Source organism: Mucilaginibacter sp. GW821-FHT07G05 (assembly GCF_059418565.1).
The window spans coordinates 1-57,671 of sequence record NZ_JBWKQC010000011.1 but is presented as its reverse complement, the minus strand read 5'-3'; the positions used below and the strand labels follow the sequence as shown (position 1 = coordinate 57,671).

General features: G+C 43.4%; 50 protein-coding genes and 2 tRNA genes (1 of these 52 running past the window's edge). 28 read left to right on the top strand and 24 right to left on the bottom strand.

The window, feature by feature from the left end; genetic code table 11:
• The 6 genes from AC07NA_RS22660 to AC07NA_RS22635 all read left to right on the top strand — a co-directional run.
• On the top strand, nt 1-844 hold the 3' portion of the coding sequence (locus AC07NA_RS22660; RefSeq protein WP_494900010.1) for a rhodanese-like domain-containing protein. It extends 566 nt beyond the left edge of the window; the window shows 844 of its 1,410 coding nt (coding positions 567-1,410); its start codon lies off the left edge, out of view; the stop codon is at nt 842-844.
• Between the two features lie 180 nt (nt 845-1,024).
• The gene (gene mnmC2, locus AC07NA_RS22655; protein ID WP_494900008.1) at nt 1,025-1,705 is read left to right on the top strand and encodes a tRNA (5-methylaminomethyl-2-thiouridine)(34)-methyltransferase MnmC2; all 681 of its coding nucleotides are present in this window, start codon (nt 1,025-1,027) and stop codon (nt 1,703-1,705) included.
• A 42-nt stretch (nt 1,706-1,747) separates the two neighbouring features.
• Complete coding sequence (mazG, locus tag AC07NA_RS22650; protein WP_494900006.1) at nt 1,748-2,551, top strand: nucleoside triphosphate pyrophosphohydrolase; 804 nt, start codon at nt 1,748-1,750, stop codon at nt 2,549-2,551.
• Between the two features lie 66 nt (nt 2,552-2,617).
• Nucleotides 2,618-3,067 carry a hypothetical protein gene (locus tag AC07NA_RS22645; protein ID WP_494900004.1) on the top strand — a complete coding sequence of 150 codons (450 nt, stop codon included), beginning with the start codon at nt 2,618-2,620 and terminating at the stop codon, nt 3,065-3,067.
• Nucleotides 3,068-3,070: 3 nt separating this feature from the next.
• Entirely contained in the window at nt 3,071-3,691 is a 621-nt protein-coding gene (locus tag AC07NA_RS22640) for an RNA polymerase sigma factor (protein ID WP_494900002.1), read from the top strand.
• Nucleotides 3,684-5,099, top strand: coding sequence for a porin family protein (locus AC07NA_RS22635; protein WP_494900000.1), 1,416 nt, complete (start codon nt 3,684-3,686; stop codon nt 5,097-5,099). The genes AC07NA_RS22640 and AC07NA_RS22635 overlap by 8 nt, the downstream gene beginning before the upstream one ends.
• Nucleotides 5,100-5,146: 47 nt before the next feature.
• Here AC07NA_RS22635 and AC07NA_RS22630 read toward each other — a convergent pair whose 3' ends face one another.
• A complete protein-coding gene (locus tag AC07NA_RS22630; protein WP_494899999.1) occupies nt 5,147-5,704 on the bottom strand; it encodes a hypothetical protein in 558 nt (185 codons plus the stop codon).
• Between the two features lie 281 nt (nt 5,705-5,985).
• Here AC07NA_RS22630 and AC07NA_RS22625 point away from each other — a divergent pair, with 281 nt between their 5' ends.
• Nucleotides 5,986-8,022, top strand: a complete 2,037-nt coding sequence (locus tag AC07NA_RS22625) for an ATP-binding protein (protein ID WP_494899997.1) — start codon at nt 5,986-5,988, stop codon at nt 8,020-8,022.
• A 541-nt stretch (nt 8,023-8,563) separates the two neighbouring features.
• Here AC07NA_RS22625 and AC07NA_RS22620 read toward each other — a convergent pair.
• Nucleotides 8,564-10,522, bottom strand: coding sequence for a PAS domain-containing sensor histidine kinase (locus AC07NA_RS22620; RefSeq protein WP_494899995.1), 1,959 nt, complete (start codon nt 10,520-10,522; stop codon nt 8,564-8,566).
• Between the two features lie 167 nt (nt 10,523-10,689).
• On the opposite strand from AC07NA_RS22620, the gene AC07NA_RS22615 reads away from it, so the two are divergent.
• Both AC07NA_RS22615 and AC07NA_RS22610 read left to right on the top strand, forming a co-directional pair.
• Entirely contained in the window at nt 10,690-12,555 is a 1,866-nt protein-coding gene (locus AC07NA_RS22615; protein WP_494899993.1) for an AAA family ATPase, read from the top strand.
• A 119-nt stretch (nt 12,556-12,674) separates the two neighbouring features.
• Nucleotides 12,675-13,079, top strand: a complete 405-nt coding sequence (locus tag AC07NA_RS22610; RefSeq protein WP_494899991.1) for an EVE domain-containing protein — start codon at nt 12,675-12,677, stop codon at nt 13,077-13,079.
• Here the strand turns inward: AC07NA_RS22610 and AC07NA_RS22605 are convergent, their stop codons facing one another.
• Entirely contained in the window at nt 13,080-13,604 is a 525-nt protein-coding gene (locus AC07NA_RS22605) for an acyl-CoA thioesterase (protein WP_494899989.1), read from the bottom strand.
• Nucleotides 13,605-13,736: 132 nt separating this feature from the next.
• Between AC07NA_RS22605 and AC07NA_RS22600 the strand changes: the two genes are divergently transcribed.
• Nucleotides 13,737-15,989, top strand: a complete 2,253-nt coding sequence (locus AC07NA_RS22600) for a S9 family peptidase (protein WP_494899987.1) — start codon at nt 13,737-13,739, stop codon at nt 15,987-15,989.
• A 566-nt stretch (nt 15,990-16,555) separates the two neighbouring features.
• Here the strand turns inward: AC07NA_RS22600 and AC07NA_RS22595 are convergent.
• The 3 genes from AC07NA_RS22595 to AC07NA_RS22585 all read right to left on the bottom strand — a co-directional run bounded on the left by AC07NA_RS22595 (nt 16,556) and on the right by AC07NA_RS22585 (nt 21,124).
• Nucleotides 16,556-17,824, bottom strand: a complete 1,269-nt coding sequence (locus tag AC07NA_RS22595) for a type IX secretion system plug protein (RefSeq protein ID WP_494899985.1) — start codon at nt 17,822-17,824, stop codon at nt 16,556-16,558.
• A gap of 459 nt (nt 17,825-18,283) precedes the next feature.
• The gene (locus AC07NA_RS22590; protein ID WP_494899983.1) at nt 18,284-20,206 is read right to left on the bottom strand and encodes an ABC-F family ATP-binding cassette domain-containing protein; all 1,923 of its coding nucleotides are present in this window, start codon (nt 20,204-20,206) and stop codon (nt 18,284-18,286) included.
• Nucleotides 20,207-20,362: 156 nt separating this feature from the next.
• Nucleotides 20,363-21,124, bottom strand: coding sequence for an SGNH/GDSL hydrolase family protein (locus tag AC07NA_RS22585; RefSeq protein WP_345214398.1), 762 nt, complete (start codon nt 21,122-21,124; stop codon nt 20,363-20,365).
• 129 nt (nt 21,125-21,253) lie between these two features.
• Between AC07NA_RS22585 and AC07NA_RS22580 the strand changes: the two genes are divergently transcribed.
• Nucleotides 21,254-22,291, top strand: coding sequence for a quinone-dependent dihydroorotate dehydrogenase (locus AC07NA_RS22580; protein WP_345214399.1), 1,038 nt, complete (start codon nt 21,254-21,256; stop codon nt 22,289-22,291).
• Nucleotides 22,292-22,333: 42 nt separating this feature from the next.
• Here the strand turns inward: AC07NA_RS22580 and AC07NA_RS22575 are convergent, their stop codons facing one another.
• The 3 genes from AC07NA_RS22575 to AC07NA_RS22565 form a co-directional block, all read right to left on the bottom strand.
• The gene (locus AC07NA_RS22575; RefSeq protein WP_345214400.1) at nt 22,334-22,510 is read right to left on the bottom strand and encodes a spore protein; all 177 of its coding nucleotides are present in this window, start codon (nt 22,508-22,510) and stop codon (nt 22,334-22,336) included.
• A gap of 31 nt (nt 22,511-22,541) precedes the next feature.
• Nucleotides 22,542-22,612 (bottom strand) — tRNA-Cys (locus AC07NA_RS22570).
• A 49-nt stretch (nt 22,613-22,661) separates the two neighbouring features.
• Nucleotides 22,662-23,411: a TrmH family RNA methyltransferase gene (locus tag AC07NA_RS22565; protein WP_494899980.1), complete on the bottom strand. Its 750-nt coding sequence runs from the start codon at nt 23,409-23,411 to the stop codon at nt 22,662-22,664.
• Between AC07NA_RS22565 and tamL the strand changes: the two genes are divergently transcribed.
• The gene (gene tamL / locus AC07NA_RS22560) at nt 23,402-25,768 is read left to right on the top strand and encodes a translocation and assembly module lipoprotein TamL (protein ID WP_494899978.1); all 2,367 of its coding nucleotides are present in this window, start codon (nt 23,402-23,404) and stop codon (nt 25,766-25,768) included. The two genes, AC07NA_RS22565 and tamL, sit on opposite strands and share 10 nt — an antisense overlap.
• Nucleotides 25,769-25,890: 122 nt before the next feature.
• Here tamL and AC07NA_RS22555 read toward each other — a convergent pair whose 3' ends face one another.
• Nucleotides 25,891-26,424: a hypothetical protein gene (locus AC07NA_RS22555; protein WP_345214403.1), complete on the bottom strand. Its 534-nt coding sequence runs from the start codon at nt 26,422-26,424 to the stop codon at nt 25,891-25,893.
• 101 nt (nt 26,425-26,525) lie between these two features.
• Nucleotides 26,526-27,032 (bottom strand): TspO/MBR family protein, encoded by a 507-nt coding sequence (locus AC07NA_RS22550; RefSeq protein WP_494899976.1) that lies wholly within the window; start codon nt 27,030-27,032, stop codon nt 26,526-26,528.
• A 92-nt stretch (nt 27,033-27,124) separates the two neighbouring features.
• On the opposite strand from AC07NA_RS22550, the gene AC07NA_RS22545 reads away from it, so the two are divergent.
• Nucleotides 27,125-27,502, top strand: coding sequence for a hypothetical protein (locus AC07NA_RS22545; RefSeq protein ID WP_494899974.1), 378 nt, complete (start codon nt 27,125-27,127; stop codon nt 27,500-27,502).
• 264 nt (nt 27,503-27,766) lie between these two features.
• Here AC07NA_RS22545 and AC07NA_RS22540 read toward each other — a convergent pair whose 3' ends face one another.
• Entirely contained in the window at nt 27,767-28,612 is an 846-nt protein-coding gene (locus AC07NA_RS22540) for a transglutaminase-like domain-containing protein (protein WP_345214406.1), read from the bottom strand.
• Nucleotides 28,613-28,633: 21 nt separating this feature from the next.
• On the bottom strand, nt 28,634-29,362 hold the full coding sequence (locus tag AC07NA_RS22535) for a proteasome-type protease (RefSeq protein ID WP_494899972.1): 729 nt from the start codon (nt 29,360-29,362) through the stop codon (nt 28,634-28,636).
• A gap of 192 nt (nt 29,363-29,554) precedes the next feature.
• Between AC07NA_RS22535 and AC07NA_RS22530 the strand changes: the two genes are divergently transcribed.
• From AC07NA_RS22530 to AC07NA_RS22515, 4 genes are all read left to right on the top strand, one after another.
• Entirely contained in the window at nt 29,555-30,235 is a 681-nt protein-coding gene (locus AC07NA_RS22530) for a response regulator transcription factor (protein ID WP_494899970.1), read from the top strand.
• Nucleotides 30,236-30,237: 2 nt separating this feature from the next.
• The gene (locus AC07NA_RS22525) at nt 30,238-31,626 is read left to right on the top strand and encodes a HAMP domain-containing sensor histidine kinase (protein ID WP_494899968.1); all 1,389 of its coding nucleotides are present in this window, start codon (nt 30,238-30,240) and stop codon (nt 31,624-31,626) included.
• Between the two features lie 731 nt (nt 31,627-32,357).
• The gene (locus AC07NA_RS22520) at nt 32,358-32,867 is read left to right on the top strand and encodes a hypothetical protein (protein WP_494899961.1); all 510 of its coding nucleotides are present in this window, start codon (nt 32,358-32,360) and stop codon (nt 32,865-32,867) included.
• 32 nt (nt 32,868-32,899) lie between these two features.
• Nucleotides 32,900-33,832 carry a bestrophin family protein gene (locus AC07NA_RS22515; protein WP_345214085.1) on the top strand — a complete coding sequence of 311 codons (933 nt, stop codon included), beginning with the start codon at nt 32,900-32,902 and terminating at the stop codon, nt 33,830-33,832.
• A gap of 195 nt (nt 33,833-34,027) precedes the next feature.
• Here the strand turns inward: AC07NA_RS22515 and AC07NA_RS22510 are convergent.
• Together AC07NA_RS22510 and AC07NA_RS22505 are read right to left on the bottom strand one after the other, a co-directional pair.
• Nucleotides 34,028-34,099: transfer RNA gene (locus AC07NA_RS22510), tRNA-Arg, on the bottom strand.
• Nucleotides 34,100-34,171: 72 nt separating this feature from the next.
• Nucleotides 34,172-35,056: a helix-turn-helix domain-containing protein gene (locus AC07NA_RS22505; RefSeq protein WP_494899956.1), complete on the bottom strand. Its 885-nt coding sequence runs from the start codon at nt 35,054-35,056 to the stop codon at nt 34,172-34,174.
• A gap of 112 nt (nt 35,057-35,168) precedes the next feature.
• Here AC07NA_RS22505 and AC07NA_RS22500 point away from each other — a divergent pair, with 112 nt between their 5' ends.
• Nucleotides 35,169-35,981: a class I SAM-dependent methyltransferase gene (locus tag AC07NA_RS22500; protein WP_494899954.1), complete on the top strand. Its 813-nt coding sequence runs from the start codon at nt 35,169-35,171 to the stop codon at nt 35,979-35,981.
• Between the two features lie 210 nt (nt 35,982-36,191).
• Entirely contained in the window at nt 36,192-36,887 is a 696-nt protein-coding gene (locus tag AC07NA_RS22495; RefSeq protein WP_494899952.1) for a proline and serine-rich protein 1 family protein, read from the top strand.
• Between the two features lie 5 nt (nt 36,888-36,892).
• On the opposite strand, the gene AC07NA_RS22490 is transcribed toward AC07NA_RS22495, so the two are convergent.
• Nucleotides 36,893-38,068 (bottom strand): GAF domain-containing sensor histidine kinase, encoded by a 1,176-nt coding sequence (locus AC07NA_RS22490; protein ID WP_494899950.1) that lies wholly within the window; start codon nt 38,066-38,068, stop codon nt 36,893-36,895.
• A gap of 211 nt (nt 38,069-38,279) precedes the next feature.
• Between AC07NA_RS22490 and AC07NA_RS22485 the strand changes: the two genes are divergently transcribed.
• Together AC07NA_RS22485 and AC07NA_RS22480 are read left to right on the top strand one after the other, a co-directional pair.
• Nucleotides 38,280-38,711: a DUF1801 domain-containing protein gene (locus AC07NA_RS22485; RefSeq protein WP_494899948.1), complete on the top strand. Its 432-nt coding sequence runs from the start codon at nt 38,280-38,282 to the stop codon at nt 38,709-38,711.
• Nucleotides 38,712-38,832: 121 nt separating this feature from the next.
• On the top strand, nt 38,833-39,174 hold the full coding sequence (locus tag AC07NA_RS22480; protein ID WP_345214090.1) for a hypothetical protein: 342 nt from the start codon (nt 38,833-38,835) through the stop codon (nt 39,172-39,174).
• A gap of 58 nt (nt 39,175-39,232) precedes the next feature.
• Here the strand turns inward: AC07NA_RS22480 and AC07NA_RS22475 are convergent, their stop codons facing one another.
• Entirely contained in the window at nt 39,233-39,901 is a 669-nt protein-coding gene (locus tag AC07NA_RS22475) for a hypothetical protein (RefSeq protein ID WP_494899946.1), read from the bottom strand.
• A gap of 117 nt (nt 39,902-40,018) precedes the next feature.
• The gene (locus AC07NA_RS22470) at nt 40,019-41,548 is read right to left on the bottom strand and encodes a choice-of-anchor I family protein (RefSeq protein ID WP_494899944.1); all 1,530 of its coding nucleotides are present in this window, start codon (nt 41,546-41,548) and stop codon (nt 40,019-40,021) included.
• Between the two features lie 242 nt (nt 41,549-41,790).
• Between AC07NA_RS22470 and AC07NA_RS22465 the strand changes: the two genes are divergently transcribed.
• The gene (locus AC07NA_RS22465; protein ID WP_494899942.1) at nt 41,791-43,557 is read left to right on the top strand and encodes a tetratricopeptide repeat protein; all 1,767 of its coding nucleotides are present in this window, start codon (nt 41,791-41,793) and stop codon (nt 43,555-43,557) included.
• Between the two features lie 217 nt (nt 43,558-43,774).
• On the top strand, nt 43,775-43,978 hold the full coding sequence (locus AC07NA_RS22460; protein WP_494899941.1) for a hypothetical protein: 204 nt from the start codon (nt 43,775-43,777) through the stop codon (nt 43,976-43,978).
• A gap of 59 nt (nt 43,979-44,037) precedes the next feature.
• On the opposite strand, the gene AC07NA_RS22455 is transcribed toward AC07NA_RS22460, so the two are convergent.
• A complete protein-coding gene (locus AC07NA_RS22455) occupies nt 44,038-44,730 on the bottom strand; it encodes a response regulator transcription factor (RefSeq protein WP_494899939.1) in 693 nt (230 codons plus the stop codon).
• 384 nt (nt 44,731-45,114) lie between these two features.
• Between AC07NA_RS22455 and AC07NA_RS22450 the strand changes: the two genes are divergently transcribed.
• Nucleotides 45,115-46,149 (top strand): hypothetical protein, encoded by a 1,035-nt coding sequence (locus AC07NA_RS22450; protein ID WP_494899938.1) that lies wholly within the window; start codon nt 45,115-45,117, stop codon nt 46,147-46,149.
• 124 nt (nt 46,150-46,273) lie between these two features.
• A complete protein-coding gene (locus tag AC07NA_RS22445; protein ID WP_494899937.1) occupies nt 46,274-46,738 on the top strand; it encodes an OmpA family protein in 465 nt (154 codons plus the stop codon).
• A gap of 209 nt (nt 46,739-46,947) precedes the next feature.
• Here the strand turns inward: AC07NA_RS22445 and AC07NA_RS22440 are convergent, their stop codons facing one another.
• On the bottom strand, nt 46,948-47,871 hold the full coding sequence (locus tag AC07NA_RS22440; protein ID WP_494899936.1) for a helix-turn-helix domain-containing protein: 924 nt from the start codon (nt 47,869-47,871) through the stop codon (nt 46,948-46,950).
• A 9-nt stretch (nt 47,872-47,880) separates the two neighbouring features.
• On the bottom strand, nt 47,881-48,921 hold the full coding sequence (locus AC07NA_RS22435; protein ID WP_494899935.1) for an NAD(P)-dependent alcohol dehydrogenase: 1,041 nt from the start codon (nt 48,919-48,921) through the stop codon (nt 47,881-47,883).
• Nucleotides 48,922-49,105: 184 nt separating this feature from the next.
• On the opposite strand from AC07NA_RS22435, the gene AC07NA_RS22430 reads away from it, so the two are divergent.
• Both AC07NA_RS22430 and AC07NA_RS22425 read left to right on the top strand, forming a co-directional pair.
• Nucleotides 49,106-49,474, top strand: coding sequence for a BlaI/MecI/CopY family transcriptional regulator (locus AC07NA_RS22430; protein WP_494899933.1), 369 nt, complete (start codon nt 49,106-49,108; stop codon nt 49,472-49,474).
• Nucleotides 49,471-51,648: a M56 family metallopeptidase gene (locus tag AC07NA_RS22425; RefSeq protein WP_494899932.1), complete on the top strand. Its 2,178-nt coding sequence runs from the start codon at nt 49,471-49,473 to the stop codon at nt 51,646-51,648. The genes AC07NA_RS22430 and AC07NA_RS22425 overlap by 4 nt, the downstream gene beginning before the upstream one ends.
• Nucleotides 51,649-51,887: 239 nt before the next feature.
• Here the strand turns inward: AC07NA_RS22425 and ychF are convergent, their stop codons facing one another.
• A complete protein-coding gene (gene ychF / locus AC07NA_RS22420) occupies nt 51,888-52,991 on the bottom strand; it encodes a redox-regulated ATPase YchF (RefSeq protein WP_494899930.1) in 1,104 nt (367 codons plus the stop codon).
• A 200-nt stretch (nt 52,992-53,191) separates the two neighbouring features.
• Between ychF and mgtE the strand changes: the two genes are divergently transcribed.
• Nucleotides 53,192-54,565 carry a magnesium transporter gene (gene mgtE, locus AC07NA_RS22415; protein ID WP_494899929.1) on the top strand — a complete coding sequence of 458 codons (1,374 nt, stop codon included), beginning with the start codon at nt 53,192-53,194 and terminating at the stop codon, nt 54,563-54,565.
• A gap of 336 nt (nt 54,566-54,901) precedes the next feature.
• Here mgtE and AC07NA_RS22410 read toward each other — a convergent pair whose 3' ends face one another.
• Nucleotides 54,902-55,222: a DUF3276 family protein gene (locus AC07NA_RS22410; protein ID WP_345214101.1), complete on the bottom strand. Its 321-nt coding sequence runs from the start codon at nt 55,220-55,222 to the stop codon at nt 54,902-54,904.
• 228 nt (nt 55,223-55,450) lie between these two features.
• Nucleotides 55,451-57,235 (bottom strand): ABC transporter ATP-binding protein, encoded by a 1,785-nt coding sequence (locus tag AC07NA_RS22405; RefSeq protein ID WP_345214102.1) that lies wholly within the window; start codon nt 57,233-57,235, stop codon nt 55,451-55,453.
• Nucleotides 57,236-57,671: the final 436 nt, after the last annotated feature.

The window sequence follows — 57,671 nt, the reverse complement described above, 5'->3', positions numbered from 1 at the left end:
CCACTCCACCCGCGAAAAGCTGATGAAGCTGACTACCGACGTAGTGGTTTACCCCGCCCACGGCCCCGGCTCGTTATGCGGTAAAAATATGAGTCCCGATCTGCAAAGCACCATAGGCCGCGAACTGCGCGAAAACTATGCCTTGCAACTGATGGACGAGCTGAAATTTGTGAACCTGCTAATTGCCGATCAGCCTTTTGTGCCCCGCTATTTTGGCTTTGATGTGGAAACCAACAAGACCGGTGCAAGCGCCTTTAACGCTGGTGTTGAAGCTATTACGCACACCGCCACTATTGAAAAAGGCGCGCTGGTAATTGATAACCGCACTAAAAAGGATTTTGCACAAGGGCACATCAAAGGCGCTATTAATCTACAGGATGGCGAAAAATTTGAAACATGGTTAGGTTCGATATTAAATGCCGATGAACAGTTTTACCTGATAGGTACCGACCGCGAAGCTTTAGACATCGCTGTAAAGAAAGCCGCTAAAATTGGCTACGAGAAAAACATCAAAGCGGCGCTCAACAATGTTGACGGCCAAACACAAACTTCACCCGAGCTGAATTTTGAGGATTTTAAGGACAATCCCGATAACTACACCATCATTGATGTACGTAACCACAGCGAAATAGCCAAAGGCAAACTGTTTAAAAACGCTATTCCCATCCCGCTGCCCGAACTTCGCGACAGGCTAAACGAGATACCTACAGGTAAACCGATAGTAGTACACTGCGCGGCCGGTTACCGCTCCGCAGCAGGCAGCAGCATTATAGAGGGTGCAATTACTGAAGTACCGGTGTTCGATTTAAGTGAGCGGATCAATGGGTTTGCTGTGAAAAAGTAAAGGATATCAATTATTGAAGTAGGTGTTTTTTACTGTCATGCTGAGGAACGAAGCATCTATCACCAACTTGTATCGCGAAGAAGATTCTTCACTACGTTCAGAATGACAGCTTGTGAAAATATGCCATTCAAGGCTTTCTAAAAGTCAAACTAACATTCAAAACAATCATCTACCCCAACCATGACTGACCCCCTGAAAATAGTACCTACTGCCGATGGGTCGAATACCATATACAACGCGCAGGTGGGCGAAAACTACCACTCTAAACATGGGGCACTGCAAGAGAGTCAGCATGTGTTTTTAAATTCGGGCTTACGGTATTTTTTGGCTGATAAAGAAGTCGATGAGGTATCAGTATTGGAAGTGGGGTTCGGGACTGGATTGAATTTTTTATTAAGCGCCGATTTTTGCAGCGGCAAACAACTCTCGCTCAATTATACAGGCATAGAAGCCTATCCCTTAACACCCGAAATGATCAGCCAAACGGGTTATGAGCAATACGCTACCGGCGCTCTTTGGGAAAGTTTTTTAAATAGATACAACGATTCGCTTACAACCGAGGTGGGGTTAAACGATTACTGCAAGCTGCAAATAGCCCATTGCAAATTAGAAGATTTTAAATCGACCAAGCTTTATGATGTAATTTATTTTGATGCCTTTGCCGCCATACATCAGCCTGAAATGTGGGATGATACCGCCATTGCACATACGTTAAGTTTTTTAAAACCCGGTGGTGTGTTTGTTACTTACGCCATTACCGGCAACCTTAAGCGTGCCATAAAAGCGTTAGGTTTAAAGGTAGAGAAAGCACCCGGGGCACCCGGCAAACGCGAGATGCTGCGTGCTACAAAAAACCTGTAACACACCTGCTTTAAATTATTATTTTTACCAAAAAACAGCTTTATGCCATTAGTTCCTCCTGTTACCGCGTATACCCCTGCTTCTTCGTTCGAGCGTTTATTGGCCATTATGGACGATCTGCGTGCTAATTGCCCATGGGATAAAAAGCAAACTATGGAAACCCTGCGCCACCTCACCATCGAAGAAACCTACGAATTATCTGACGCGGTGCTGGGCAACGATACACAGGAAATAAAAAAGGAACTGGGCGATATTATGCTGCACCTCGTTTTCTACGCTAAAATTGCTTCAGAAACCAACGAGTTCACTATAACTGATGTGCTGAACGGCATCTGCGATAAACTGATCAACCGTCACCCGCATATTTACAGCGACACCGAGGTGAACGACGAAGCCGACGTAAAACGCAACTGGGAGCAAATTAAACTGAAAGAAGGCAATAAATCGGTATTAGGTGGCGTACCTGCCTCGTTACCCGCACTGGTGAAGGCTGCCCGCATACAGGAGAAGGCCCGTGGCGTGGGCTTCGATTGGGAAGAGAAAAGCCAGGTTTGGGCCAAGGTGGAAGAGGAGATGCAGGAGTTTAAAAACGAGTTTAATACCGAAACCGACACACCGATAGACCAGGATAAGGCCGAAGGCGAGTTTGGCGATCTGCTGTTCTCGCTCATCAACTATGCACGGTTTATCAACATCAATCCCGAGAACGCGCTGGAGAAAACCAACCGTAAATTCATCAAACGTTTTCAATATCTTGAAACCAAGGCACGCGAAAACGGCAAGCAACTGCACGACATGACGCTGGCCGAAATGGATGTGTTTTGGGACGAAGCAAAAAAATTATAAGTTTTTTTATTTTCTGCTGTAGCGTTTTGTAACCGACCTGCGTACGGGTTAAAAAAAGCTTAGGAAATGAAAAAGAACTTGATTTATGTGGCCCCGTTGGTAGCTTTAATTTTAGGAGGCATTTTAACCGGATGTCTTAAAACAAAAGAAAATACCCCAGCCCCTGTACCGTCCGGCAAATTTGGCGGGCAATTTAGAGTGATCCGTAAAAAAGCAACCGGTCCTGGTTTCGATACCATTGTCAGAACCACCACTTTTAAGTTGAACATGAAAGCCGACAGCGGCTATAAAGTAGTTGGTGATACTACTAAACATGCCGGCAGCCATGGCACTTACTCTAACAACGATTATTACATTCAGTTTAACGATGTTACCTACTCGGAAACCGATACTTCAAAAAAGAAGCACCTGGTAGGCGTATATCGTTTTTACTATGACGGGGATATACTGCAAATGGTGCGCAGTTACTCCGATACCCTTAGTTATCAATACGATTTGAAAAAAACGGCAAACTAAAACGTGTCTTTTCTTACCTTTACCTTACCTAATAAGGATAGTCACATCACCAGGCACCAGGAGCGTTTAATGCATCAAACCAAAAGCATTACTGAGAGCGAAATCGTCAGTCAATGTAAAAAAGGCAGCTTAAAATACCAGGAAGTACTTTACAAACAGTACTATGGGTATGCTATGGGTGTTGGTTTGAGGTACAGCATTAACCGCGATGATGCATTGGAGGCGGTGAACGATGCCTTTATAAAAGTGTTTAACAACATACACACCTATAATGAAGATAAACCCTTTAAGGCGTGGCTGCGTACAGTGGTGGTTAATACCGCTATTGACCAGCGCCGCAAGGGTTTAAAGTTTCAGCTGAATACAGATATAGATGACGCGCCGCAAATTGGGTACAACGCCAGCGTTGTAGGCACCCTTAACGCGCAGGACATTTTAAAGCTTTTAAATGAGTTGCCTGCCATACAGTCAACCATTTTTAACCTGTACGAAATAGATGGATATAATCATGATGAGATTGCAACGATGTTGGATATACCGGTAAGCTCTTCGCGTGTTTATTTAAGCAGGGCGAAAGAACGGTTAAGAAAAATTTTAAGTACGGAGGAACAAAGCTATGAGTGATCAGCTTGATGACGACTTAAAGAGACGCATTAGCGAGGTTTTCGATAACTACGAAGACGACTCAGCTGATGAAGGCTGGATGCTGCTCAGGGAAAAATTTCCTGAACAGTCAAAACATCGCGGTACTGCATGGCTGTGGTGGGCTTCTGCAGCCGCGGTGTTCCTGCTTGTTTTAGGGCTTGGTCTTTGGATCCGTTTTGACGGAGCCAATACCGAAACCAATAATTACGCTGTTAAACCGGTAAAACCTGCTCAGCAGCCTAACAAAATTGAAGATAGTATAAAACCTGTTATTAAGCAAGTACCTGCTACCGGCAATGATCTATTAGCATCAACAGGTGGCGAAACGCGGGTTAAACAGGCTTTCAGGCCGGCAGCCCCAGCATTAGGTCAGCGACCTTATGTGAGCCCTGTGCAGCCAAATGCGACAGATAGCCAAACCGCTGATTTGCGCGAAGCTATTGCAAGCGCTAAAACCACGGCAACAGCCGGAACAGATAGCGCCGCTATTATTAGTAATGCTAAAGCACAGCCGGTATATGCCGTTACGCAGCAACCACAGGTAAATACAGCAACCATTGCTACACAGCAACCCACGGTAAACGATCAGCCTGCTGCAAAACAACAGCCTGTAGTTACCACCCAACCTGCGGTTAAACAAGAGCCCGAAAAATCGGCTATTGAAAAACTGTTCGAGAGGGAACAGCGTGCCATGGCCAGCAATACCAAAAAAGCTGCGGATAGTAAAAACGAAGATAAACTGGTACACTTCGGTGTATATGCCGGTACCTATGTTAACTATGCCAAAGGCAGCGATAACCAGGTGAATGTTGGCGCAGGCTTAACGTCCGACTTTAAACTGACCAAAAAACTCAGGTTTTCTACCGGTGTATCTATCGCCCAAAACTCTATGAGTTATGGTACCGAGATACCCAAGGTAGCGGCGCAGGCCTCACTGATGGCAACCGCGGTACGTGAGCAATCGTTCAGTGGTATAACGGCACCGCCGGAGTTTAAAGATTATAACGCTTCATTGGTTGGCTTGGATATTCCGTTGAACCTGAAATATGAGTTTAACCCAAGCAAGAGCGATACCTACATTTCGGCAGGTGTAAGTTCGGGAACGTTTATTAACGAGAGTTATAACTATCGTTTCAGCTATTCGGCCCCGTTCAGCTACGCCAATAATCAAACCGAAAATGAGAATATCAATAAAAGCTTCAATAACTTTTATTTCGCCAAAACGCTCAATTTCGCCTTTGGTATAGGTTATCCGCTGGGTAAAAGCAACAGGTTGGTAATAGAGCCATTTGTTAAATACCCGCTGGCCGGTTTAGGCGCTCAGCAGATCCGTTTCGGCGCGGGCGGTGTAAACCTGAAGCTGAACTTTCAAACAAGAAGAAAATAAAACAGCAGTATATTAAATAGGTTCTTCCGGGTTTCCGGGAGAACCTATTATTCTGTAATGGTGATTACTACCCCGTACTTCTTATCCTTAATACCAAACTCTTTGGCGAGTTGATCTTTGCCTATTATTCTTAAACTTTTTAAGTTTTGCGCCGTAATAGGGGCAAAGGTAACTTCAAGCGAACCTTCAACTACATTGTTGTTGAGTATGTATTCAATATCTCCCTCGTCAATAAAGCCTTCGGCAAGTTTGGCATAGCTTGGGTTTTTGGCTATAAACAGGGCAGTGTAACGTTTCTTAACAAAGGCCGGGGTTTCCACGTAGATCACGCCGTCTTTAGCATCGGGGCCTGCTTTGGCTATGGCTATGCTATCTTTATACATGGTTACCGCTGCAACTTCTTCATTGCTGAAAATGCGTTGTTTGCCGGGCTTTAAACGTACGCTATCAATAAAATAAATGGGTGTTTTGTTAGTGTTCGGATTTACCGCGCCTGCCACTAAGGCTTCGCCCGGGCGTAATAAGGTTTGCGCTTTAACTGTAGCGACTGAAATTATTAATAAGGCTGCTGCTATTAATTTAGGGATAGATGTTTTACCGGTCATTATGTGTTTGATATGGTTATAAGGCAGCTAAATATAACGCTTTATCTGTACAATGCTATGTAGAATATGTTGATGATTGTGAAGTGCATTATTGAGAAGCCACGCACAAATTATTGCTCATATTATAGTGAAACATTAGTTTTTTGACAATTAAGCAACTTTTTACTCCTATTTAGAATAGAGTATTTCACAGGGTGGGAAAAAAGTTCGATAGATTTGGCAGATTATATCATATATTTAAATAATCAGCAAACGATTTTAACTACTTAACCTTTGTGTAAATGTTGTTTTCCCGCGGAGTAATTATATTATACTCTCAAATTATATTTGCTATTGTTTTTTCTTCGTGCCTGAACCGGGATAAGGCTACTGATGAAACCTATGTAAAAAAACAATTACAGGTTGCCGATAGCTTATACATTGCCGGCAGGGGCGATAGCGGTATAGCTGTTTTAAAGAAGCTGCGCCCCGGTATAAACATCGCCGATCCGCTTATTTGCGATTATTATTACTTGATGGCCCTGCACTATACATTGCAACCCGAAGTAATGCAATTATATGCCGATAGCGGGATGATCTTTTTTGCCAATACTGATAAAATAAAGCAATACCCAGAGCAATTTGTTAAGGTAATGGAAACCAGCGGTGATGTGTGCATCATGAAAAAGAAGTACAACGCGTCGCTGCATTATTACGATAAGGGCAGGCAGATATTAAAAGCAAACGGCAAATGTGATAACGGTAACTTCTCGTTAAAAATAGGCGGGATATTTTATAACCAAAAAAAGTTTTTACCCGCTGCACGCACATTGGTAGAAGGTTATAACCAACTGATTGCCTGTGATAATAACCTCACCCACGAGAAACGCTTTTTTCTGCGACAATCTACCTTAGATAATATTGGCTTGGCTTATGAACAGGGTGGTATGCTCGATAGCGCCAAATATTATTATGACAAAGACCTCGCTTATATCAACAAGATAGACAGCATGGCGCTTATTGATACGTTTTATTTGAACGCGGCACGTGTGGTGGTATACGATAACCTCGGCGGCTTTCACCTTAAGCGTGGCGATAACAGTATGGCGTATGATTACCTCAACATGGCCACTAAAATGCCTATTCGTGATGTGGATGGCATGCTGATACCGCCTTACAATAAACTGGCCGATTTTTATATTCAAACAAATAAGCTTACCGAAGCGAAAACTGCTTTAGATGAAGCACGCGGCAGGCTGAACAAATTCTACAAAGACAATCCCGAATCGGATATTAAATGGTATAGGCTTTACGCTTTGTATATGTTTAAAACCGGCCGGTATAATGAAGCCTATATAGCACAGGATAATTACATACGCCTGCGCGATTCATTAGCCGCGGGTTCGTCAAAGCTGTATCAGCTCGATGTTGACCGCGAACTGGATGCCATACACCAGCAGCAGGCGCTTTCTTCATTAAAGCAGCAGGATAAAATCAAACAGATCTCTTTAATAGGTACTTTCATTATTGTAGGGCTGTTTTTGGTGATCATTATATTGATTAGCCGCACGCTAAATAATAGCAAGAAGACCCAAACTATGATGAAGCTGCAAAACCAGCAGATGCACACAACGGTGAACGAACTGGAACGGGCTAATACCAATTACATCCGTATTATGCGCGTAATGGCGCACGACTTGCGTAACCCCATCTCAGGCATCACCGGACTGGCTGCTATGCTGTTGGATGAAGACGAATTTTCGGACGATAGCCGCCACCTGTTGCAACTCATCGAATCTACCGGGATCCACTCCATGGAGATGATCAACGAGTTGCTAAAATCAGGCCTGGCAGATGAGAACGAGGTGATGGCAACGCAAGAGATAGACGTGAAAGAATTACTGCGCGATTCGGTAGAGCTGCTTCAGTTTAAAGCCAACGAAAAACAACAGCAAATTATTTTTGATGCCGACGATACCCCGCTGGTTACCCACATAAACCACGAAAAAATATGGCGCGTATGCAATAACCTCATTGTAAACGCCATTAAATTCAGCCATACAGGTGGCATTATCAAAACGAGCATACACTTGTCCGGAGATGAAAGGAACATTATACTATCCGTAGCCGATAACGGCATCGGCATAGCCGATAAGGACAAGGATAGCATCTTCGAGATGTTTAGCCCCGCCAAGCGGGTAGGTACCAACGGCGAGCAACCTTTCGGCTTAGGCCTGTCCATCTCCAAAAAGATAATAGAAAAACATCACGGCAAAATCTGGTTCGAAAGTACCCCGAATGTGGGTACGGTGTTTTATATAGAGTTGCCTTGTGTATGAGGATGTTATATTCTTCACTGTCATCCTTGACCCCATATAAGTGTGCTTTTTAAAAGGATTACCCGCAGTCGCTACGGCTCCGGCCGAGTGACGACTATCCCGCGGCGTCCCGCCGCTTTACTGTAGAGTCGGTAAGCTGAAAGCTTACCCCATGCTTAAGTCACGAGTTACGCTATGCTAAACTCGCGACAGCCTTTATACGTCAGCAAACAGCTTCGGGCGAAAGCGGGCAGAACTGTGAAGGCCACGAGCGCAAAGGCGGGCATAGGAACTTGTTGCATGTGGGTGAGGATATGAGCAGCGGGGCAAAAGTTCCAGCCCTAAGTTCTGCACGTTTTGCAGCGCAGAGGCCATGTGCGGCAAAGAAGCCTTTTGCTGGACAAGCCTTTTGTTACTTTTGGGCTCAAAAGTAATGGGGCACTGCGCCCAAGAGCAGGCTAACATTAATCACAACACAACCATATCCTAAGTAGAGATTGCTTCGTTCCTCGCAATGACGCGGTTTTTATGGACAATGACTTCGTTAAACGCAAGAAACAACCTATTCCGCAACCGGCACAGTAAACCAAAACGTACTACCCTTACCAAATTCACTATCAACCCCAATTTTACCGCCATGGCGCTTGATGATCTCGGCACTGATGTACAGGCCCAGACCCAGACCGGCATTTTGGAAGCCTGAATTTTCGGCCTGGTAATAGCGGTCGAAGAGGCGGGCTATTTTGTCCTGCGGAATGCCGGGGCCATTATCTTTAACGGAGATCTTTACAAAGTCATCCAGCTTCTCTACAATCAGGAAGATCTCCAGCGAATCGGGGGCATACTTTACGGCGTTGTTCACCAGGTTTACCATTACCTGGTCAATAGCGTGTTCATCGGCATGCATTTTAGCTTCTTTATCGCCTTGGATAATCAGTTTATATTTATCAACCGTGCGGATGTCGTTACAGCACGACTCCAGCATGTCATTCACATTGAATACGGTTTTCTTCAGTCGTAATTGCGATTCGTTGGTGCGGTTAACATTCAGCAAGTCTTCCACCAGCGAACTGATCTTTTGCATGCTCCGGTTCGATTGATCTATTAGTTTATTAAACAGCGGACTCGTCGGGTTATCCTTCACCCTGTCCAGCAGTTGCAGCGATGCTTTGAGGCTGGTGATAGGCGTTTTAAGTTCGTGGCTGGCTATACTGATGAAGTCGTCTTTCTGCTGGTTTAAGCGGTGCACCTGCGTAATGTCCAGCAGGGTGCCCAATATTCTTTCGGGTTTGTTATCGGCATCAAAAAACACCTTGCCCTGTACCCGTATCCAGTGAATGGATTCATCGGGATGGATTATCCTTGCCTCGTAAAATAGTTTGCCGGTTTTATAAGCCTCATCGTGCGCAAGCAGGCGGGCGGTATTATCGTCAGGGTGGATCACCGATGCAAAGGTTTCCCATTTAACAGGTCCGCTAAACCCGAATATGGCGTTAAACCTGTCGGATGTGATCATTATCCGCTTTTTCAGGTTAAGGTCAAAAGTGCCAATTTCGGCGGCTTCAACGGCCAGTCTGCCGCGTTCTTCCGCTTCTTCAATATTTAGGCGGGCTATTACCTTTTCGGTAACATCAATGCCCAGTACCATTATGGCGGTTACGCTGCCATCGTACAATTTAACGGGTTCGTAAACAAAATCAATATATATATTCTCGGGCTGTCCGTTGCGTACAAGGGCTACATAATGCTCTTTGGCAACAAAAGGCACGCCTGTGGCAATAACGTTGTTCATCACCGGCGCGTACGATGCAGCGGCTTCAGGTACAACCTCCCATATCGTTTGGTGCTCAAATTCAGCCCGTTTTTTACCTACTAAAGCAAGGTAGGCGTTATTTACTTCCTGTATCATTAGGTCATCGGCACGTATAATGCACATGCCCACCGGGGCCTGGCGTACCATACTGCGGAAACGGGCATCGCCCTCCACCAGTTCATGATACAGCTTTTGTTGCTGATGCTGCGATTCTATCAGTTCCTCGTTTGTAGCTATCAGTTCTTCGTTTGAGGCAGAAAGTTCTTCATTCATTGCCGAAACTTCTTCGGCCAGGTTTTGCTCCCTTTGCTGACTTAAATAACGTGCGCTAACATCGGTAGCGGTGTGTAGTATGCAGTACGTTTTGCCCTCGTTGTTTTTAATGGCGCGGTACTCAAAATCGAAATAATAGGTTTGCAAAGTACCGTCAACAATCAAGTCGGCAGGGGTATCGGTACCCGAAATGGTGATGCCCTCGTTCCACACTTTTCTGAACAGATCAATAAACGGTTGACCTTTCAATTCGGGCAGGGCATCTTCAAGCGACTTGCCAATCACGCTTTTATCCTTGCCCCAAATAGCAATCATGGAGTCGTTGGCGTATTCAATAACACTATCTTCACCCACATGTATCGCTATTCCGTTTTGGTATAAGGCCAAAACATTTAGAAGTTGCTCGTTACTTAAGGAATAGGAAGGCTCGCTCATGAATGCAATGTTAATAATAGTAAAGTTATTTTAACTGCATCATGTGCAAAAAGTTTGCCAGCATTGGGAGAGAGGTACTTATAATTCTGACTAATACTATAATTCAATTAAAAGCCATATAATTACCTATATATTTATATTAGCTCAACCTAAACATTAAATTCGTTATGATACTTATAATAGATGAGATCCAGATTCTGAAAAAAAATGAAGGTATTCAATTGCCAGACTTTGTAGTTATCACAGGGGCGAATGGTTCTGGTAAATCAAAGTTACTAAGTGAACTTGCTTTTGGTAATCCTTGTTATTTAACCGATGATAATGGCAATCGATATATAAGAAAGAATATTTTCAATGTAAGTCCAGATGTTGAGTCTCGTATGCAAGTGAAGCCGCATATAGTTGAGATGAAGGATTATGAAACACAATTAGCACTTCTAAAATATTATATTAGAGAACGGGAAAGTGAAAACGATATACTAAGTCGCGATTTCGTGTATGAAGCTTTTAACAGATTGGGGAATGTGTTTATTGATTCAGGAGTTTCTTTACCGAACGTAAATGAAGTCCATATAGACAATATCAATTACGTAATAAAAAAAAGCAAAAAAAAGCCACAGGATATAGGCATTCACGATTTCTTTGTGTATAAAAGAATCGGATATACTGGCTTATTGCAGTCAAATTTGAATGACTTGTTTAAGCAATATATTTATAAGTATAAGTTTTATAGATATCTTATAAGTGTTGAATCTCCGCCTTGGGTTGTATTTAATAATTTAATGGCTGAATCCGGATTAAATTACAAAGTATCAATGCCAGACTTAGATGGTGAATTAACAAATTTAGATTTAGATATACATTTAATAAAGAATGGTGAAAGAATAGAATTTACCGATCTTTCATCAGGTGAAAAGGTTATAATGTCACTCATATTTGCGATGTATAATTTTGCAAGTGAAACCCCTGAAAATCCTTATCCTGAATCTATACTTCCCGAATATATACTGTTTGATGAGCCTGATGCAACTTTGCACCCGTCGATGGTTAAGTACTTCTTAAATGTTCTTGAGAAATACTTTTTAGGTAAGAAAGAGATAAAATTAATTATGACAACTCATTCTCCTACAACGGTCGCATTAGCCCCAGAAGATTCTATTTTCCTTATGGATGATGGTGTTTTAAAAAGGTCTGATAAAGCAATCGCTATTAAATCACTTACTGTAGGGTTGAAAAATTTAAGCATTTATTATAATCATAGAAAGGATGTGTTTGTAGAATCTGGCACCGACAAATATTTTTTTGAAAGGATATATGAAAAGTTAAAAGACTTGAGATTAGAAAATGATATATCGTTACATTTTATTTCTTCGGGCGATAAGGGCAGTGGATGGGTAAATGTGAATAGACTCGTTAAAGATCTGACTGATTCAGGAAATAAATCTACCTGTGGAATAATTGATTGGGATAATAAGCATAATGAATCGGATAGAGTAAAATTATTAGGAGGAGGGAAACGTCATTGTATAGAGAATTATATTTTAGATCCTCTACTTTGGGGGTTATTTATTATCCAAGATAATCATCCAAATTTTAATGAATATTATGGCCTAAACAAAGTTGATGACCATACGAATTATTTAGATTTTGACAGTGAGAAACTACAGAATATCGTAAATGCTGTAATCGGAAAATTAGAGAATGCAATAGGAAAAATTGAGCAGGTTGTAAATATTGAATCTAAAGAAAAATCCATACCTATCGAAAAATTAGATGAGCAAAATTTAAAGCAAATATCTGTAGAACTGATAAATAGGACTATAATAACCTTGCCACAATGGTTTATGCTTTCAAAAAAAGAAGCTTTGGAAGAAATATATTTCACAGCTTACCCAAATGTTTGGAAAAAACACAATGGAAATGGTAATATTAAGAATACTTTAATAACAAAAACATTAAGTATATACATTAAGCTACTCCCTATTGATATTCTTGAAACGTTCAAAAAAGTTCAGGAAATACCTTATAATTAAAGATGCTATAAACATCTCTTAATGATTTGTATTTTTTATTACATCTGTAAAGAACAAAAATTTACTTCTACTTTTGCAGGAATTGCCGTTTTTAACAGCATCAAAAAACACAAACAAACATGAATCATTGGTTAGTAAAATCAGAACCATTTAAATATAGCTGGGATAAATTTAACGAGGACGGTCGTACGTTTTGGGATGGGGTGCGCAATTACCAGGCACGCAACAACCTGCGCGAAATGAAAGAGGGCGATTTAGTGCTTTTTTATCACAGTAATGAGGGTAAAGCCGTTGTGGGTATAGCCAAAGTGGTTCGCGAAGCCTACCAGGATCCAACTACCGACGATACCAACTGGGTAGTGGTTGATCTTTCGCCTGTTGAAAGCCTCAAAAAACCTGTAACCCTCGAACAAATAAAAGCCGACGAGCAACTGAAAGACGTAGGCCTGGTAAGGCAGGGCCGCCTTTCGGTAATGGCATTAAAACGCGAAGAGTTCGACAGGATACTGGAGTTAGGTAACTGATCAGCCTACAATATCGGGCATAAACAGCGCCTTTAGTTCGGTAGCGTCATGCGGTTTCATTTTGCCGCCCAGTATCAGGCGTAGCTGCCTGCGGCGAAGCGCGCCATCAAAAAGAGCTTTTTCCAGCTTAGTTTCGGGGACAAGCTCGGGCACGGGTACGGTGTTGCCGTCTTCATCCAAAGCCACAAAAGTATAATAGGCCTCATTGCATTTTACACTGGTACCCGATGGGATGTTTTGTCCCCATACGTCCAGCTTAACTTCCATAGAGGTATTAAAGGCACGGGTAACCTTGGCCTCAATGCTGATCACGTCGCCCAGTTTTACCGGTTTCTGAAAAGATACATTATCAACAGAGGCGGTAACCACCACCCGGTTGCTGTGCTTTTGCGCGGCAATGGCGGCGGCAATATCCATCCAGTGCAGCAAACGCCCGCCCATCAGGTTATGTAACGGATTGGTATCATTGGGTAATACCAGCTCATTCATTATCGTAAGGGAATCTTTTGGCGTTTTTTGTTTCATACGGAGGTTAATATTGTGTGTAAATATACGCTTTAAGCGGCTTTATGTTTGCATAGCCGCCCCGGCTATTGTTGGGTTAGCTTAAATCTGTTAGCTTTAGCCGTTAAAATAACTGATCTTATAAAGCAAAAAATGAAAAATCATTCCGTAAGGGGTTTGATAGGCGCTGCGGCTATATACTGCCTGTTGCCTTTCAACCTTTCTGCACAAAGCAAACAGCAATACAGCAATATTGCCGATGCGCTCATGTCGGCCGGTAAATTGCGCGGCAAGTCGGGCCCGCAAAGCGTAAACTGGATCAACGATGGCGAAAAATACTCGTTCATCAGCAATGGCGATATCCGCTCGCTCAACCCTAAAACCCTTGCCGACGAGTTGGTATTTACCAGTAAAGGCCTCAAAACACCGGGTACCGGTACCGATTTCGCGTATCAATCGTTCCAATGGTCGAAAGATTCCAAACACATCGTTTTCCAGAGCAATTTTAAGCCCATCTATCGCCGCTCGGGCGTTTTCGACTATTACCTGTACGATATTGAAACCAAGCAGTTGAAAGAAGCAGCTAAGAATGCGCGTTCGGCAGAGCTTTCGCCCGATGGCGCTAAAGTAGGTATTGAGCGTAAAGGCAATATGTTTGTATACGATTTTGCTACCGCGAAAGAACTACAGTTAACCAACGATTCAACCGACGAACACGGCATTTTTAACGGCCATTACGATTGGGTATATGAAGAAGAGTTTGGACAGGCACAAGCCTGGAACTGGTCGCCGGATAGCAAGTATATTGCTTTTTGGCAGTTCGACGAGCATAAGGTGCCCGATTTTCAGATGACCAATTACGAAGGTCTGCATCCCGATAATATCAACATTTCTTTACCACAGGTGGGCGATGCCAACCCATCGGTAAAAATTGGTGTGGTTGATGCCACAACAGGAAAAAAAGTTTGGCTTACGCCTGATGAAACCGGTGATTTCTATATCCCCCGTATCTACTGGACAAACAACCCCGACGAGCTGGCGCTGATGACCCTCAACCGGGCGCAAAACCACATGAAACTGTACTTTTTCAACGTTAAAACAGGCGCGCACCGCGTAGTGCTTGAAGAGAAGAACAATACCTGGGTGGCCATATTTAATTTTTACACCAACGTAAACGATATGATCTATTTCCCTAAAAAATCGAAAGAGTTTTTTTGGGTGAGCGATCGCAGCGGCTATTACCACATTTACCGTTACGGTTACGATGGCAAACTGCTTAACCAGGTGACCAAAGGCAATTGGGACATGCTGAAGGTACGCGGCATTAACCCCGAAACCAAAACGGTATACTACCTGTCGGCAGAGGCTTCACCTTTGGAGCAGCAGTTTTATTCGATAAAGTTTGATGGCAGTAAGAAAACAAGGCTGTCGCAACTGGCAGGTTTCCATGATGTGGATATGTCGCCCAATACCAAGTATTACCTTGATGAATACAGCAACCTGAGCACCCCGCTGCACATTGCCCTTAATGATGATAAAGGCAAAACCATTAAGCTGTTAGAGGATAACAAAGAAGTTAACGAATACCTTAAAGGGCATGATTATTCGGCACCCGAACTGTTCAAATTTAAAACAAGCGACGGCGTAAACCTGGATGGCTACGTTATAAAACCCTTCAACTTCGACCCGGCCAAGAAATACCCTGTGGTGATGACCGTTTACGGCGGTCCGGAATCGCATGGTGTATTCAACCGCTTTTCGGGCAATGGCTGGCAGCAGTGGCTTGCCCAAAACGGCTATATTGTGGTTGATGTAAACAACCGTGGTATTGCCAACTATGGCAGCAAGTTTATGAAGGTGGTTTACAAACAACTGGGTAAATGGGAAAGCCATGATTTTGTGGAGACAGCGAAATACTTAGGCTCGTTACCTTATGTAGATACCGCTAAACTGGCCATTATGGGTACCAGCTATGGCGGCTACAGCACTACGTATACCTTGCTAACCCATCCGGGCGTGTTTAAGGTGGGTATAGCCAATTCGCCCGTTACCGACTGGCGTTTGTACGACGACGTGTACACCGAGCGCTACATGGGCCTGGTAGGCGACAATGCCGAAGGCTATAAAAACAGCGCCGACATGACCCACGCCGCCAACCTGAAAGATCATTTGCTGCTGGTACATTCCATGAGCGATGACAACGTGCACCCGGCCAACACCATGCAACTGCTCACCGCCCTAACCGATGCCGGTAAAGATGCCGACCTGCGCATCTTCCCGAAAGGAGCACACGGCGCGGCATACAGTTTCCAAAGCTATATACTATTATCCAAAATTAATTTTCAGTACCTCGAAAGGTACCTGAAAGGTAAAAGCGATTTGCCTAATTTGAATAGCAGTAAGTAAAATCATTTCGCGTTGATGCGAGGAGCGAAGCAATGTTTAGCTATACAGAGCCGCTTGGCCTGTGTAGCTAAACATTGCTTCGTTCCTTGCAATGACGTGTTTTTTTGCCTCACCCAACCCTCTCCATGGGAGAGGGCTTTAGAAAATGTCATCTCTTTTCCCATCAGCAAACAGCTTCGGGCGAAAACGGGCAGGACATTGCGCTATTGCCAACATCGTTCTGCCTCGTAACCTGTGCATGTGGTAAAAAGTGTACTTATTAAATACGCATCTATTGTACAGCGGCGGGATGCCGCGGGATAGCCGTCACTCGGCCGGAGCCGTAGCGACTGTTGCTTTTTTTGTTTCAAACAAAAGTACTACCCTAACATAACCGAAAAAATGCGGCATCGTAAGGAACGGGTAGCACTATCCCTGCCAAAGCAGAAACTTTAATAGTTCCTTGCGCAGCCGCGACTTTTCTTTTTTGGTTCTTTTTTTCTTTTGAGAGGAAAAGAAAAAAGAACATCCACTAACGATGATAATAGCACTACCATTCCTAACAAGGCACTACCAAAAGCATGCTTCTACTTCTTCCCCGTATTCACTTGCTGAAACCCAGCCAACTCTTCCCATCTCGCGCCCGGCGGACGATAGTAAACCAATAACTGGTAATCATTCTCTGTTTCGTAATGGCTGCCCTCTAAAGGTACGTCGTCGGCTTTATTATTACGATCAACCCAAATGTATTCGTAATCATACACACCCTGTTTGAGGAACAGCGTGGTGAAAAAACGGCCGCTGGCGGCATCGTAATTCAGTTTGTTGCTTTCGGTAAGCTTATAGTTATTGAACCGGCCTACTACATATACCGATCCCTCTGCCGCCGTTTTATTGGCATTGAGGTTGAAGGATACGTGCGCGTAATCGGCATCTATACGGGCATCGGTACCATCCTGGTTCAGTATGTAAAAGTTGCCGTTATTATCGTATTGGAAACTGTAATTGGCATTGGCCCGGTTTTCATCGCGAAGCAGTTCAACCACATTGGCGGTATCGCGGGTAATGTGCGCAATGTGCGGCGCCCCGGCTTTCAGGCTACGCATATCAAAGTAGCGGAACTCGTTACGGCCGGGCATATCGTTTATGTTTACATCATTGTATATCAATTGCGAACCACGGATGTAAGTTGGCTTCATATTTATAATGCCGATCTCGCTGCGGGCATTCTGCATCACAAATACGCGGATATCCGTACCCGGGTTTTGTACCCGGAGCGTGCCATAATCAACCTGGAAATTCAGCTTCTGATTAGTTTGCCGGGTAACAACGTTGTTTGACGGTACAATGGTAGCGCCAATATTAATGCGGGTATTGAGCACATATATACGGCGGGTGAAGATGATATTCTTCTGATCGCCATCCTCGTATACCTTTAAAATATAATTGCCCGCGTACTTGGGTATAATATTACTGTTGGGGAAGGATACTTCGTAATGGATATATTTACGATAAGTGCCCGATGAATATTTGTAGTTCAGTATCCTGTCTTCAGTAAAGCTTTGCAGGTATTCGGCAGGGGATAGGTTTGATGAGTTCCAGTTGGCATCGCAATGTTCGAGGGTATAATAAAAATTGCGCGTTTGGGCGCTTAGGTCATCAAAGCCAATCACAATCTTTTCGTCGCTACCAAGGTTGATCATCGGGAGTGAGCCTTGTTTCCCCTCTTTATAACATTCGATGCTTTTTATTTCGTGTTGGTAGTCGATATTATCGTAAGGTTGGGCAAAGGCAAAGGCACTGTTTAACAAAAATACTATCCAGCATAACGATATTTTGTTAAGAATGATCTTCATTTATTTTAATTGGCAGAATTATAAACTTTACTAAAGTACATGTAAATGTTCATGATAGCCAAAATTAAAAAAGGTATGCCTGTACAGAAGCTAAACATAGATAATGAGTCGCCATTAACAATATTATGCGTTAGATATAAAAAACCTGTAACGCATAATATTGTCCCTGTAATATTAAAGTTTTTGGGTACGTTAAAAAGTGAAAGAAACATACATGTCTGACCTAATAACGAAAGAGCAGCAGTAACAACTATTGAACTTTCATAATCTGTATTAAACAAGGAGCCGTTATAAAAACTGGAGGGTTTTAATAACGCAAAAAATTCAAAAAGTATCAACGGGCCGACGCCATGTCCTGCGCCTACAATTATCAACGCATTAAGAGCTATAACAGCTATTGTGAGTCCTTTGTGAATACGCACTTATGTATTTGTGTCTTTTTTAATACATGTAATCCTCTTACGATTCCAGTTCCAGTATTTGCTCGGCGAGGGTTTCCCATTTTTGTTTTAGGGCCTTTACCTCATTTTGTTTTTGCTGATAGGCCATGTTGGTTTCTTTCAGCTTCGCAGCATCTGTGTATATTTTATCGTCCGCCATTTTGGTTTCCAGCTCGGTAGCCGCTTTTTCAAGCTCGGCAATTTGCTGTTCCATTTTGGCTAAGTCCTGGTTAAGCTTTTTTAGTTGCTGTGTTTTGTTTTCGCTGTGCGGCTGCTTAACAGGTTCAGGTTTTTTTTCTTCTTTTTTAGGTTGCGGTGCGACAGGGGCGGCTTTTTGCTCAATTTTGCGTTTAGCGTTCCAAACCTCGTACTCGGCGTAAGTACCCGGGTAAATCTTGATCTTCTGATCTTCGATGAACCATATTTTGTTGGCCACGTTATCCAGGAAATACCTGTCGTGTGATACCACTATAACAGTACCTTCAAACTGTTGTATGGCCTGTATCAATATGTTTACCGATTGTATATCCAAGTGGTTGGTAGGCTCATCCAGTACTAAAAAGTTCGCATCGGCGGTTAAGGCCTTAGCCAGCGCCACGCGCGATTTTTCGCCACCCGACAGTACCTTGATCTTCTTAAACACATCATCACCGGTGAATAAAAACGAACCTAATATAGAACGCAGCTCCGTTTCGGTATGCCTTGGGGCGAATGATTGCAGCTCGCGGAGGATCTCGTTTTCAAGATGTAGCGATTCCAGCTGGTGCTGCGCAAAGAAGGTTTGGCTAACATTGTGTCCGGTTTCGCATTTACCGGTATAATCGGTATCAGCCCCGGCTACAATACGTAGCAGGGTTGATTTACCACGGCCGTTAGCACCTATCAATGCTATTTTATCGCCTTTTTCAATAATGGCTTCGGCATCGTTTAAAATGTCAATAGCCGGGTATTTTTTGGTGATGTGTTCCAAGGTAACCACATGCCTGCCCGATTGCTTGGAGAAACGGAAGGTAAAGTTAACGCTTGGATTATCATCATCCACATCGTCAACACGCTCCATTTTATCAAGCATTTTAATGCGTGACTGCGCCATCTTCGCTTTCGAAGCCTTGGCACGGAAACGTTCGATCAGGCGTTCTTCCTGGCGTATTTTTGATTGCTGATTTTTGAACTCGCCGCGTTGTATCTCTTCACGTAACGCTTTTTCTTCGAGGTAGAAAGAGTAGTTGCCCGCGTAAACGGTAAGCTTGCCCTTGCGCGACTCAACCGTACGGTTAATCACCTTATCCAAAAACCACCTATCGTGCGATACGATGATCACCGCGCCGTCAAATGCCTTCAGGTAATCCTCAAGCCATTGAATGGATGGTAAGTCCAGGTGGTTGGTAGGCTCATCCAGCAGTAGAATATCCGGTGCCTGTAACAATATTTTGGCCAGCATAACCCGCATGCGCCATCCACCCGAAAAGGTGCTTAACTGGCGATGTGTATCGGCTTCGCTGAAACCTAAACCGGCTAAAATTTCGTGTGCTTTGTATTCAATGCTATAACCATCGAGCGCCTCAAACTCGCTTTGCTTATCGCTAAGCTTGTGCAATAGTTCTTCGGTGTACTCGGTTTCCAGCTTTTTAAGCAGGTTTTCTATTTCGGTATGCAGTTGGTTTTGGCGCTCAAAAGCTTCCATGGCCACATGCAGAATATTTTTTTCGGATGCGTAAGATAGCAGATCCTGGTTAAGGTAGCCCAACGTAAGGTCCTTAGCCATTGATATACTGCCCGATGTAGGTTTGTATTCGCCTACAATCATTTTTAAAAGGGTGGTTTTACCGGTTCCGTTAGCGCCGATAAGTCCAATTTTTTCGCCCGGTTTTATATGCCAGTTAGCTTCATCGTATAACGCCCTTGCACCTATCTCGAACGTAAGATTATTTATAGAGATCATTTGGCCGCAAAGATACGGTTTTTAAAGCTGAAAGGAGAAAGCCGAAAGGTTAAAGCTGAAAGGTAAAAGGAGAATGGTTAAAGCCGGAACCTCGAACCTGAAACCCCGAACCTAAAAAAACCTTTCCGCTTTAACCTTTCTCCTTTCACCTAAAAATTAAGCTCCCACTGCTTTAAGCCATGCGTGGCTCATGAGGCTTGCGCCTGCAATGCTGGGGTGTACGCCATCAGATGTCCAGTAGCTGCCGGGGGCGCTTTCCTGGGCCTTGTCGAACACGCTTTGGTAGGGAATAAATGTCGCGCCGTATTCGTTGGCTATTTCACGGGCGGTTTCGCGGTAGCTGTTAAAGGTTGGGTACCATTTATCGTCAACCGCTTTTACACCTTTTACAGCGAATGGTTCGCCGATAACCAACCTGATGCCCGGCAAAGCTTTTTGCGTTTGGTCGAGCAGTTTTTTATAGTCGGTTTTATAAACTTCCAATGTGCCTTTGTAGCCAAAACTTACGGTATGCCAAAAATCATTCACACCTATCATAATGCTTAATACGGTAGGTTTAAGGTTGATGCAATCGTCGTTCCAGCGATTGATGAGTTCGTAAACCTTGTTGCCGCTTACGCCTTTGTTAAAAATCTGTAGGTTTTTATCCGGGTTGCTTTTCAGCAATTCGGCAGAGGTTAAGTAAGCATAACCGGTACCCAGTCCCTGCGCGTCGTTAGCGGCAGTTTTACTGCGGTCGCGGCCCCAGTCGGTAATAGAGTCTCCCTGAAAAAGCAGGATGTCATCTTTTTTTAACCCTGTTTTTTTAAAGTTTTCGCCCGCGAAAGCAGCGTTAACAATTGATGGCAGGCCTATAGCGGCTACAGAGCCGGTGGCGGCGGTTTTAATAAAAGTTCGCCTGGTAGCTTTCAGATCCATTGGTTTGTTTGGTTTTATTGATGTTGGTTTGTGACGATTCAAAATGCCCTGCCGCGTAATTACCGCGGTCGTTATTAAACATTAGCGTAGCAAATTACAAATTCTTTATAAAAAAGATAACTTTGCAGCATGTATAGTCTGTTAAAACCACTGCTTTTTAAGTTCGACCCCGAAAACATTCACTACTTTGTTACAAGAAACCTAAAACGGTTTAATAAATTTCCCGGCGGCGCGGCACTTAGCCGTTCAATATGGGATTATAAACAGCCGCTTTTAGAGCGTACCGTGTTTGGTTTAAAATTTATTAACCCGGTAGGTTTGGCAGCAGGTTTTGATAAAAATGGCGAGGTGATAGGCGAAATGGCCAATCTCGGTTTCGGCTTTATAGAGGTGGGTACTGTTACCCCATTACCTCAGCCCGGCAACCCAAAGCCACGCATGTTTCGCCTGCCGGCAGATAGCGCGCTGATTAACCGGATGGGTTTTAATAATATGGGTGTTGATGTGGTGGCCGAGCGCATTGCTGCTTACCGCAAAAATCAGCCCGCTCATCAAAAAGGAATAATCATTGGCGGCAACATCGGCAAAAATAAGGTTACGCCTAATGAAGATGCCGTGAGTGATTACATAAAATGCTTCGACCGTTTATTTGACGTGGTTGATTATTTTGTGGTGAACGTAAGCTCGCCCAATACTCCCGGACTACGTGCATTGCAGGAGAAAGAACCGCTGATGCATATATTGAATACGCTGCAACAACGCAATTCCAAAAACGGCATCAGCCGCCCTATACTGCTCAAAATAGCACCCGATTTGACAGATGACCAACTGAACGATATTGTAGAGATTGTACAGGAAACGGGTATTGCTGGTGTTATCGCTACCAATACAACCATCAGCAGGGATGGCTTAACATCGCCGCATAAAGAGGAAACTGGTGGGTTAAGCGGTAAGCCGTTAACCAATCGTTCAACAGAGGTGATCAGTTATCTGCATACCAAATCAAACGCGTCTTTCCCTATTATTGGGGTGGGAGGTATACATTCCGAAGAGGATGCATTGGAGAAGATACAGGCCGGCGCTTCGCTGGTGCAGCTTTATACCGGTTTTATTTACGAAGGCCCGGGACTAATAAAGCGTATAAACAAAAAGATCCTGTCGGCATAGGGCTAACAGGATCTTTTTAAGATTCTTTTGTAGAAAAGAGAATTAGTTTGCAGCAGCAAGTTTTGCTAAAACTTCGTTATTTTTAGCTAACTGGCTGGTTTTTGATTCAGCTGAACGGCTGCCTGGTTGTATGTTAGTAGCCAGTTTCAAAAATTGTACTTCTAAACGAGAGAAAGTTTTATTTCTTCTATCTTTTCTTTTTAAACGAGTAACGCCCATGATGCTTTATTTTAATGTTTTTTAAACCTTGAGGTCGGGAGCGGATTCGAACCGCTGTAAAAGGTTTTGCAGACCTCTGCCTAGCCACTCGGCCACCCGACCATTTTTAAGGAATGCAAAAGTAGTGATTATTTTTTAGCACTGCCAACTTTTATTTAAATGTATTTCTTTTTATTTCTGAACAAAATATGGCCGTGGCTATCGCTACGTTCAAAGATTCGGCCTCGCCAAGCCTGGGTATGGTGATGGCTTTGCTGATTAAGCGCTCCATTGCCGGGCGTATACCATTGCCCTCGTTGCCCATTACCAGTAGGCCCTCGCTGCCAAAATCGGTACTGTAAATATTGCGGCCGTTAAGCAGGGCGCCATAAACGGGTAAGGCTATTTTTGGTATAAGCTTTTCAATATCAGTATAGTGTACATTAACCCTCGATAGCGAGCCCATGGTGGCCTGCACCACTTTAGGGTTATATACATCTACCGTATCTTCCGAGCAAATAACATTGTAAATGCCAAACCAGTCGGCAGTGCGTATAATAGTGCCCATATTGCCGGGGTCCTGCACGCCATCAAGCACCAACGAAAACTTTTTTTTGAGTGTATCGTAATTTAAACCGGGCCATTCGGGTATTTTTACCAGCGCAACGGCATCCTGCGGGGTTTTCAGGCCGCTTATCTTTTCCAGGTCGTTGAGTGAAATTTGCTGAAAATTTATTTTCTGCGATAAATTCAGCAACTTTGGGTCAGACGAGTACGTTTGGTACACGGTATCGATCTGGTAGGGCGAATTAGCGAACTCATTTATGGATTTGTGGCCCTCCACTAAAAAAAAACCATGCTCACGGCGAAACTTTTTTTGTTGTAAGGACTTTAATAAATTGATTTGAGATTTTGAAAGCATATATAACCACTGCTAATTTCCGCCTTACAATATTAAGTATTCTTTTGCTCATAATAGCTTCGGGATGCAGCATTACGCGCAAGTTGAAAGACAATCAGGCCCTTGTACGCAAAATTACTATTAAGGGTGTTGATAAAGAATTTTCAGAACTTGCTCCTAAATATGTTGATAAAGAACAACAACCCAATAACTGGCTTAACCTGCAATTTTATTACCTTTTCAGTAAAAACGGTAAACGTAATATTGGCGAACCGCCGGCCTTGTTAGATAGTAATTTGGTGGAATATTCTCGCCTGCAAATAGAAAAGTTTTTGCGTAACAAAGGCTATTTGAAAGCTACCGTTGTTGATAGCGTACACATTAAAAAGAAAAAAGCCGAACTGATATTTACCGCTACGCAAGGGCCGCTATTTAAGATACGGGGCTTTACCGATAGTATAAAGGATAAGCGTGTGAAAGCTTTGTACGATCAATACCATCGCGACAGGGCCCATGTTAGACCGGGAAGCCGCTTTGATACCGACAGCCTTGCCTATGACCGCGACGAACTGTACACGGTAATGAAGCGTAACGGATACTTCGATTTTTACCGCCAGTACATCAACTACAATTACGATTCAACCTTTAACAAGAGCGCAGTTGATGTGGAGGTGGTAATAGATAACCCGGCCGGAAGAATAGAGCATCCTATTTATAAAATAAATAACACCCTTATAATCATTAGCCGCAGTAGCAGCCGTATCGCCGGTAAAGCGGATACTATCCAGGTTGATTCGCAATTCAGGTTTGTTGATTTTTCTAAAAAATTCAAACCCCGTTCGGTAACTGATTATATTTTTCAAAAGAAAGGGCAAATTTACAATGTAGATAACCAGGCGTTGACTACGGCCCGCCTTTCGGAGCTTAACGTATTCAGAAATGTACCCAACCCCACCTATACCAAACTGGCCGATAGTAGTTACCGGCTGGATACCAGAATTGATATAACGCCGCTGAAACGCATGAGTAACCGTATTGAGGGCGAGTTCCTGTTTAATCAGGGTCGTTATGGTTATAACGTGGGTAATACTTTTACTAACCGCAATATGTTTAAGAGCGCTGCTATATTGCAAATTAAGGTTAACTGGAGTATCCTTTTTGATAACGGTACCAATACTATAAACAGGGGTAATATAGAGAATCAGGATTTTAAGGTGGGTGTGAGCTTGAGTTATCCGCGTATTATTACCCCGTTTCACTTTCCTATATTGGGTAAATACGGTGTGCCGCACACCACCTTTGCCAGTAACTACCAGTTGTTTTACCAAAAGGGCCTCGTAACACGGGAGAGCTTTATTAACTCTATCACCTACGATTTTTTTGAAACACCAGATAAAAGACATACCATTACCCCTATATCTATTGAGTTTTCACGCGGGCGTATAGATGAAGATGCGCGCCTGCAACTGCTTAAGCAAAACAGGTATTCTTATGTGTACTTGATTGGTCGCACTATTTTTACTTCGGGGAGCCAGTATACGTATCAACTGAATGCCAATAAACTTAACTCGTATAACGATTTTATTTACTTTAGGGGAAGCGTGGATGTAGGCGGCAATACTTTCTCGGCATTGAGTAAAGCGTTTAACACCAAGCGCGACAGTACAGGCAAGCGTACCTTGTTTGGCTATGAGTTTGCCCAGTATGCCAAAACGGAGATAGATTTGCGTATATATCGTAATACAGGCGGCGAAAATCAGTTTGTATTCCGTATTAACCCGGGTATTGGTGTGCCTTATGGTAACAGTAATCAGCTCATATTTGAAAAGAATTTTTATGCGGGTGGCGCTAATGATATGCGTGCCTGGTTACCGCGTACCCTCGGACCGGGGCAGTTTAACCGTGCCAGCTATGGTGTAGGGCCCGATGCCGATACCGCGCGTGCCAGCTTAAAGTATATTGATCAGTTTGGTGAGATCAAAATAATTGGTAATGCCGAGTACCGCTACCGCCTTGCTGATAACTTCTTTGGCTCGAAACTTAAAGGCGCCGTATTTATGGATTTCGGTAACGTTTGGCGTCTGGGCAAAAAAGATGAAAGCCCTAATGGCGAATTTAAGCTGGGTAACTTGTGGTCATCAACAGGTATAGGTATAGGTACAGGGCTAAGGTTCGATCTTACCTTTTTTGTTTTCCGTTTCGACGTGGCCTTCAAATTTAAAGATCCCCAGTTTACCGGGTCAGACCAATGGGTACTGTTGAAACACGGAGGCGAACTATTCAGGTCGGGCTCGTTTAAAGAATCGTATAAAGCCAACAATAGCCAGGAAAGCTACAATTTTATGCAGCTCAACTTTGGTGTAGGCCTACCGTTCTAATTAATGAGTGAGTTGTTGAGTGAGTGAGTGAGTGAGTGAGTGAGTGAGTGAGTGGGAATCGCCACACACACACACACACACAACTTTCGGACTTCCCGTCTTTCCAACTTCCGGACTTCCCCCTAAAACATCCCCTTCAAACCATCAATAATACTTTCGAAAAAGGTAGGTATACTGAGGCCGTTGTGGTGGTTAAAGTAAAAGAAGATCACAAAAATGATCACCGCTATAATGATAAAGCGCTTGAACATGTAAGCCAGCAATATCAGCGCGCAGGGAATGGCTAACAACAACATCCAGCTGATGTGCCATGGGCTTAACTTGCTATCGTGTTTGTAAACGTAGTAGAGTATAGAGTGTGTACCGTTATCGTTTTCGTGCTTACTGTACAAAAACATCGATTTATCAATTTTATGCCTGTAAAAAGCCGTGCCCTTATCAAAGCTTAACGCTTCCTGAAAACCGTTAACCGTAAAGGTGAATATGCCGCTTACATTTTCGCGGATGTTGCCCGCGGTATCGGTGGCTATAATGGCCACTTCATCTTTAGCAAAAGGGTTTTCTTTTATTACAAAATGATCAATAGCGATGGTATCGGCTGATGCCGTAAAGCTGTATGTGATATATAGGCAAAGGAGGAGTAAAAACTTTCTCATTTTTAAATGTACAATTTTTACTAAAGATAGATAGAGTTTTTTAACCGCCAAGGCAGCAAAGCACTAAAACTCAAATAAGGCACACGTGCTGCCGCGAAAAACTATTTGTTCAATAAAAATACACCCAGGTTTAAAGCCGTAGCAAAGCTAACCCACACCAAATAAGGTATCAATAACCTGCCTGCAGTTTTGTTGTATTTGTAAAACATGCTGATGGTTAGCAGTATGCTGAACAATAGAATCACGATGATGATGAGTCCACCTAAAATGAGGTGCATCTTGAAAAAGATGTACGACCACGAAAAGTTGAACAACAATTGTATCACATAAACCATGCGGGTGTTGATAAATTGCAGGCTATCATCTCGCCGTTGCCAAACTAAATAAGCTGCCGTACCTATCAATATATATATGATGCTCCAAACCGGCCCGAAAACCCAAGATGGCGGCGTAAACGATGGTTTGTTAATGCTGGCATACCAACCCGGTATCTCGGGACGGGTAAATACAAAGCCGATAAAAACGCCGAGAACCAGTGGTATGGCTATGCTGATCAGCAGCGGGCCAATTTCAATTTCGCGCGAGGATTGTGGGGTAGTAGTACTCATGGATCTGTTAAAATGACTATATGCCGATTGTAGTATTATTTAGGTTTTAAAGGTAATGATTACCTTAGCCAAACTGAACTCAATTTAAATTAATGATAAAAGCTTATAAATTGTATACCGGCCATGATGGCCATTCGCATGTTATAGAAGGCAGCATTGCCGAAGGTATGTTGCATAACGCGGCTTCTATTCGCTTTCAGGAAACAGCACCGCATTCAAACTACAGCTGGCATAATGCTCCTGTTGAACAATATGTAATTACCCTTACCGGTACCTTAGAATTTGAAACCCGCCCCGGCGAAAAATTTATTGTACGCCCCGGTGAAATACTGATAGCTCTCGATACCACCGGAACCGCCCACCGCTGGCGCATGCTTGGCGACGACCCCTGGAAACGTGCCTACGTTGCCTTTGAACAAGATACCGAATTGAATTTTGTGCCTGATGAAGTGAAAGAAGAGGTAAAGTAAAGGGTATTACCATACAATCGCTGTTCGAAGTTAGGATATTTCGAACAGCAACATGGAACAGCCAGGGACGCTAAAAATGACAATACTGAGAGAGCTCGTATTACTCATTAACTGTCATGCTGAGGAACGAAGCATCTGTCGGCAGTTTGTAAAGAGAAGAAGATTCTTCGCTATGCTCAGAATGACAGCTTTTAACACATTATACAGAGGAATAATCCATAACAGATGCTTCGTTCCTCAGCATGACAGATCAAGGTAAAACCCTTAAATATACGATAAGCCTTCCTGCTTGCGAGGGGTGTAATAATAGGGTTTGTAATTATCATCGGCGAGCTCGCAGCTTACCCGCATGGAGTTAAAAATGAAATCGCCGAATATGTTGGCTATAGCAGCGTCGGCGGCATCGCGGCCGGTAGCTATTTTTATAAGACTATTAAGTGGGGCCAGCTTGGTGGCATCAAATAGTATCCACTCACCGCCAATGTAGGCCTCAAAACAGGCATGGAAATCGGCCGGTACCAGTTTGTAAGCATAGCCGGTAAAATAACGTGCAGGTATGGTTAAGGCACGGCACAGGGCAATACCTAAATGAGCGAAATCCCGGCATACGCCGGCCTGCTCGGTAACGGTATCGTAGGCGGAGGTTTCCGAATTGGTGGAGCCGCTGAGGTACTGCACATTGTTATAGATCCAGTTTACCAGAGTGGTTACCTTTTCAAACGGACTTTCAATATACCCAAACATATTATGCGCCAGTCGAAACAGCTTGTCCGACTGGCAATACCTGCTCGGGTTAAGGTACGGCAATATATCCGGCGATAACTTATGAATAGGCACTTCTTCGGCCGCGCTCATATCTATCAGTTTGTAGCAATTATCAATGGTGGCACGGTATTGCAGCTTTAGCTCACCGGGTTCGGTCACTTCAAGGCGTACCAAGCGGTTTTCGCCATTTGCCGATACCAGTTCTTCGGCCTTTATGTAGGGCTCAACCGTAAAGGTTTCGTTGATAACTGTTTGGTTAGGTGTTCGTAAGGCATGTATGCATAGTATCAGCGTTCCCTGTGATTGGGCCGTATACTCCATATCCGCTAATACATCAAATTTCATACTGTTAATATACTATTTTAATTATACATTTTGCGGCAGTTTGTTAAATGCCGCGTCCATCCAGTCTTCCGATATATTGTCGAGCGCGTTCTTCAATTGCTCGGCCCATTCGGTTGATATATTTTCAAGATCCTTTTTCTCGTAACGTTGCTCTATTATTTCAAAACTATCCTTCTTATACAATATCACATCAATAGGGAAGTCAACATTATTTGAACTCACCCTTGTAGAATCAAACGACAGGAAGCCGGTTTTAAGGGCAATGCGCATGCTGGTATCCTCGTTCAAAATACGGTTCATGATAGCCTTGCCATGGCCCGAATTACCTATCACCACGTAAGGCGCGCCTTGCCCCAGTTCCACCCAGTTACCTTCGGGATACAGCAAGAACAGTTTGTGCTCGTCATCATCCTTCAGCTGGCCACCTATTATGGTATTAAGGTCAAACCTGAAACCCGCCTTTTCAAGCGATACCCTGTCCTCTTCGGCCGCGCGCTTTACCTGTTCGCCAAAGGCATTTACCGCTTTATAAAGCTTATTATACTCCTTGGTTTCCAGCAGCTCTGTAAAATAAACGATGGCCTTATCACGTACAGATCGTAAGCCGCTCGTCATGATAAAAAGCGAAAAATGATCTTTTTGTTCTATCGTTATCTTCTTTTTAATGGTGGTATCGGTACCCGATGTAATGCGTGTATCGGCAATGGCAACCAACCCTTCTTTTACTTTAATGCCTAAACAATATGTCATGATGTAAACGGAGCAATAGTGTAAAAATAAATAGGGCACAAAATACTTAAATTAACACATATAGGTTTTAAAAAGTAAAAAAGAAGCAAAGCCTTGTAACTTTGTCAAAACGCATGGTTTTATTGAAATTAAAACTTTTTTGTAGTTTAGTTTTTAAGCTTACATTACTTTAAACAGCCACCGGCATTATTGATGAAGATATTATTAGTAGAAGACGAGCCAAAATTGGTATCCATAATAAAGCGCGATCTTACCGCGGAGGGGCACGAGATCAGCGTAGCGCTGGATGGCATAACTGGGCTGGGCATGGCCATAAAAGCCGATTTTGACCTGATCATTCTGGATATTATGCTGCCCGGTATGAATGGCCTTGAAGTATGTAAAAACCTGCGTAATGCCAACCAGTCGGCATCAATACTGATACTTACCGCGCTGGGCACTACCGAAAATATTGTGGTAGGTTTAGATAGCGGGGCCGATGATTATATGGTGAAGCCCTTTAGTTTGGATGAGCTGAACGCCCGCATACGCACGCTTACGCGGCGTAAATCCGGTTACCAGGAGTCAAATACCCTGCGTGTGGCCGATCTGGAGATCAACACCAGTTCAAAGGCTGTTAAACGCGGCGATAAAACGATTGAACTTACCGCTACCGAATACCGCTTGCTGGAGTTTTTGGTAAAGAACCGTAACCGCATGCTGTCGCGAATTGAAATATTAGAGAACGTGTGGAATATAGATTTTAACATGGGCACCAACGTGGTTGATGTATATGTAAACTACCTGCGTAAAAAGGTAGACCGCGATTTTGATCTCAAACTGATACATACCGTGGTAGGTATGGGCTATATATTACGCAGCGAAGCTGCCTGAACATGAAGATACAAAGAAAGGTAACCCTGCTGTTTTTAGGCTCGGCCGTATCCATTGTGGTATTGCTGATGGGGGCTATATTTTATTTTGCCCACGAGTTTGCCTTTGAAGATTTTTATAAGCGACTGGAAGCCCGCGTTAACCTTGCCGCGCAAATATATAGTTCAAACAATAACGATAGTGTAGATGTGTACCGCGAGGTGCGCCGTCGTTACCTGGAGGTGCTGCCATCTGAGCATGAGTACATCATCAAAACCAAAAATATTAATGCTAAGGGCGAAGCGCAGGATCTGCCTCCTAAACTGGTGAGGAATATTCTGCGGAATAGCGCCGCCCGTTTTAAGAAAGAGAACACGCTGTATGCCGGCCGGCGGTTCGGGACCGGCAATGCGCAGATCATTGTGGTAGTTTCGGCCCGAGATCCGTATGGATTAAAAGAACTGGAAAATCTGCAAAGGATATTGATAACGGGCTTTTTTATAGCTATTGTGGTAATTTATGCCATTGGTAAAATATTCTCGTACCAAATGTTGAAACCGGTACGCAGTATTATTAAAAGGGTGAAATCTATAACAGCCAGTAACCTGCATTTAAGGCTGGAAGATAGAAAAGGGGAGGACGAGATAGCCGAGCTTACCCAAACCTTTAACGATATGCTGAACAGGCTGGAAACGGCCTTTGAAACGCAGAATAACTTTGTTAGCAACGCCTCGCACGAGCTGCGTACCCCGTTGGCCATAATTAAGGGCGAGGTTGAAATCGCACTCAAAAACCGGGATGAGCCGGGAGCCGATCATTATAAAACGTACAACGAAATATGGGCCGCTACCCAAAGTTTGCAGGATATATTGACCAGTTTGCTCGGTTTGGCACAAACAGGTTTCGATGGTAAAAAACAAAACTGGGAAGATATACGTGCCGATGAACTGATCTGGCTGATAAAGGAAGCGGTAGATTACATTAACCCGGCCAATAAACTGGCGATAGACCTATCAGCATTGCCCGAAAATAACGACCTGCTTAAAACCCGCGGTAATATTAACCTGCTTAAGCTGGCTTTAAGCAACATCGCGCTTAACGCCTGCAAATACTCCGACAATAAACCCGTGGTACTAAAGCTGATCCCCGAAAAAGGGAATATCATTTTTAGTGTAAAGGATGAAGGCATCGGTATTCCGCAGGAAGAGGTTCAGCATATTTTTGAGCCTTTCTTCAGGGCATCAAACACCGGCGAATACGAAGGGCATGGGGTAGGCCTGCCGCTGGCCTTAAACATCATCCGCCTGCACAGGGGAAGTATCGCCATATTATCAAAAGTAGACGAGGGTACCGAGATCAGGATCATGCTGCCGGTTGTTGCTGACGATGATGAGGTTAGTGTTGTTAAATAGACGAAATTTTGCTGTCGCGAGTTTAGCATAGCGTAACTCGTGACACAGCATGGTGTAAGCTTTCAGCTTACTTAGTTAGTTCTTCGTTAGGAACGGTTCTGCTTTATTGAACGTTAGTGGAAGTACTTTTTTCTTTTCTCCCAAAAGAAAAAAGTACCAAAAAAGAAAAGTCGCGGCTGCGCAAGGAACTATGTTGGGTTGTGCTGTGGCAAGGATAGTGCTCCCCGTTCCTTACGATGCCGCATTTTTTAGGTTATGTTAGGGTAGTGCTTTTGCATAGTTATGAATAACTTCTGAATGCGCTTTGCTGAATGGTCCTCTATTTCGCAAGAGAAAAGAGGACGCAAATAAATTAAAAATTAGAATTTTAAATCCCTCTTTACGAAGTAGAGAGGGTGATCCAGCGAAGCGAAGATCGGGTGAGTTGCTCTAATGCGTTCTGCCCCCCAGAGTCGTTTGGCTCCAGCCAAGTGTCAGCTACCCCGCGGCGTCCCGCCGCAAACATACAAGCCCTTTCTTTCACGTAAGCTGAAAGCTTACGCCATGTGGGTCACGAGTTACGCTATGCTAAACTCGCGACAGCGCCGCACTACACAAGCAGTAAAAGCCCTCAATTCCCCCAAATACAAATTATTTTCAATTCTAATCATTCTCTAATCTCGCTCTTAAATCATTCTAATGCGCTGTGCGGATACTTGTAGTATCAAAGTTGAACAATAAAATTTAATACCATGCAAGTAAAAAAGATCATAATCCCTACAGATTTCAGGATGGAATCTTTGGATGTTATCCATTCGTTAGTATTAAATCAACCTAACGATAAATTCGATATCGTGTTGATGCACTTCTTTAGCTTGTCCGATTCTATAACTGATCTGCTGATGCTTTCACGCCGCAGCCGCGAGTACCAGTACGTGAGCGAAGAGTTTAATGATAAATGCCTTGAAATAACAGCTTTTTACAGCGAAAATATCAGCAATATCAGGGTAGAGTTTTTCTACGGCAACACGGTTACGCTGTTTAAGCACTTCATCGAAGCACACGAAATTGACGCCATTGTTAACCTGCAAGGTTATACCATTGCAAAACTGGCTAAAAACAGCTTCGACCCGGCTACGCTGATAAGCCGTTGTGGCCTGAGCGTAATAAACCTGCCATTAACCGAGGTGAACATGGCTCCGCAAACTATTGCCGAAACACCGGCCACCGTACAAGCGGAGCTGGAAGAACAGGAAGTTTAAAACCGGTTTTATACACTTTAAAACTTAAAACTATGTTACTAAAGCAAAACATACCCATTAAATATGTGGTAGAAAAAATAAAGTACGAATTGATATTAGTGAGCGTATTTGCGGTTAGCATAGCATTGGTACACCAATATTTTCCGCACATGCGTATTTCAATACCTATCGCGGTACCGGCTATACTGGCTACCATTATATCGTTGTTGCTGGCTTTCCGGTCAAACCAGGCGTATGACAGGTGGTGGGAGGCCCGGGGAATCTGGGGTTCTATCGTGAACGATTCGCGCTCGCTTACACGTCAGCTCACTACGTTTTTAGATAATAATGGCTTTAGCGAAGAGGTAGAATCGTTTAAAAAACGCTTTGTAAGGCGGCAGATAGCCTGGTGTTACAGCCTTAGCGACTCGTTACGTAACCAAAACGCGTATGGGCGCAGCACCGAGTTTTTGCTTGATGAAGAAATAGAATACACCAAGCGTTTCAGCAATATGCCTAACAGCCTGCTTAAACTGCATGGTATGGATATACGCCTGGCTTATACCAACGGCTGGATCAACGAATACCAGCAGGTAGAGCTTGACCGCACCCTTACCCGTTTGTGCGATTCTATGGGTAAATGCGAGCGGATCAAGAATACCGTATTTCCGGTAACTTATAGCTTGTATATACATTTTTCGTTGTACTTGTTCATCGCGCTGATGCCTTTCGGACTGATAGAATACTTCGGGATGTTTGAGGTGCCGTTAATTGTTGCTATTGCAGCCGCGTTTATGCTGGTTGAAAAAATGGCCATCCACTTACAGGATCCATTTGAAAATAAACCTACCGATACGCCTACAACGGCAATATCGCAAACTATTGAACGCGATTTGAAACAGATGTTAAACGATAATCACAGCGAGGATAAGCACGCGCCGGTGCATAGTGGTAATGCGCAGGCCAATGTGTTTTATATTCTTTAAATGAGGTGGGGACTTAGTTTATAGTATAATCCTCCTGTGATTGTTGTTATTAGGTTTGGTAAACAAAACCTGTTTGTGAGAGAGTGGGTAGCCTTGCGGCTGCCCGCTTTTTTTTGTGTCGAAGAATTGTGTGTTTTGCCTGTGTTACCGGGGGCTAATGGTGAAGAGCCCTTTTTAGTAATAAAGAAATTTAAGTGTTCCCGAAGGGATTCGAACCCCCATCATCAGAACCGGAATCTGACATTCTATCCATTGAACTACGGGAACAAGCGCGCAAATATAGATAAATCATCTATTTATTGTGAATTTGATTTTGAAGATTCGTTGGCTCGCTAACTCTTATTTTATATTCCGGTGCTTTTGCCTGCTGACTGAAGGGTTTGTTTGAAACATTTGCTTAAAGGCCCGGCTAAAATGCGATGGGGTTTCAAAGCCGCTTTCATAAGCCACTTCGCTGATGGTTTTATCAGTATTTAGCAGTAGATTTTTAGCATGTAGCAGTCGTTTCTCCAGCAGCCATTTTCCCGGCGTGGTTTGAAACGCGCTTTGAAAATCTCTTTTAAAGGCAGAAAGGCTACGGTTGCTCAGCGTTGCGAACTGTTCTAATTTTAGGTTATAACGAAAATTATCGTTCATCACCCTTTGTAAAGCCATTGGGCGGGGTTCTTGCAATAACGAGCAGAAATAAGAAAGCAGCTCAACATTGCGGGCATCATCGGCAATGGTAAGGATAAGCTCCCTGAATTTGAGTTCCAGCAAAGATTGATCGGGCTCTTTCGACTGGCTGAAATACGATGACATAGATAAAAAGAAAGCCGCCAAAGTATCGCTGGTTTCCAGCGATATTACCTGCTTGTGAGCGTTACCTTTTTGTTGGAGTTTGCCCAGTTTGGCGCTTAGCATATGGCATATAAAATCGTCAGGTATAAAAAACAACACTACGCAAAAACCAACATCCATCAATTGTTCCAGTACGAAAGCACCCTTCCTGATGAATATGCAGCTTCCCTTTTGAATATCGTAAACACCATCAGCCGTATGCCAGATCTTTCTGCCATCTACCGCGTAAAAAAGATAATTGTACTGGCTCCAAAGTCCGGCAAACCGTGTTTTCATCAACCTTGCCTCTAAAGGGCAATTAAAGGCAGTAATAAGGGTGTCGTTACAACTAAACTGCCTGTAATAGTTAGGATGCTGCAATACGCTTTCGTAAAAATTGATCATCGCTTGTGCAAAACTTAAGGTTAATTCGCCTGACCTTTAAAGACACTATTTTGGGCTTCTAAGATAAAGATAAGAAGTTGACTGTCTGTATTTTTGATAAAAATTAAATTACATGAACGCGAATAAAGCACTATGGGAAAAAGGCGATTTTACGAAGATCGCCGAAACAATGCGCGGCAGCGGCGAAGCGCTGGTAGCAAAACTGGGAATCACAAAAAATACACGTATACTCGATTTGGGTTGCGGCGACGGCACCACCGCCATACCGGCAGCTCAACTGGGGGCAGATGTTTTAGGGGTGGATATAGCGGGCAACCTTGTTGCCGCGGGTAATGCACGTGCGCAAGCGGCCGGCCTGCACAATTGTACTTTTCAGGAGGGTGATGCAAGCAACTTGCAAGGACTTGATAATAGCTCGTTTGACCTGGTGATCAGTATTTTTGGAGCGATGTTCGCGCCAAGGCCCTATGAAACCGCTAAAGAAATGGTAAGGGTAACCAAACCGGGAGGCAAAATTATTATGGGCAACTGGATTCCGGGCGATCCTACCCTGGTAGCGCAGATCCTTAAGATCAGTTCGGCTTATACGCCGCCGCCACCCGAGGGGTTTGTTAGTCCGATGCTTTGGGGAGTGGAAGATGAAGTGATTAAGCGATTTACCGATGCGGGTATTGCAGCTGCAAACATAAAATTCAGCAAAGAACCCTTCACTTTTAATGCGACCTGTACGCCTGCGGAGTTTGTAAACCTGTTTAAACTGTATTATGGGCCAACCATGAATGCCTTTGAAGCCGCAAACGCCAATGGTAAGGCAGCAGATTTACAGCAAGAGCTGGAGAACTTATTTACCGCGCAAAACAGCGGTACAGATGCAAATACAACTTCAATAACCGCCACTTACTTATTGGTTGATGTTACGGTATAATGTACCCTAAAATACAAACTCAAAACAGTTTCTTTAACCATCAAACTAAATACCCTGCCCGCGATACCGGGTGGGGTTTTTAAATTAAGCATATTTAAAACTCATTATCTGCTACTTAGCTTAGTTTCCTACAATAAATGTGCGTAACCATTAAACGAAATGCTTACAAGCAGGGTCATACAGCTATAAAACAATTAACCTTGTATCGCAATGAAACGAATATTCTATACCCTGTCATTATTACTATTAGTGATCAGCGCAAGGGCGCAATCTTTTAACCCTCCTGCCGAAGTATTTATAGCCATCCGTGAGAATGGCAATTATACCATCAAACTTGATGATCAGTTTATTGGTTCGCGTTTGCAACGCTTTCGTTTTTTCGAGGTGCAGCCGGGGCGTAATTTGCTTACCATATCGCAGGGCAACCGGGTGCTGTATAAAGACTATGTGAGCATAAAACCCAATACCCGCCTCATAGCCGGTTACAGTGTCGCCACCGGTTTAAAAGTTACCGAAGAACTGGATATTATTGTGCGCGGAAAATATAATCTTGATAACTGGAATAATGTATTATTTCGGCCCGAAGAAGGTGGTAATGGCCGCGGACCTGTGCGGGTTAATGGTATGGAACAACGTGAGTACGCTTACCTCTATAATACCATAAAAGCCGAAGCCTTCGATTCAGGTAAACTGAAGGTATTAAAGGTGGGTTTAAAAAACAGCCAGATATCAACCGGGCAATTAACCGACTTGCTTAAGATGTTCACTTTTGATGATAAACGCCTTGAAAGCGCGGTATTTGCTTACAATTACGTGAGCGATGCCCGCAACTTTTACCAGGTGCGCGATACCTTCACTTTTGAAAGCGGTAAACGCGAAATAGATGACCTGGTGCTGAAAAAATAGAATTGTTACCCCAACCGCAGCGTAAACTTAGTTTCTTCCTCGGTAGAAACCACATTGAGTGAGCCATTGTGCGCTTTGGCAATTTCGGATGCTATGTATAAGCCCAGGCCAAGGCCTTGTTGGCCGGGTTTTACTTCGCCGCGTGAGAAGGGGTTGAATAATCTTGCCATGGCGGCTTCCGGTATTGGCTGCCCGGCGTTGGTTACCGATAGGGTAAAAACGCCGTTGTTTGTATCGGCATTTATTTTGATTGGCGTATCTTTTTGACCGTGAGTAAGAGCGTTGTTCAGCAGGTTTGAGAAGAGCTGGGCTATACGCCTGCCATCGCAATTAAATGATTCCCGGAGTTCAAATTCGGTTTCGATAGTACGATCAGGCCACATTACATGGAGCTCTTCAATTACTTGGGTTAATATAGGCTGCAGGTCGCAAATTTTGCTTTGCAGGGTTATACCATCCCCCATACGGCCGCGGGCAAAATCAAGTATGTTATCTATCAGTCCTTTCATCCGGAATGACGCGTTTTTTATAATACGCACAAAATTGGCAGCATCGGGAGTTAAAGGCATGCGCTGCAACACCTGTGCGCTGCTGGATACCGCGCCCAGCGGATTGCCCAGGTCGTGCCCCAATATGGAAATGAACTGTTCGCGCAGTTCGGCTGTCTGGCGCTCTTCGTGCAGGTTGCTTTCAGACAATGCCAATTGCTCGGCCGAATGGATATGAAAAGCGATCAGATCAGCAAATAGCTGGAACATGCCCAGCGTTTTGGTATTGTTCAGCTCATTAGGTCTTGGGTCGATAGCGCAGAGGGTACCAAAAAACTCACCCGTTTTTAGCGTGATGGGAATTGATATATAGCTTTGAAAGCCATACATGGCCGGTGTGTGGTGTGTTGCGAAAAACGGGTCTTTAGCTACGTGGTCTATCACTACTACCTTTTGGCTTTCACGTATCTCATTACAGATGGTGGTTTCAAGCTTCAGCTCTCCACCGGGCTTTAGTCCGAATTGTATATCGTCGCGTACGGCACAGGCTACCCATTGTGTTTCGGTAACGCGTGCCACAGCAGCAAAGCCCATCCCGGTGGTAAGGCATACTACATCAAGTATGTTTGATACCGCATCTATACGGGCAATTTTTTCAATATCTGCCTGTATGTCAACCTTGTTATTGCTCACTCTCAATAGTTTAAAAGAATATCTTACTAAATTTACAGGCCATAGCTACAACCTGTTAAATTTAAAGTAATTATACAATGTTATTATAACTAATTTAATAAATTAATAAGTATTATTTCAGCGGTTTTGTTTAGCTACTTTAATCATTTTCCGATACTGAAAATAAGGTAAGGCAAATCGGACAATCAAGACACCTAACATTTCTATCTCAATGGACATTCAGGAACAAATCAAAGACTACATCTCCGGCCAGCCCGAGCCAAAGCGCGGTGACATGGAAACGCTGCATCAGCTGATAATTAAAGTATTGCCGGAAGGTAAACTATGGTTTGAGGACGGAAAGAACAGCGAAAACAAAACGGTTAGTAACTCCAGTATTGGATATGGAATTTACACCATAAAATATGCCAATGGAAAAAGCCAGGAATTTTATCAAATTGGTATGAGTGCAAACACAACGGGTATTTCTATTTATATACTTGGTATTGAGGATAAGACCTACTTAGCCCAAACCTATGGAAAAGAATTAGGCAAGGCGAGTGTGACCGGCTATTGCATTAAGTTTAAAAATTTAAAGGATATAAACCTTGATGTACTTGAAGCAGCCATACGATATGGCATTGCGGTAACCAGTGAAAAGTAAATTTAAACCAGACCAATATCAAATTTCAAGATCGCTTAAAACCGCTAATTTAATATTGAATCATCAAAAAATGCCATGTCTGCTAATTACCCGGCTTTAAATTATACCTTTACAGCACACAATGGAAGAAAGAAAATATTTAACTACCTGGAAACGATACCTCCCGGTAATTCGTTTGCACCTCAAAAAGAGCCTGGTGGAAGATCAAAGTTTTAAGCTCAATATTACAGATTTTGAATCGGCCGGGGACCGCGGGAAATCGGGCTATACTTTTAGCCTGGCTATGGATAACGGTAAGGTAACCAACAACATCAGCGGATCGGCAGTAGCACGCGACCTTTTTGAAGCACTAAAATCTGACGATGCCATCAAAGCACTGTTAGAAAATCGCAGCGTTAAAATAAGCGTAGGTAAAACCTTCTTATTAACTATAAAAACTACTCACGTATCTGCCTATAAATAGGCAATATTCATAATTGAAAATACAAAGAGCGATCAATTAAATGATCGCTTTTTGTATTTTATAAAGTGTTCGGGATAAAAAATGATGCGGTAAACATCACCCCGGTTATAAATATCGTAAAGTACAAAAAGGATTTTATCTCGTTAACGCTACGGCCTTTTTTCAACATCAGTGCGCTAACTGGTTCAACAAATAATAAAAGTATAGCTAAAGCCAACATAAAGCCCAGGGCCAGTTTTGCGCCCAATCCCCAAATTTCGCCCGAAAATTTATTATTGGCGAAAATTAAAAAATTAGATAGTGTCAGCACGTTCCATATTACAAACATTGCAATAGCTACGGGTATTTTAAATATCAGTCCGGAATTGGCCCTTGTAGTTTCAATCTCGCTCATAATATAATCCGGTACCTTATCAATATTGTTGAAAAAGCCAGTCTGTCGAATTTTTGTTATCAATTGGTTCGCTCCATCACCGCCAATAAAAACAATGTTGTCGTTATACTCTTTAACGCGGTGTTTTATGCGAATACCACTGCCTAAGAGTGAGAATGATGAGGCCGTCTCAATACTGATAATATCTGCCGGGGAAAAAACATAGCCGCCCATTATCGACGCGTTGATGGTAAGCTTATATTGATTTACGCTTAAATTGGCAAACGGCCAGGTTGCGCGTATCCTGCCAATATTAGCGCCTCCTGTTATTTTTATATCGTCATTAATATCCATGCTTTCGGTTTAAGTATGGTAAAGTTAGCAAAACATATTTGTGGCGCCATTGCCGTGAAAAAAGAAATCCGCCTCACAATTAAGCGAGGCGGATTTCTTTTTTTATGTATCTACGGATTAAATAGTGTTTGGTGTGTACACTTTTAATACACCATCACCTTCGCTGCTTACTACCAGTAAACTCTTTTTGGTAGGGCTGTTTTTAGCCGGGATGATCAATACACCTTCTGGCGCATCGCCTGTTTTTAGTAATTGCAGGTATACAGGTTTGGTTGGATCGGTAATATCATAAACCGCAACCGCGTCGGCACGTTCCATGCCTACAAATGCTACTTTTTTATTGCCTATTTTACCAATAGTGATACCTTCCGGCTCAACTGATTTGTCATCGCTGCGGCCGTCGTCGTATGCGTTTGCAGCAATTGTTTTAACATCCAGTTCGTTTTTGCTATCGAATACCTGTGTCCCATCATTACCATTCCAAACGCTGAATGAACGTGAACCCAATGAGTAAAGCGCATCAAAGTCGCCATCGTTATCAGTATCGCCCAGGGTAGTGGTAATATTAAGGCGACCCAGTTTGCCTTCTTTCTGCAAATTACTTGCATCAGGGAAAGCGGTCGCGTCGAGCTTAATGTCTTTTATCCTTTTTACTTCGGCAAAGGCATCATACTCACGGGCATCACCTTCATTGGCTGTAAATAAATATGGAATACCGTTTGCCTCGGTTACCGCGATAGCATCAGGCATATAAATACCTTTAACATTCCATTTTGCTAACTCCACTGAATTGTCATCCTTGTCGCTCACGTTAATTTCGTTACCGGCAAGGTTGTAATCTTTAAAGCCAAGCGGGAAGATGTTGGTGATGGTTTTTGAGGCGATATCAACTTTAGCGATAGCGTTGTTCTCCTGCAAGGTAACCCAAGCAGTTTTTGAATCGTCAGATATGGTGATGTACTCCGGCTCAATATCCTTTAAAAAGTTATTACCCGGACCAAATATCCTGAAACCTTTTGCCTTTAATTCAGCCTCTTTACTTGCAAATGCGGCGAAGTTGATAGTGGTAACCGTATAATTATCAGCTACAGATATTATAGATATTGAACCTTCAGGGTCATTGGTATAAGTAGTGTTCGGTTCGCCTTCGTTGGCGGTCATGATGTATTTGCCATCCGGCGAAAAGGTGATCATATCAGGCAATGCGCCAACGTTGATCACTTTTACCTCGCTGTAGTCGTCGGTTTTAAAAACAGCTACTTTACCGTTAGCTTGCTTGTCACTTGATTCGATAGCTGCGGCCAGTTTACCATTGCTTACCGCAACGCTGTTTACCGCGCCGCCATAAGGAGCCATCAATATAGAGTGGATCACGGTCATTTTTGATGGATCTTTAAAATCGATCACGTCAATTTTGTTTACGCCGCCGTTGTTTACCACAAACAGACGATTAGTGGCAGGGTCAAATGCCGAAATCTCTGCCGCGCCGGCTTCGCCAATGTCAAGTGTGCCTACCTCGGCAAAGGTGGCAGGGTCTTCATTAACAAAAAATTCGGGTTCTTCCGTTGGCGGATTGGTTGCAGGCTTGTCTTTTTTACAGCTTGCAAGGCCAACTAAAACAAGTAAAAATAGTAGATAACGTTTCATAGTGTGTTGAATTAGTGTAAGCGTCAAAACTATTAAGCCAGGGTTAAGAGTAATTAACATTAGCGTTAAGTGTTTGTTAATAATATCGATTGTATATACACCGTAGTTAATCCCTTAGCTGTAAATACAAGTTGATTTGACCTATAAGCATTTTAACATTGGCAAAAAAACAGCTTATAGGTATTAATATTATAATTTTAACACTGTTTATCTGCTATTTGCGTATATTTCGCCCACAGTATATGCCCCTTAAATACTTTATAATACGGCTAAGCATTCTTGTGTTTTTTTGCTGCGTTGCGGTCTATAATGCCTGTGCGCAATCTGTAACCGAGCTTAATTCCAAGTATGGTTTTTTTAGCAAACTCGAAACCAGCAGAGATACCAACCTGATAGACCAAGCCCAAAACCTGTATAAAGCTACCTGCCGAGAACTTAATGAAGCTACCGCCATGGCTCAGCTGGATAAGCTTACATTGCTGGCCCAAAACACAGCCAATAAACAACTGGAGTGCGCAGTTTATGATATGCGTGCCGATTATTACTCGGTAAATTATGGCTATAATTCCCAAAGCGATAATTACTATCAGGCTGCTGTTAATTTCGCACGTGAAAACGAGATGCCTATAGAAGAGGCCATCTACCTGCACCGTAAGGCCATTTATTACTCCATATTTAAACACAATACCCAAGCCATACGCTGTCTGCTGCAAGCGCTGGATATTTTTAAGAGAGTGGGGTATGAGAAAGTACCTAATATGAGCCTGTATTTTTTTCAAATGGGTGATTTTTATTATGGCATAGGCGATTACCATGCTGCATTAATTTACACCAACAGGGCCTTAAAGCACAACAAGCGCGATACCCGCCGAACCATTAATACCATTAACACCATGGGCCTTGTTTACCGTAACTGGAAACACTATGCCCGCGCGTTAACCTATTTTAACCAGGCTCTTGATATGGCCAAGCGACTGCGCGATAGCGCCTGGATGGGTATTACCAATGGCAATATTGGCTCGGTATATTTTATGCAGCGGCAATACGATAAGGCCATACCCTTTATTGAAAACGATTATAACGCATCATTAAAATACAAAGAATATAACAACGCTACGCTGGCCCTTTTACGCCTTACAACCATTGCGGCTTACAGAAACCAAGCAGCCAAAATGGGGGAGATGCTTAAGCAAGCCACGCAACTGATAGCCCTCGAAAAAGATTCACCTAATTTACTGGTGCATTTGTATGAGCTCAACTCTATTTACTACGAAAAAGCGGGCAGGTTGCAGGATGCGCTTAATTACCGCAAAAAGTTTGAGGCAACCAGATTTGCTTTAACCATGCGCGATAATGTGGCGGCGGTTGAAAGGGCGAGGCTCAATTTTGAACAGGAGAAATATAAAGCCCGCCTGCAGCAATTAAAGATAAACGCGCAGGTGCAATCGCTAAGGCGCAACAGTGTAATTATTGTATTGCTGTTGGTGACTATTATTATCGCCCTGATTTATAACCGTAAGCTACTGAAGATTCGCAAGGATAGCGAGATATTACTGATAGAGAAGAATAAGGCCGATGTTGACCTGAAGAATGCCACTTATGAGCTGATACGCTATACTCAAAACATACAGGAAAAGAACGACCTGATACAAAACTTTAAAACCGAGATAGACCAATTAAGCGTGCAATACGCCGATGATAAACGGGTGGAGCAACTGAACGACCTGATGCAAACCCACATCATGACGGATAAAAAGTGGAACGAGTTTAAGCAACTCTTCATGAAGGTTCATCCAGGCTTTTTCCCCCAGTTAAAAGAGGCCTACCCCAATATCAGCGAAACTGATGTACGCATGCTCTCGCTAATTAAACTTGGAATTAATAACCGCGAGATGGCCAATATGCTGGGTATAACTAACGAAGGGGTTAAAAAAGCTAAGCAGCGCCTCCGTAAAAAGATGAATATTAATGCCGAAGAAACCCTCGAAGGTATTATATCAAGCTTATAACAGTCTGTATAATAGCACTGTCCACTATCTGTCCACCTGTATAAAAATCGTTTGTCCACCATTTGTCCACCCTCTATTATTTCAGGCTGATGTATCGCGCTACTATCTTAGCGGTGCTTAATAAGCAATATTGTTACGTTGATTAAAATTCCCCTATTAATAAATTTAGTTGCCTCTTATGGATGCTCCGGCATCCATAAACTAATTTAAACTAACGATGAAACTGATGCAAACCGACAGGCAATGTCGTAAATGTAATAAAGGCACCTTAAGCACCCGCGTTAAGCGTGGCTTTTGGGTAAAGAGCTTACTCTTTTGGGTATCTATCAAACACTTTAAGTGTAGTTTTTGCGACCAAAAAACTTATGTGCTCGAAGAGCGCAATGGCAGCAAACAACTAACGAACCTTAACGTGAATTAGTGGGGTCGGCGCTCTTGCGGGAAGGGTCAAATCCGCGGAGCGCTATGACTTTTCCTGTATTAAATTAAATCAAAGGCACGGGCAAATTCGGCCAGCTCATAAGGTGTTTTTACTTTAAGCTTTTGCTTAATGTTACGGCGGTGCGTTTCAACTGTGGTGGATGAAATATGCAGCTGTTTACCAATTTCGCCTGCGCTTTGGCCTAATGCCAGCAGTTTTAAAACCTCACGTTCGCGCTTGCCCAGCAAGGTGAACTGCTGCGAGTTTTTGCGCAAAAAATTATTTTCGTCCAATAAACGGGATACTTTGGTTGTGATATGCTGTAGCGGATCAACAGGGAACGACATGGTGATGGTAAGCAAGGGTTTGTTATCAGCATCGCGCATAAATATGCGCATACTGCTCATGTGCCATATCCAGTTGCTGCCGGCGTTAATGCGTACCTGTTGAAAAAAGGTGATAGGATCATCGGTATTACGATCTAACATAGTACGGATAACAGGCATATATTGAGCGGCATCGGCGGCATTAAAGTACCTGGCATGGTATTCTTCAACACTTAAACCTGTTACTTCATCGAGCGAAATACCCAGCTGCTGCAAGCCACGTGGCGACATATACCTGATTTGGAATGAGCTGAGCTGGTGTATGATCACAACACCGGGCAGCATATCGGCAGTTTCGGCAATACGGGCAATAGCATTATTCATCCTCTCCTCTTGATGTGATAAGGCTGCGTGGTGGACTGGCATATACAATCAATAGTTTCTTAACCATCTAAATATAAGGCTAATGTTTAATTAATGTAACATAATTTTAATTCGCATTAAGAGTATGTACTTTAATTGTAAGCAATCAGTAAGAGCAATAGGCTCATTGAATGGTTGGTATTTCTGTAATTTTTCTATCCTGATGGTTTACTTTATTAGGTTATGGCTTTCGTTTCCCAACTTTTTTATAATACTTATAACACACCTGCCTGGTTTTAACTCTACAGCCATCTTTTTTTAATTTGGATAACAAACCGTGAAGGTTTTTGTGAAAATTGCACGGTTGTTCACAAATAATTAACAATCAGTATTTTAACAAAACCAACTGTGCGCTGTAGCACGTAGTTTGCTCTGTATATACCACTTATGAGCAACATGGTTAAAGGCAAAAAAGGTTACTACGGATATGTTGAACCCCCAAAACGGTTTGGCGTAACGCAGTACGTTGTAGCCATCAGTATTTTTTTAATTACTGCTTACGGTTTGTACCGGTGGTTTTACCCGCCCGGGTATGATATCGCTTTAACCGTGGCATCGAGCGTTAACAAAGGCGTTACGTTAAAGGTGGAAAACTTGAAAGATAAGTTTGTACCGCACAACTACCATGGCAGCATCGCCGTTACACCAGCCGAAGGTGATGATAATACTGTAACCCTTAAATTAAAAACAGATTCGCCGGCCAAAGGCGAACAGGTATTGCGTGGCATTGTGCGTAAATACAACGCTAAACACAGCAAGCCGGATAACCGGGTTAAGCGGGCTACCGAAGTTAAGGATAGTATACAGCTTGTTTCAAAACGACTGGCAAGTTATGCTTCGGCTAATGGTGAACAAACGGGGCGCGAACATATTGTGCAGGTGATAAAATCATTACAGGCGCTGGATTATTATGTTAAAAAGCCTATCGATCATTTCGAGCAGATTCCCAATACGTTTGAGGTAGATAGCAAGGTGATCATTACCCTGGTTGATTATTATAACAAACTGCAAAACGATAAACAGCACCTGTTGACTGCCGATTTTGACGTAAGCGATGAACTTGCTTTTGTAAACAAGCAACTGCTGGCCGTGCAAAACCAGTTAGATACCGGCATAAACGCCAATATATTAAAACTGCAAACCCGGCTGAACAACCGCAGCGCATTCAACAAAAGTTTTAAAGCCGAGCAAAACGAACTGTTAGCCATACAAACACGATTGCTGCACGAAAAAGCTCAGGAAACCCAATTAGATGCCGATACGCAATCGTTAAAAATTGTAGGTGAACCTGTTATAATGGTAGCACGACCGCCTTACCTGGCCATAGGTGCTTTAGCCCTGCTGATGGGCTTACTGTTTATGCTGGCCTATAATTATTTAGTGTTGGATGATAATAACTACCATATAGGTAAAGGATTGTAAAACAATAGTTTCACACTTTTTCGCTATGTGTTTACAACACTGTTGTATTGCTGAACAAGTACCTGTTTGCAGCGGTGCGGTAATTGCGACGAGCCATTAATCAATAAACTTAAAATACAATCGCATGAAAACAAAATTTTTAAAGATGACGGCACCGCTGTTGGCGGGTATGGCCGTGGTGGTATGTTCAATGGTTTACGCGCACGCTACGCCTAAACCGACAAAAGATAAAATTATCCCGGCCAAGGTATTAGCCGCCATGACGTTCAAAAACGTGGAGTTCGAGTTTAATAAAGCCACCGTGCCCGAAAGCGCGTATGCTACCTTAAACAAAGTAGCAAAATTAATGGTAGATAACGATGCTGCCTTAAAATTGGGTGGTTATGCCGATAACAAAGGGGGCTATGTATACAACTGGAAACTTTCAAAAGCACGTGCCGATGCTGTTAAGGCTTACCTGATAAAAAACGGGGCTAAAGAATCGCGCATTGCGGCTACCGAATATGGTTATACCAAACCCGTTGCTACCAATGCTACCGCTAATGGCCGTAAAAAGAACAGAAGGGTAGAGATCAAATTTGCCGAATAATACATGGCTTAACGAGCCACCTAAATAGAGATGACCATTTTTATGCTGATCATAAAAATGGTCATTTTTTTAATGAAGTGTATTGATAATGAGTGTTGTTATGCGAAATGTAGACTGTTGGACATACAACAACTTGTTTCACACTCGTATTCTTTAAAGGAGTGAATGTTGTGTATTTGTGAGGCCCTGGTTCACACCTTTTCGTTGCATTAGTTACCGTGAAACGATTGCCTGAACTCCAGCGGCGATACATTGGTTTTACGTTTGAACAGCTTATTGAACGATTGCGGGTGCTCAAAACCAAGCTGGTAAGCTATTTCGGCAATGGTGAGGTTGGTACTGCTCAATATATCTTTAGCTTTTTCAATCAGTTTATTATGGATGTGTTGCTGGGCGTTTTGGCCGGTAAGTACGCGCAGCATGTCACTCAAATAACGCGGCGAAACATTCAGTTCGTCGGCTATTTGCTGTACTGATGGCAGGCCGGAGAGCAATGATTTTTCCGAATCGAAATAGTTTTCAAGCAGATCTTCCAGCTGGCTTAGCAAATCGTGGTTAACAGCCTTTCGGGTTATAAACTGCCGGTTATAATAACGGTTACTATAGTTTAGCAACAGCTCAATTTGTGATACGATCACATCCTGGCTATACTGATCAATGGGCAATTCCAGCTCTTCCTGGATGCTTTTGAATATCCTGATGATGGTTTCCTTTTCCTTTTCGGATGGATGCAGGGCTTCAGATGCAGTGTACGAAAAGAAGCCGTAATTTTTGATGCTCTTGCCCAGCGGATAGTTCCTGATAAAATCGGGGTGGAACATCAGCGAAAACCCCTCATAGTCAAGTGCCGGTTCTATATTTGAAACTATTTGATTGGGTGATATAAAGCACAGCCCGCCTTCGTCAAAGTCATAATACTGCTGTCCGTACTTTATTTTGCCCGAAAAATGTTTTTTGTACGATATCTTATAAAGATTGGTCATCATACCCTTTGATAGCTCGGTGGTATCGGCAGTAATATTTTTATAATCATTTAGCGCTATCAGCGGGTGCAGCGGTTTGGGCAGGCCCAAAGCCTGGTTTAACTCGGCAACCGAATTGAAAATGTATGGGGGCTTGTGCTCTGCTTTCATCTTATTTACTTATAAAGTAGCCATATCTATCACAAAACGGTACAGTACATCGCCTTTCAGCATGCGCTCGAACGCGGAATGTATATCTTTTATGTTGATCAACTCAATGTCGCACACAATGTTGTGTTCGGCACAAAAATCGAGCATTTCCTGTGTTTCGGGCAGGCCACCTGCGCCCGAACCGGCTACTACTTTATTACCGGTAGCCAGGCTGAAAGATGATAGCTTCCATGGTTCGGCAGGCATACCCACGTTAATGTACACGCCATTGGTTTTCAATAAAGCAAGGTACGGATTGATATCATGATCGGCGGCCACGGTATCGATAATAAAATGGAACGATTTCAGCGCCTCTTTCATTTGCGCCTCATCTTTAGTCACCACAAAATGGTGCGCGCCCAGTTTTTTGGCGGCTTCGGCTTTGTTAGGGGAGGTGCTTAATACAGTTACTTCGGCACCGAAAGCCACACCAAATTTTACGGCCATGTGCCCTAAGCCGCCTAAACCAACTACGGCCAGTTTATGGCCTGTACCAACTTTCCATTTACGTAGGGGCGAGTAGGTGGTAATGCCCGCGCAAAGCAGGGGAGCTACCGCCGCGAAATCAAGCTTTTCGGCCACATGCAGGGCGAAATGTTCGGGCACTACAATGTTGCTGGCGTAACCGCCATAAGCGGGAGTTCCGGTTTTATCGAGATTGTTGTAGGTAAGCACCGGGCTTACGCTGCAAAATTGTTCCTGTCCGTTCAGACAATCTTCGCAGTGCAGGCACGAATCAACCATTACACCAACGGCTGCACGGTCGCCCTGTTTAAAGTTTTTAACGTGACTGCCAACCGCGGCAACATGGCCAACAATTTCGTGCCCCGGCACCATCGGGAAGATGCCCGGGAACCACTCGTTGCGGGTGAGGTGAATATCGGTATGGCAAACACCGCAATAGGCTATATTAATGAGTACATCATGCGGGCCAAGCTCGCGTCGTTCAAAATTCCATGGGGTTAAATCGCTTTCTGCGCTTTGTGCTGCATATCCTTTGGCTGCTATCATGAGTTTCTTAGTTTTTGATACAGCAAAGATGCCGTATAAGTACAAGAGAAGTGTAGCCGTTTTGGTTTTTGTTGTATCCAAAATGACCGCCGTTTTTAACTCATTTCAACCTGAAAACTGAAAAATAAATTATATAACTTAAAAATAAGTTGTAAAACTTAAAATTTAGTTATAGGTTTGTTGTATGGAAGAGTTAACCAAAACCGAAGAGCATATTATGCAGGTGATATGGAGGCTAAAAAAGGCCTTTGTAAAGGATATTATTGAAGCCCTGCCCGATGACCCTAAACCGCCTTACAATACCATATCATCGGTAGTGCGGCTGCTCGAAAAAAAAGGGTATGTGGGCTACAAGGCCTATGGTAAAACGTACGAGTATTTCGCCCTTATTTCAAAGGCCGATTATCGTAAGGTATCGTTCAAAAAAATGTTATCGGGCTATTTCGATAATTCGGCCGAAAGCCTGTTATCATTTATGGTAAAAGAGCAAAAGCTTGGCGAAGACGAGATCAGGAAGATACAGGACATCATCAACCAAAATACCTCAAAATGAAAACACTCATCTATCTGCTCCAGGTATCGGCCTGTACCGGGCTGTTCTACCTGTTCTACTTTTTATGTTTGCGCAGGTTAACGTTCTTTACGCTTAACCGCTGGTATCTGATAAGTTCGCTGGCGCTAAGCTTTGTAATACCGGCGCTTAGCATACCCGTAAGTGCCGTGCCCCAAGTAATAGTGCAGCAACCCATTATGCAGCAATACGTGGCCCCGCAGGTACAGCAGCAAATAACAGTAACCGCGCCCGTTGCGGCAGAGGAAGGTATTAATTGGATGGAGTTGATCAAGATAGGTTACTACATAGCTGCCGTAGCATCCATGGCGCAGTTGCTGATCACCCTGGCGGTATTTGCCATACGTGCCAGGGGCGAAAAACTGATGCAGATAGGTAATGTAAAAGTGCTTAAAAACAGGGGCAAGGGCACCAATAGTTCGTTCATGAACATCGTATTTTTAAACGACGATGAGCTTGATGCCGACGAGATTAAGCAGATACTGGCGCACGAGATGCTGCATGTAAGGCTCTTCCATTCGGCAGACAGGCTGCTGGTACGCTTGGTGCAGATCATTCTGTGGTTCAATCCTTTTGTTTACGCCTACATCCGTTCTGTAGAAGAGAACCACGAGTTTGAGGTAGATCAAATAGCTGCCCGCGATGCTGATAAAGGCATGTATGCCAATTTGCTGCTCCGGCTTTCAATTGCCGATAACAACCTGTTATACCACAGTTTTAGTAAGGTGCCGCTTAAAATGCGCATCAGTATGTTGTTCAACAAACCCTCATCAAATATGAAAAAGTTAATTTACGTACTTATGCTGCCGGTGGCAGTGGTAAGCTGTTTGGCCTTCGCCAATTTTAAAACCGATAACGGTAAACAGCAACAGCAGCGTATCAGCGCCGTTGGCAAGCTGGATAAACTGGGTCCGCACCCGCTGGTAATTATCCAGGGGAAGGAATACAGCGACGAACTATTGTACACCATCAGCGGCTCGTGTATATCATCATCCAGCATTACAGCTGCGGGCAAGGATACCAAATACGGCGCTAAGGGTAAAGATGGCGTGGTGGAGATAAGAACAAACGGCAAAATTGTAAAAATGACGGCCATTGAAAAAGGAAATCTCATTAAAGAAGCCGCCGTTCCCGAAGGACAGTTTTACACCCGCCTGCGTTTAAAGAACAACGACGGTACCGAGTTTGATAAAGTAATATTCCACATGCCATCGGGTGGTGGTATGAGCAATGATTTGCAAACAGGCGAAATACCTGCCTATGTGATAGATAATAAATTGTACACCGAAGCGGATATGGCTAAAATTGAAGAAATAGTAAAAGCCAACGCCATTAAAAACTTTGGTACAGGTAACGTAAGCTATAAAAGCACGGATTTGAAGGTAGATCTTAAAGGGTATAACAACTTCTTTTACTTTACTACCGATACTACCAAGTACAGGCAAAAAGTAAAGCGCTCGGCTGCTTACTTAAAAAGTACTGCCGAAACCGAGGTGTTTAAAAACTCTGCCGAGTTTAAGCAAAAAACGGAAGCCTCTAATCTTGTGCTCGGCAAAGCGCAGCAATACAAAGTAACCGGCCAATATGATAGTGTAGGGCCGCATGGCAAGGCATCGGGCTATAAATTAACTACCGGCGGTTACGAGTATACCATGCGTACCCAATACGGGCAGGAAAAGCAATTAAAAGGCGAGCTGAAAACCGGTGATATGATAACGCTTACCGCCTTTAGTACAGTTACCGGTAAGGGTACACCGGTAGATATACAGCCGGCCAGTATAGTTAAAAACGGTGAAAAGATATTCCAACTGGTTGAGGCCGATAAAATACCTCAATACCCGTTCTTGTACGAAGTTAACAAGGTACGCTTTACCGACGGGCAGGTAACATCCATCCAAAAATATCCTAACGGGAAATGGAAAAGCGCCGTGGTTGAAGTGGTGAACGGCTACAAAATAAAGTTCAATATAAAACCCAATGCACCGACATTTGACGGCATTGAGCAAGGCGATCACGTACGTTTCCGCTTTGTAAACGAGGTGAAAACAGGTACTAAAGAATATACCGTAAATAATTGGGTGTCGCTATCTGCCGATATTAAAAACTACGGGATCAAAAACCCGGATGTGTTCTATAAATTTTACGAGAAAGCCTGAGGGGTAGATTTAGATTCAGGAATTGAGAATCAGAAAACAAGATCTAAAGAAAGTTAAAAAAACGCGTCATTGCGAGGAACGAAGCAATCCCCAACTATACAGAGCCGCTCTGTAGATCGGAGATTGCTTCGTTCCTCCTCGCATGACGCGTTTTTTATTTCATAACAAACAAAAAAGCCAGGAACCAAAACAATATAACTCGTCCTGATTCCTGACTCTTAATTCTTGTATCGCAGCAACTATACGTTAAACCTGAAGTGCATAATGTCGCCATCCTGCACTATGTAGCTTTTACCTTCTACGGCCATTTTGCCATTTTCTTTAATCACAGCTTCTGATCCGTTGAATTTTACGAAATCCTCGTATTTGATCACCTCGGCACGGATAAAACCTTTCTCAAAGTCGGTATGGATAACCCCTGCTGCCTGTGGCGCGGTAAAACCCTGGGTGATGGTCCAGGCGCGTACTTCCTGCACACCTGCGGTAAAGTAAGTGGCCAGGTTAAGCAAGCGGTAAGCCGCTTTGATCAGTTTGTTTACGCCTGATTCTGTTAACCCAAGGTCATTCAAAAATTCCTGACGTTCTTCGTACGATTCCAGTTCGGCAATTTCAGCTTCTATCTGCGCGGAAATAACCAGTACTTCGGCACCTTCTTCTTTAGCTACGGCCTTTACTTTTTCAACATAAGCGTTGCCTGTAGCTACCGAACCTTCGTCAACATTACAAACGTACATCACCGGTTTTGCGGTAAGCAGCCAAATATCGGCAATGTATTCTTTATCTTCTTCTTCAACAGGGGCGGTACGCGCGCTTTTGCCGGTAAGCAGGTGGTTTTTGTAAACCGTAAGCACGTCATAAGTTTTTTTAGCTTCCTTATCGCCGCCTGTTTTGGCCATTTTTTCTACCTTCTGGATCTTCTTTTCTATCGAATCCAAATCTTTCAACTGCAATTCGGTATCAATGATCTCTTTATCGCGAATAGGGTCAACCGAGCCGTCAACGTGTATCACATTATCGTTATCAAAGCAACGCAACACATGGAGAATGGCGTTTGTAGCACGTATGTTAGCCAAAAACTGGTTACCTAAGCCTTCACCTTTGCTGGCGCCTTTTACTAAACCGGCAATGTCAACAATCTCAATAACATTGGGTACAATGCTTTTAGGGTTAACTATTTCGGTGAGTTTTGTAAGGCGCTCATCGGGCACGGTAATTACGCCCACGTTTGGCTCAATAGTGCAAAACGGAAAGTTGGCAGCCTGTGCCTTGGCGTTTGATAAGCAATTAAAAAGTGTTGATTTGCCCACGTTTGGTAAACCAACTATACCACATTGTAAACCCATTTTTTATGTATAAAGTTGTGTGTAGTTAGCGGTTAATAAGCCATAGCTGCAATGGTTTAACACTGCGGGTTACGGGCTTGCGGCTATCTACTAAATTCGCGCAAAGATAACAGAAAAAAGTTGCCTTGTAATTTGAAAAAATAAACGACTTTTGCGGGCATAAAAGCAAACAGAAGTTAAATATGTAACAGGGGAGTTTTATGGAAGAAATGGTTGACCAAGTAGTGGAATTGCTGGAGCAGGAGAATAATGAAGAAGCACTACGTGAATATCTGAACAACCTAAATATATCAGATGTTGAAGAGCTGATAGATGAACTTCCGGAACATGGCCCCCGTTTTATTGAAACCCTGTCGCTTAACCGCGCTGTAAACGTATTCCGTATCCTCGATTTTCCAAAGCAGGAGCGTATCATCAAAAAACTTTCGGGCGAGAGGGTAACCGGCATCATTAACGAATTGCCGCCCGATGACCGTACCGCTTTTTTCAGCGAGTTACATGGCGATGCCGTAGCCAAACTGATACTGCACCTGCCGCCTGCCGAACGCAAGGAAGCACTTTCATTATTAGGTTACGAAGAGGATAGCGTAGGCCGTATGATGACGCCCGATTATATCGCCGTAAAAAAAGAATGGGACGTAAGCCGGGTACTATCGCACATCAGGCGCTTTGGTAAAAACTCCGAAACCATTGATGTGATCTACGTGGTTGATAATAACCGCGTATTGCTGGATGATATCCGGATCCGCGAGATCTTATTGGTAAAACCTGAAACCAAGATAAGCGACCTGATGGACGGGCGCCTCATTTCCCTCAATGCAAACGATCCGCAGGAGGATGCCATCAATATATTCAGGATGAATAACCGTGTGGCTTTGCCCGTGGTTGACAGTGAGAATATTTTGCTGGGTATAGTAACGGTAGATGATATCCTTTGGATAGCCAACGAAGAGTATACCGAAGACATACAAAAGATAGGTGGTACCGAAGCGCTGGACGAACCGTACCTGGATGTATCGCTGCTTACCCTGGTTAAAAAGCGGGTAGGCTGGCTTATTATATTGTTTTTAGGGGAGATGCTTACCGCCACGGCAATGGGTTATTTTGAACATGCTATAGAAAAAGCGGTAGTGCTGGCGTTGTTTATCCCGTTGATCATTTCCAGCGGTGGTAACAGCGGTTCGCAGGCATCTACCTTAATTATACAGGCCATGGCGCTTGGCGAAGTTACCCTGAGCGATTGGTGGCGCGTAATGCGCCGCGAGCTGCTGGCGGGCTTTATGCTGGGGCTAACGCTGGGCGTAATAGGCTTTATGCGTATCTACGTGTGGACGCTGTTTTCTAATATATATGGTCCGCATTGGTTTTTGGTTGGTCTTACAGTAGGTATAGCGCTGATAGGGGTGGTGCTTTGGGGATCGTTATCGGGTTCCATGCTCCCTCTACTGCTCAAAAAGCTTGGCGCCGACCCTGCTACCTCATCGGCCCCTTTTGTTGCAACCCTTGTAGATGTTACCGGTTTGGTGATCTACTTCTCGGTAGCGGTAATGCTGATGAAGGGTACCATGATGTAAAATAAGGTGGGTTAGAGCTGATTAATATTGACTCATAATCTTGACTCACCCCGACATCGCTTCGCTCGTCACCCCTCTCTCCGCAAGCGGAACGAGGGGTTTTGTATTTTTTATTACTCTCGCCCTCTTTGCGGCAAAGCCGGAGAGAGGGTGGTCCAGCGAAGTGTAGACCGGGTGAGTTAGCTATGCGATTTACCCCTAAACGCGACACCCGCTGATTAATCGCCGGAGGATTTAAACATTTATCTGTAAGTTGATATCCCCACCCACATTAAATAAAAAAGCCCTGCGGTTAACAGGGCTTCACAAAGAAAATAAGTTTATAATAGTATCTTATTAAAAGGAGAAATCTTCATCGGCGCGGGCTGTTTCAGGGGTTTCGTTAAATTCATAACGTTTTTCCTGAACATCCTGGTGGGCTTTGATGTAATCTACCGTGTCTTTTAAACCTTCGGCAAATTTTTCGAAATCTTCTTTGTACAGAAATATCTTGTGCTTAATAAATACACCATCCTCCAAACGCTTTTTGCTTTCGGTAATGGTTACATAGTAATCGTTTGACCGGGTTGCTTTTACATCGAAAAAATAAGTCCTTTTCCCTGCTCTTACCTTCTTTGAGAAAACCTCTTCACGCTCTCTGTTTTCAAAATCTCCCATGTGTATAAGTGTTGTAATTTAGTTTTGACTGGCATAAATATAAATATTTTTTCAATCCACAACTACTTTAATAACATTATTATCATTTTTTTTAAACTTTTGCAACGGCCGGATTGTATGCGCTAAGCGTAAATTCAGCAAACAATCGATAACGGTGTTTTAAACACTGTGGTTGTAATTATGACGGATACAATAAAATAAGATGGATTTTTTGAAGATTACGGCCGGTTAGGCATTCTCTTCTTCAAGCAACTGGCTTTCGTAAAGCTCAAAATAAACGCTTTTTTGCTGCATCAGTTCGTTGTGGTTGCCTTGCTCAATTATGCGGCCGTTATCAATAACCAGTATTTTATCGGCGTTTTTTATGGTTGATATACGGTGCGATATGATGATACTGGTACGCCCCTGCATTACGCGGCCAAGGTTGTTCAGTATCTCTTCTTCGGTTTTGGTATCCACAGCCGAAAGGCAATCATCAAACACCATAATTTGCGGGCCTTTCATAATTGCTCTCGCTATTGATACACGCTGTTTTTGTCCGCCCGAAAGGGTAAGACCGCGCTCGCCGATGAGTGTGGTAAAGCCGTTTTCCAGCTCAATGATGTTATTATATACGGCAGCATCTTTGGCGGCTTGCTCTACTTTGGGCATATCCAGCTTATCAGCACTGAAAGCGATATTGTTGGCAATGGTATCCGAAAACAGAAAAACATCCTGCGGTACAAAGCCGGTTTGCGAGCGGAAACTGTTCAGGTCGAGATTTTGCAGCAGGGTATTATCAACGCGTATTTCGCCGCCTGTGGTATCATACATGCGCATCAGTAAATTAGCGATGGTTGATTTGCCCGAACCCGTACGGCCGATAATGGCTACCAACTCGCCGGGTTTAACCGAAAAGGATACATCGTCCAAAGCCTTAATGCCTGTATCGGGATAGGTGAACGATACATTCTTGAACTCGATATTACCCTCTATAGTTTTTTTGATGCCATGGGGCGATGTAACCTCGGGCTGTTCTTTTAAAAACTCGTTGATGCGTTTTTGCGAAGCTGCGGCACGTTGTATCAGCGAGGTTACCCAACCCAGCGCCATCACCGGAAAGGTGAGCTGGTTTACATAAACAATAAACTCGGCAATGTTGCCGGGCGTGATATTGCCTTTCATTACCTCTACACCGCCTACATATATGGTAATTACATTGCTAAGCCCTACTAACAGCAGCATCAGCGGAAAAAACATCGCCTGGATCTTCACCAGCGACATGGAGTGCTTTTTATAATCTTCACTTTCGGCCGCGAAACTTTTACGTACAAAGCCTTCGCGCACGTAAGATTTGATCACCCTGATACCCGAAAAGTTTTCCTGCACAAAGCTCGATAGGGAAGACAATCTTTCCTGGATCTGCTCGCTGCGGTAATTGATGATATTGTTTACGTAATAAATAATAAAGGCCAGCACGGGCATGGGCAGCACCGAATATACAGCCAGCCTCACGTTTACGGTAAGCATGGCGTAAATAGCCAGCACAAACAGCACTACCGTATTAATGGTATACATAATGCCCGGGCCGAGGTACATCCGCACGCGGCTCACATCCTCGGTAACACGGTTCATGAGGTCGCCGGTATTGTGGCGGCGGTAAAAGGCCAGCGAAAGCAGCTGATAATGGTTGTAAATTTCGTTCTTAAGATCGTATTCGATATGCCGCGACATCAGAATGATGGTTTGCCGCATAAAAAACAGGAATAAGCCCCTGATTAAAGCCAACACCAGCACCAACACCCCAAAAAGAAACAAGCTTGAACCGAAGATATCATACACGATATGCTGCCTGTTAAAGCCCGAATAAAGCTTGTAGGTGGCAATATTTTCGGTAACAAGATCAAACGCCACCCGTATCACCTGTGCCGGCAATACCGCGAAGATGTTGGATATCACCACGAAAATAATACCCGGAATTAATCTCCAGCGGTATTTGTAAAAGAATTTATTCAGGTAAGCAAGGTGTTTCATAAAGCTCACGGCAAATGTAAACAATTTAGCCAAGCGGTTTTGCGATGAGTTGTCAGTGTTGAGTAGTTATTGGAGAGCAGGGAAAATAATAGGAGTTTTCAGCTTCCCCTCCCTGGAGGGGAAGGGCAGATTGTGCGAGGGCAGGGGTGGGTTTCTTCGCCATGCTGAAGATTGCACATGCAGATAACTCCAGCTCTGCCACCACACTAACCCTTGCACCCCATCCTCGGGGAACATAGCCTTTAAGTAAGCCGCATAGTTAACTCACCCGGTCTACGCTTCGCTGGACCTGCCCTCTCTGCGCAAGCGCAAAGAGGGCAAGAAGAAACAGAAAATACATAAACCCCTCTTTACGCTTGCGTAGAGGTACTGTCTTTAAAAGCAAATAATATTTAATAATTTTGATCATTCAATGAGGGCCTCCACTTGGAAGTTC

Bases quoted from the DNA above. Each gene is read 5' to 3' on its own strand.
- AC07NA_RS22620 (WP_494899995.1), bottom strand. From the start codon at position 10,522: ATGAGCGAGCCTTCCTATTCCTTAAGTAACGAGCAACTTCTAAATGTT.
- AC07NA_RS22460 (WP_494899941.1), top strand. From the start codon at position 43,775: ATGAAACTGATGCAAACCGACAGGCAATGTCGTAAATGTAATAAAGGC.
- mazG (WP_494900006.1), top strand. From the start codon at position 1,748: ATGCCATTAGTTCCTCCTGTTACCGCGTATACCCCTGCTTCTTCGTTC.
- AC07NA_RS22430 (WP_494899933.1), top strand. From the start codon at position 49,106: ATGGAAGAGTTAACCAAAACCGAAGAGCATATTATGCAGGTGATATGG.
- AC07NA_RS22590 (WP_494899983.1), bottom strand. From the start codon at position 20,206: ATGATCTCTATAAATAATCTTACGTTCGAGATAGGTGCAAGGGCGTTA.
- AC07NA_RS22410 (WP_345214101.1), bottom strand. From the start codon at position 55,222: ATGGGAGATTTTGAAAACAGAGAGCGTGAAGAGGTTTTCTCAAAGAAG.
- AC07NA_RS22495 (WP_494899952.1), top strand. From the start codon at position 36,192: ATGAAACGAATATTCTATACCCTGTCATTATTACTATTAGTGATCAGC.
- AC07NA_RS22520 (WP_494899961.1), top strand. From the start codon at position 32,358: ATGCAAGTAAAAAAGATCATAATCCCTACAGATTTCAGGATGGAATCT.
- AC07NA_RS22525 (WP_494899968.1), top strand. From the start codon at position 30,238: ATGAAGATACAAAGAAAGGTAACCCTGCTGTTTTTAGGCTCGGCCGTA.
- AC07NA_RS22505 (WP_494899956.1), bottom strand. From the start codon at position 35,056: ATGATCAATTTTTACGAAAGCGTATTGCAGCATCCTAACTATTACAGG.
- AC07NA_RS22435 (WP_494899935.1), bottom strand. From the start codon at position 48,921: ATGATAGCAGCCAAAGGATATGCAGCACAAAGCGCAGAAAGCGATTTA.
- AC07NA_RS22645 (WP_494900004.1), top strand. From the start codon at position 2,618: ATGAAAAAGAACTTGATTTATGTGGCCCCGTTGGTAGCTTTAATTTTA.
- AC07NA_RS22540 (WP_345214406.1), bottom strand. From the start codon at position 28,612: ATGAAATTTGATGTATTAGCGGATATGGAGTATACGGCCCAATCACAG.
- AC07NA_RS22530 (WP_494899970.1), top strand. From the start codon at position 29,555: ATGAAGATATTATTAGTAGAAGACGAGCCAAAATTGGTATCCATAATA.
- AC07NA_RS22630 (WP_494899999.1), bottom strand. From the start codon at position 5,704: ATGACCGGTAAAACATCTATCCCTAAATTAATAGCAGCAGCCTTATTA.
- AC07NA_RS22425 (WP_494899932.1), top strand. From the start codon at position 49,471: ATGAAAACACTCATCTATCTGCTCCAGGTATCGGCCTGTACCGGGCTG.
- AC07NA_RS22465 (WP_494899942.1), top strand. From the start codon at position 41,791: ATGCCCCTTAAATACTTTATAATACGGCTAAGCATTCTTGTGTTTTTT.
- AC07NA_RS22600 (WP_494899987.1), top strand. From the start codon at position 13,737: ATGAAAAATCATTCCGTAAGGGGTTTGATAGGCGCTGCGGCTATATAC.
- AC07NA_RS22450 (WP_494899938.1), top strand. From the start codon at position 45,115: ATGAGCAACATGGTTAAAGGCAAAAAAGGTTACTACGGATATGTTGAA.
- AC07NA_RS22475 (WP_494899946.1), bottom strand. From the start codon at position 39,901: ATGGATATTAATGACGATATAAAAATAACAGGAGGCGCTAATATTGGC.
- AC07NA_RS22500 (WP_494899954.1), top strand. From the start codon at position 35,169: ATGAACGCGAATAAAGCACTATGGGAAAAAGGCGATTTTACGAAGATC.
- AC07NA_RS22440 (WP_494899936.1), bottom strand. From the start codon at position 47,871: ATGAAAGCAGAGCACAAGCCCCCATACATTTTCAATTCGGTTGCCGAG.
- AC07NA_RS22635 (WP_494900000.1), top strand. From the start codon at position 3,684: ATGAGTGATCAGCTTGATGACGACTTAAAGAGACGCATTAGCGAGGTT.
- AC07NA_RS22550 (WP_494899976.1), bottom strand. From the start codon at position 27,032: ATGAGTACTACTACCCCACAATCCTCGCGCGAAATTGAAATTGGCCCG.
- AC07NA_RS22455 (WP_494899939.1), bottom strand. From the start codon at position 44,730: ATGCCAGTCCACCACGCAGCCTTATCACATCAAGAGGAGAGGATGAAT.
- AC07NA_RS22610 (WP_494899991.1), top strand. From the start codon at position 12,675: ATGAATCATTGGTTAGTAAAATCAGAACCATTTAAATATAGCTGGGAT.
- AC07NA_RS22555 (WP_345214403.1), bottom strand. From the start codon at position 26,424: ATGAGAAAGTTTTTACTCCTCCTTTGCCTATATATCACATACAGCTTT.
- AC07NA_RS22595 (WP_494899985.1), bottom strand. From the start codon at position 17,824: ATGAAGATCATTCTTAACAAAATATCGTTATGCTGGATAGTATTTTTG.
- mgtE (WP_494899929.1), top strand. From the start codon at position 53,192: ATGGAAGAAATGGTTGACCAAGTAGTGGAATTGCTGGAGCAGGAGAAT.
- AC07NA_RS22565 (WP_494899980.1), bottom strand. From the start codon at position 23,411: ATGCTTTCAAAATCTCAAATCAATTTATTAAAGTCCTTACAACAAAAA.
- AC07NA_RS22405 (WP_345214102.1), bottom strand. From the start codon at position 57,235: ATGAAACACCTTGCTTACCTGAATAAATTCTTTTACAAATACCGCTGG.
- AC07NA_RS22625 (WP_494899997.1), top strand. From the start codon at position 5,986: ATGTTGTTTTCCCGCGGAGTAATTATATTATACTCTCAAATTATATTT.
- AC07NA_RS22580 (WP_345214399.1), top strand. From the start codon at position 21,254: ATGTATAGTCTGTTAAAACCACTGCTTTTTAAGTTCGACCCCGAAAAC.
- AC07NA_RS22445 (WP_494899937.1), top strand. From the start codon at position 46,274: ATGAAAACAAAATTTTTAAAGATGACGGCACCGCTGTTGGCGGGTATG.
- AC07NA_RS22470 (WP_494899944.1), bottom strand. From the start codon at position 41,548: ATGAAACGTTATCTACTATTTTTACTTGTTTTAGTTGGCCTTGCAAGC.
- AC07NA_RS22485 (WP_494899948.1), top strand. From the start codon at position 38,280: ATGGACATTCAGGAACAAATCAAAGACTACATCTCCGGCCAGCCCGAG.
- AC07NA_RS22515 (WP_345214085.1), top strand. From the start codon at position 32,900: ATGTTACTAAAGCAAAACATACCCATTAAATATGTGGTAGAAAAAATA.
- AC07NA_RS22545 (WP_494899974.1), top strand. From the start codon at position 27,125: ATGATAAAAGCTTATAAATTGTATACCGGCCATGATGGCCATTCGCAT.
- AC07NA_RS22605 (WP_494899989.1), bottom strand. From the start codon at position 13,604: ATGAAACAAAAAACGCCAAAAGATTCCCTTACGATAATGAATGAGCTG.
- mnmC2 (WP_494900008.1), top strand. From the start codon at position 1,025: ATGACTGACCCCCTGAAAATAGTACCTACTGCCGATGGGTCGAATACC.
- AC07NA_RS22480 (WP_345214090.1), top strand. From the start codon at position 38,833: ATGGAAGAAAGAAAATATTTAACTACCTGGAAACGATACCTCCCGGTA.
- AC07NA_RS22575 (WP_345214400.1), bottom strand. From the start codon at position 22,510: ATGGGCGTTACTCGTTTAAAAAGAAAAGATAGAAGAAATAAAACTTTC.
- AC07NA_RS22585 (WP_345214398.1), bottom strand. From the start codon at position 21,124: ATGGATCTGAAAGCTACCAGGCGAACTTTTATTAAAACCGCCGCCACC.
- ychF (WP_494899930.1), bottom strand. From the start codon at position 52,991: ATGGGTTTACAATGTGGTATAGTTGGTTTACCAAACGTGGGCAAATCA.
- AC07NA_RS22535 (WP_494899972.1), bottom strand. From the start codon at position 29,362: ATGACATATTGTTTAGGCATTAAAGTAAAAGAAGGGTTGGTTGCCATT.
- AC07NA_RS22615 (WP_494899993.1), top strand. From the start codon at position 10,690: ATGATACTTATAATAGATGAGATCCAGATTCTGAAAAAAAATGAAGGT.